Genomic DNA, 56,562 nt, shown 5'->3' with positions numbered 1-56,562 from the left:
ACAAACGATAGAAAATATCCATCCAAAATGTATGTTTATAGCAAATAGTTTTGAAGAAGGCGAAGTATTATTTCAGAGGACTAAACCACATATTGTAATTATGTATGTAACAGATTTTTCTCAAATAAAATATATAAAGAATATGTATAATCCACAGAGTACATTTATTGTCATTTGGGATCAACAAATAACAAGCGAGTTTGCAGAGGTGCTTACGTTAGGAATACGTAATATTGTGATAGCCCCTGTGACTCCACAAATGGTGTTAGAGGAAGTAAATAAAAGTTTATATCAGCTTTCTTTAGTGCGACAAGTAAGTTTGCAACAAGAACTACTTCAAACGATGTTTGATTTTCGAAATGATCTATTATTTATAGTAGAAGACGATGAGATTGTTGATTGTAATACAAATTTTTTAGAGTTTTTCGGATATGAAAATTTGTTTGCGTATCGTGAGCAACATTTAGTATTTGCTGAACATCTTATTAGAGAAAATGGATACTATTCAACAACTCATGATATAACATGGTTAGATGATACATTATCATATGATAGAAGAATTAAGATGTCCAACTATGAAGGGGAAGTGTCAACTTTTTTATTGCGTGCGACACCATTGCCAGAAGATTTATCAAGATTTATTGTGAAGTGTACAGAGATTACCGAATTAGATGAAATCTATCAAGAACAAGAAAGACTTGCTATGATAGATTCGTTAACAGAGATTTATAATCGTTTGAAATTCCAACAAATACTCGAGGCAGAATGGGATAATGCGATGCGTAATAATGAAAATATAGCACTTATTTTATTTGATATAGATAATTTTAAAGCAGTAAATGACACGTATGGCCATGATTTTGGTGACTTAGCATTAATTGAGCTTGCAGAGCTCATGAAATCTAAAGTGGAGCAGCAACATGTATTTGCTAGGTGGGGAGGAGAAGAATTTATTATTTTAGTAACGAATACGGTAGAAAAAGAAGCATTTCAAGTTGCGGAATCATTACGATTTTTCATTGAAACAAAGCAATTCTCAGGAATTTCGAAATTAACAGCGAGCTTTGGAGTTGCATTATATGAAAAAGGGATTACAAGAGAAGAATTAATGCAACGAGCGGATATTGCATTATATGAAGCGAAAAAAAATGGGAAAAATCAAGTGTGTGTATATAGAAAAGAAAAAAAGTGATTTTTCGCAACAAATTGTTGCGATTTTTTTTTATTACTTGATAATAGAGTGTAGGGGGGATTTTGAACGAAGGAATTATGGAGGAACAATATGATGAAAAAAATAATGATGATAGTTTCAATATGTGCTGTAGTTTGTGGAGGAGTATACTATTTTCTCTATAATCCTAATATAAAGGAAAGTAAAGAATTAACAACTAAGGTGAATCCTGCTGTTGAATCAGAAGTACAAGAGAATATAGAAGAAGAAAAAAAAGAAAAGCAAATTGATTATGCTAGCATATCTCAAAAATTAGATCAATATTTAGTCGGAAAGCAATTCAATGGAACAGTTTTGGTAACAGATAAAGAGCATGTTATATTGAATAAAGGATATGGGTATGCTGATGTTCAAAATAAAATAGAAAATACGCCTCACACAAAATATCGTATCGGTTCTATTACGAAAACAGTTGTGGCTACATCTATTTTACAACTGCAGGATCAAGGGAAGCTAAATATTCAAGATAATGTAAATAAATATATTCCTTCATTTCCGGAGAATAAAAATATTACGTTATATCATTTATTAACGCATACCTCTGGTTTACCTGAACACGCAAAAGGCAATGTTAATGCTGCCTCCCGTTTACAGTTAATGAATTGGATTGGACGTCAAAATTTAGAATTTCCTGCAGGAACAGGTTGGAGATATACAGATTATAATTATATGGTGCTTGCCTATATAATAGAACATATATCGAAAAAACCTTTAGGAGATTACATAAAAGAAAATATATTTATAAAAGCAGATATGCATGAATCTGGTATGGGAAATATGGTACCTGGAGATAAAAATTTCACAAAGGGTTATGTGAAAAAAAATCAAGAGCTTGTACCAGCGCAGAAGGTAGGCATGGATTGGCTATATGGTTGTGGTGAGATGTATACGACAGTTGGAGATATGAAGAAATTAGACGAAGCAATTATAAATGGGAAACTTCTTTCTGAACAAAGTATACAAGCGATGTTTTCACCTTCAACAGAACGAAAATATGCATTTAGTTTTTACATATATCCGGATTATTTTCATAACCATGGTGTACTATCTGGGTGGAATACTTTCAATAATTTTAATAAAGAAAAAGGGACTTTTGTTATTTTATTTTCAAACGTGAAAAATAGTATGGATGATGACTTTAATAAAGATTTCCGAAAGATGGTAAGTGATTTATTAGAACAAAGGGGATGAGAAAATGAAACATAAAAATGTATCAATTGGTTTCATTGGTATTGGTGTAATGGGAAAAAGTATGGTGCGTCATTTAATGCAAGACGGTCATACAGTATATGTATATAATAGAACAAAATCGAAAACAGACTCTTTAGTGCAAGATGGTGCAAATTGGTGTGATACACCGAAAGAGTTAGTAAAGCAAGTTGATGTTGTAATGACTATGGTTGGGTATCCACATGATGTAGAAGAAGTGTACTTTGGGATAGATGGAATTTTGGAGAATGCAAATGAAGGCACAATCGCAATTGATTTCACGACATCTACACCAACATTGGCAAAACGTATTAATGAAACTGGAAAAAGTAAGAATGTATATACGTTAGATGCACCTGTATCTGGAGGAGACGTTGGTGCGAAAGAAGCAAGACTCGCAATTATGGTCGGTGGAGAGAAAGAAATATATGATAGATGTTTACCGTTATTTGAAAAACTAGGAACAAATATTCAGTTGCAAGGGCCTGCTGGAAGTGGACAACATACAAAAATGTGCAATCAAATTGCGATTGCTTCCAACATGATTGGAGTATGTGAAGCTGTTGCTTATGCGAAAAAGGCTGGATTAGATCCTGATAAAGTATTGGAGAGTATTTCAACGGGAGCAGCAGGTAGCTGGTCATTAAGTAATTTAGCTCCTCGAATGTTAAAGGGAGATTTTGAACCAGGTTTTTATGTAAAGCATTTTATGAAAGATATGAAGATCGCGTTAGATGAGGCTGAAAGATTACAATTACAAGTACCAGGTTTAAGTTTGGCGAAGGAATTGTATGAAGAGCTAATAAAAGATGGGGAAGAAAATAGCGGAACACAAGTGTTATACAAAAAATACGTAAGGGGGTAAATGAGATGGATCTTCAAAAATTTGATGAGATGATTGATACTGTACAAAGAGCAACATGTATACAAATTAATGAAAAACAAAAAGAAGCTTTTAAACAAAAATATGATTTTGAACCGAATTTCGAATATGGAAGAGATGAGAAAGGGCATTACGTTATTCGAACTTCAAAAAAGATGCTAGAAGAAATGGAATTTTATTTGGCATTGAAATATGATCGAGATGGAGTTGACCTTTACATGGAAGCGGAGATTGATGGTATATATCATGTATCTGTTAGCTATAGTGAAGACGCTTTGCATCTACAAGAATTGTTTCAATTTCTAGAAGAAAATAAATAAAAGTCCTCATTTGAGGACTTTTATTTTTAATTTTGTAATTATAAGCTAGAAGCCCGGCGGCATCGTTCGATTGGGAATGGAATCACTTGCGCGATGTGATTAGGACCAAATTGTTTTGTACGAGCATGGCGTACTATATAAAATGCACAGAGAATTGAAACAGGAATAGCACCGAATAAACCAAAAAGTAAAGCGCTTACACAAGATGCAACAAAACCTAAAACACCAACTTCTAACTCTTCCATAATAGCTCCTAGAATAATAGGAAGTGCTCCACACGTAACCCCTAGTATAAGTGCGATAAGTAAACTCATGATTCTCCCCCTCTGTTTGCGATTTTCTTTTCCTTCTTAGTTAATTGTAGTATATCATACATAAAACAGAATTTTCAGAAAAAGTTCAAAAAAAGTTCAATAAATGTTCAAAAAGTCTTAATAAATATACTTGAAAAATTGAAGGGAGAGATTGTACTGAAAAGAAGTAATAATACGGTTAGAACCATAAAAAATCAGGCTTATTTCAAAATGAAATAAGCCTGTTCCATAGGAGGATGTATATATGTAGAGTGAATAAAAGGTTGGAAAAGGGGGTCCAAGGCCTTTTATTCAACTAACTACCTTAATAGATTGGAACCCAGCCTTCAGTTGTAACAAAAATACGAATAGCTACAACTTGACGATCATCTTGCAAGGTAAAATAATGTCTTGCATTTTCAGGAACAGATATGAGATCGCCTGGCTCAAGTTCAACGTCAAAGAATGTCCCATCTTTTCCTTCAATGGCAAAGATGCCATGACCACTAACAATAAAGCGAACTTCATCATCAGTATGATGGTGTTCTTTTTGGAAATTAATTAATAGTTCGTCAAGGTTAGGTGTGCTATTTGAAAGTGAAATTACATCATGTGCTTTATAACCTCGGCGTGATGAAACATCAGCAATTTCTTTTGAAAACACAGCTAATATTTCAGCTTTGTTTTCATCTGTTAATGAGTAATTTTCTTTTAAATGAGTAGGAAGTTTGGAAATATTCCATTTCTCATATAAAACGCCTTCCTCTTGTAGAAATTTTGATACTTCCACTTCATTTTCAATGCGAGTATTTATTTCATGAATACGAATTTGCGCCATTAGAAACGCCTCCTTGAATTGATAATAGTTTTATATGAAATTGGAATAAAAACTCATAAGCTTCTAATCTTTTCTTTGCATCAAAGCTATCTCGGCCCCATACGGTAATACCATGGTTACGGATTAATACTGCCCCCGAATCTCCTTGTATATGCTTGCGGAAGTTTTCTCCAAGCGTTGGGATATGGGCATGGTTTTCGATAATAGGAATGTTTATTGTTGCACCTTCTTCCCAAATATCGAGAGCTTTAATAATTTCTTGATTTTGAAGTGTGACTGCATCACTATATAAATTTGTGATAACATTGTTATCGGTTGTATGAACATGAAGGACGCATCCAGCATTCGTATTATTATAAATATGTGTATGCAAGATTGTTTCTGCTGAAGGACGTAATTCAGTTTCTAATACGGGAACCCCTAGATGATCTACTAATAGAAAATCATCTGGAGTCGTTTTTGTTTTATCTTTACCACTTGCTGTAATGAGAAAAGTGAGTGGTTCATGACTAACCTTTATAGAAATATTACCACTCGTTGCTGGAAACCAATTTCGTGTTGTTAATTCTTTTTTTATCTCACTTAAGTCATACCATTGACGAAAAAGTTGTTTCATAATTTCACCTCCAACAAATGTTTTAATTCGTTTTGAATATCGTGAAACGATTCAAATGGTGTATAAGAAATATGATTTTCTTCACATTTTGTAATAAGGAAGTCACGAGCGAACACTTTATCCGCTTGTTTCGCAGCTTGTAAATCAGTAATTGAATCTCCGATTACAATATGGAAGTCATTTGTATTACTTAATTTACGGATGAGTGATGATTTACATAATCCGCAATGATTTTGACAATGATGATCACAAGGATGAGGCCAATTCACCGTAATGTATTCATTTGAAAAATCTGTTTCATTACAGTAAATTTGCTCTTTCGGAATGAGTCCTTGTAAGAGTGGATAGACGAAGAAATCCATTCCACCTGATATAACATAAAAGGAAATATTATTTTTATTTACCAATTGTATAAATTCATGAAAACCATTACGGATTTCAGCAGTCTCTATTAAAAATTGAATAATTTCATCGTGCAGATTAGTAGGTATGAATTGAAATAATTGAGAAACACCTTCTTGAATAGATAGCTCTTGTGATAAAATTCTATTCTTTACTTCTTCAGCTTCTGGTGGTGCAAATTTTTCCATAATGGACATAATGTTATCATTATTTGTAATCGTGCCATCGAAATCACAAAATACTTGAATACTCATAATTTCACCTCATGAGAGGGATTTCCCCATATTTGTAGTGCGCTATGCAAATTTATGTCATCTACTTCATGGAGTGGTTTATTTTGCAAAGTAGCATCAATTGCAGCACGGAAAGCTTTACCGCCGCCCTGCGCCCCATTTGGATGTCCATGTATTCCGCCACCAGCATTAATAACAACATCTTTACCGAAATCTCGTACAATAAAGGGAACGAAACCAGGGTGAATACCAGCAGACGGAACAGAAAAGCTCTTCTTGAAAAATGAATCGCCTTCAGTTAAATATTTTGAGATAGCAAGAGCTTCCTCTTTTTCTAGCGCAACACTTCCGTATGGAGATGGGAATAATGAAAAGTCAGCCCCAGCATAACGGAGTAGCTTTCCGAGTAATAATGGAGATGAAACTCCATATAACTTGGATGCGGAATAAGCACCACTTACAGCAGGGTGTGCCATAATAGGAAGCGGGATTTCATCATCTTCTGCAAGTGATTGTAGTACATCTAGTCCGTAAGAGAATACGTTAAATAATAGAATATCAGCTCCAGCTTGCACTGCACGTTTCGCATTTTCTTTTAAATCAAAAGTTCGTCCTGTTAAATTTACGGCATATAACGTTTTATGTCCGTACGTTTCATATACGGATTGTAAAACTTCTTTTCCAGATACGATGCGTTTCGTAAGTGGTGTTAATGCATTTTCGAATAATATCTCATCATCTTTTACGATATCTACACCACCAATTGCTTGATCGCGTAATTGCGTTTTTAAATACCCAATATTTCGTCCAATCATTCCTTTAAAAATACTCATTAAAAGGGGACGATCATGTACTTGTAAAAGATTTCGAATACCATCTATCCCGAATTTTGGACCAGGAAACTGTTTTTTTAATTCGTCTGAAAAAGTTAAGTCAATTAATTTTACTTCGCCATCAAGTGATAGCTTTCCAAATGTAGTCGTTAAAATTGCTGGTAAATCTGGACTGAAATTTAATAACGGATATTCGATTTTAATAATTCCGCGTTTCACTTTTTTACGTAAATACGAATTGGTATGTTCATGTGCAGCTAATTCCTCAACATGAATGACGTTACCTTTATGCTGCTTTAATTGTTCTTGCAATAAATGTGGCAAATGAGTCCAAGAGCCAATTGTTAAACCGAGTGCAATTTGCTCAGCTTTTTTTTCTAAGTTATGTGAATCATCATGGATTAAATATGTCGCTATAATTCCGCTCATTGTTATAACCTCCTAGTTAAATAAAAAAACCTCTCAGCTAAGGAGAGGTTTTTTTACAACCAGCTCCTTATCTGTCAGCGTAATGCTGCGAGAATTAGCACCGTGTCTACAATTGTAGATCGGTTGCCGGGTTTCGTCGGGCTCGTCCCTCCACCTGCTCTTGATAAGAAGTATTTAGAAATGTTTAAATTTTTAAGATAACTGAATTTTGTCAGATATTTTTCATGTTGTCAATTACTTTTTGAAAAAATTTAATTTATCAATTCGATGAATGGCTTCTCTTAACCTATCTTCTGTATGTAAGAGACCAACACGGACATACCCTTCGCCATGCTCACCAAATCCAACGCCAGGAGCAACTGCGACATGTGCTTTTTCTAGTAAAATATTAGAAAATTGCTCAGAAGTATATCCTTTTGGAACAGGAAGCCATGCAAAGAATGATCCTGTTGGAATGTTTACATTCCAACCAATTGAGTGACAAGCTGAAATAAGAGCGTTTCGTCGAGCTTCGTAACTATTTACAAGGTCTATTACGCAAGACTGTGAACTTAATAGTGCTTCGCGGGCGGCATCTTGAACTGCACCGAAGATGCTAACATACATATGATCTTGTAATAAGTTAATGGTTTCAATGACACTTTCATTCCCTACAGCAAAAGCGATGCGCCAGCCAGCCATATTAAAAGTTTTCGATAATGTGTAAATTTCGATTCCTGTATCTTTGGCACCGTCTGCTTGTAAGAAACTAACTGGCTTTTGACCGTCGAATCCTATAGCACCATAAGCAAAATCATGAACAACTAATATATTGTGTTTATTGGCAAAATGAATTGTTTCATCAAAAAAATCTTTTGATGCAGTAGCACCTGTAGGATTATTTGGATAGTTTAAAAACATTAATTTTGCACGCTCGGCAATAGAATCATCAATTTTTGCATAATCTGGTAAAAAGTTATTTTCTGCAATAAGTGGCATTGTTTCAAATTTTGCTTTTGCTAAAGCGACACCTGATAAATAATCTGGATAACCTGGATCGGGAACGAGAATCGTATCACCAGGGTTTGTAAAGCAAACTGGTAATTCTACTAATCCAGCCTTTCCACCAAACAAAATAGCAATTTCAGTTTTCGAATTTAATTCTACGCCGTATTCACGTTGATAGAATGTTGCTACAGCTTCTTTTAAGCTTTCGTGTCCGCGAAATGGCGGATATTTATGATGAATGGTCTTTTCAGCAGCATCTTGCAAAGCTTTTACGATATGCTGCGGTGTTGGTTGATCTGGATTACCTTGACCTAGATTAATAACATCGTGACCAGCTGCAACGACTTTGTTAACTTTTGCAACAAGTGAAGCGAAAAATTGTGTTGGCAATGATGTTACTATCTCAGAAGGTTGAAATGATTTCATACTTTCCACCTCTTTTGAAAGTTGTTACAATTCTAGTGACAAATGATATAATCTTTCCAGTATTTTGTAAAGAAAAAAATGAGAATGGGGCTGAAAAAATGAAAGTCGCATGTATTCAGATGGATATTGTCTTTGGAGATGTAGAAAAAAATATTGAGAATGCTAAAAATAAAATAAGCGAAGCGATGAAGGAAAGACCAGATGTTATCGTCTTACCAGAACTATGGACAACAGGTTATGATTTAACGAGACTCTCTGAAATTGCAGATAGGGATGGATTGGAAACGAAAGAAAAGTTGATAGAATGGTCGAAACAATATGGTGTACATATTGTTGGTGGTTCTATAGCAAAGCAAACGGAGCAAGGTGTTACAAATACAATGTATGTTGTAACGAATAAAGGAGAACTAGTCCATGAATATAGTAAAGTGCATTTATTTCAGCTTATGGATGAACATAAATATTTAATCGCTGGAAATCGTACTGGTGAATTTAAGTTAGATGATGTAGAGTGCGCTGGCACAATTTGCTATGATATTCGTTTTCCGGAGTGGATGCGCGTTCATACTGCTAAAGGTGCAAAAGTTTTATTTGTTGTAGCTGAATGGCCATTAGTTCGTTTAGCACATTGGCGTTTGCTATTACAAGCAAGAGCAGTTGAAAACCAGTGTTATGTTGTAGCATGTAATAGGGCAGGGAAGGATCCAAATAATGAGTTTGCTGGCCATTCTTTAATTGTCGATCCTTGGGGCGAAGTTGTTGTAGAAGCAAATGAAGAAGAAGCAATTCTATTTGGAGAGCTTACATTCGAGAAAATTAAAGAAGTACGCAAAGGAATTCCAGTTTTTGCGGATCGACGTCCAGAATTATACAAATAAAATGTTGACAAGTGATTTTTATTCTTGGTATAGTCTTCAACATAAAGTTAAAAATTCTAAAAAATTATACAACTCTTATCAAGAGCAGGTGGAGGGATTTGGCCCGATGAAGCCCAGCAACCGACCGTAATACCATTGTGAAATGGGGCGTTTATTTACGCCAAAAGGCACGGTGCTAATTCCAGCAGAAAGTAAAACTTTCTGGCAGATAAGAGGGGAGAAGATAAACTTCAAACCTCTTTCTTAGTGGAAAGAGGTTTTTCTACGTCAGAAAAACCTCTGAATATAAAAAAGGGGGAGAAGACGATGGGATATTATGCATTAACTGAAACAACAGCTATACAATATGCGAAAGAACACGGTTATTTTGAAAAGAAAGCAAATGTATTTTGTCATGAAATTGGAGATGGAAATTTAAATTACGTGTTCAAATTAGATGATGGAGAGAAGTCTATTATAATAAAACAGGCACTGCCATATGCGAAAGTAGTTGGTGAAAGCTGGCCGTTATCTATAAAAAGAGCGACAATTGAAAGCAAGGCACTGAAAATTTTTGCGAAGTATGTACCGGATTATGTTCCGGTAGTGCACAGTCATGATGAAGAGTTAGCAGTAACAGTAATAGAAGACTTATCAAGACTAACAATTACAAGAAAAGGATTAATAGATGGAGAAGAATATCCACTTTTATCCCAACATATCGGTCGTTTTCTAGCAAATGTTTTATTTTATACTTCAGATTTCGGTTTACAGTCAGAAGAGAAAAGGGGACTAGAAGGTACATTTGTAAACCCAGATCTCTGCAAGATTACAGAAGATTTAGTGTTTACAGATCCGTTTGGCCATTACGATACGAATGATTATGAGCCGGAATTACAACTAGCGGTTGATGAATTGTGGAGTGATAAAACTTTAAAATTAAAAGTAGCACAATATAAATATAAGTTTTTAACGAGAAAAGAAGCACTTATTCATGGTGATTTACATACTGGTAGTATTTTTTCATCACCTTCTGAAACGAAAGTGATTGATCCGGAGTTTGCAACTTATGGCCCATTTGGATTTGATCTTGGTCAATTTATTGCAAATCTATTATTAAATGCTCTATCTAGAGAGGAAGAACAGAGAAGTGTGCTATTTTTCCATATTGAGAAAACATGGAGCTATTTCGTAGACACTTTTACAAAGTTATGGATTGGAGAAGGTGTAGAAGCATATACGAAAGAAAAACAATGGTTGCCGATTATTTTGCAAAATATTTTTACGGATGTGGTCGGATTTGCTGGATGTGAGCTTATCCGAAGAACAATTGGCTTAGCACATGTAGCTGATTTAGATGAAATAGCAAATAAAGAAAAGAGAATTCAAGCCAAGAAACAAGCTTTATCCTTAGGTAAAGAACTAATAAAATATGAATCTAAAAACGCTGATATTCAACTGTTCCGAACATTATTTCAACAGACAGTTTCTGGAGGGGTAAAAGCATGAGTACAATTGTTACGATTCCGAGGTCTGTCAGTTGGAAAGGGGATGCTATTGCAGTATTAAATCAAACAAAGTTGCCGCATAGCACAGAATATAAAACATTAACGACGATTGAAGAGGTATGGAAAAGTATTGTCATGCTAGAAGTACGAGGAGCACCGGCAATTGGAATTGTAGCTGCATTTGGCTTGGCGCTTGCAGCAAAAAAATATACTACTTTACATATTGAAGAATTTCAAAAGAAGTTTAATAGAGATTGTAATTATTTGGGAACGTCACGCCCGACAGCAGTCAATTTATTTTGGGCAATCGATCGTATGAGAGAATCTATTCAAGAAATTACTACAATAAAAGAAGCACAAAAAATATTAGAAGAAGAAGCGCTTCTCATTCAGCAAGAAGATGAAGCAGTATGCAGGAGTATTGGAGAACATGCATTATCATGCTTTAAAGACGGTGATAACATTTTAACAATTTGTAACGCTGGCAGTATTGCAACTGCTAAATATGGTACTGCACTAGCACCGTTTTATATTGGGAAAGAAAAAGGTGTACATTTACATGCATATGCATGTGAAACGAGACCAGTTTTACAAGGCGGGCGTTTAACGACTTGGGAATTAAAACAGGCAGGTATTGATGTAACGCTTATTACAGATAATACGGCAGCTCATGCTATTCAAACGAAAGAAATCAACGCAATTATTGTAGGAGCGGACCGAATTGTCGCAAATGGGGATACAGCAAATAAAATCGGAACGATGAATTTAGCTATATTAGCAAAGTATTTCGATATCCCGTTCTACGTTGCAGCTCCGTTATCTACATTTGATATTACGAAACAAACAGGCGCTGGAATTGTTATTGAAGAAAGGGATGAAACAGAAGTTACGAAAATTTTTGGGAAACAAGTAACGCCAGTTGGAACTACTGTTTATAATCCAGCATTTGATGTAACGCCAAACGAATTAATTACAGGCATTATTACTGAGCGAGGTATTATACGCGGGGATTATAAACGAGAAATTGCATTATTATTTGAAAGACAAGCTAATATATAATAGCTTGTTTTTTTATGCCTAAATGTATTCTTTTCTCTTATTTATATAATGAAAGGAGGCGAAAAGAATGGAAGAGTGGATCAGGATGGTAGGTAATGTAGGGTTTCCGATTGTTGTAACATTATATTTACTCCATCGAATTGAAAGCAAATTAGATGGGGTAATTGTTGCAATAGAAAAGTTGCCGCGGCAATTACTACAGTATGACGATCCTCGCGATAAAAAATAAAGTTTGCTCTTCGTGAGCAAACTTTATTTTTTATTGAGCAGTATAACCACCATCGATAACGACAGCTTGCCCGGTTATACCTTTCGCTTTTTCGCTCGCTAAAAAGATTGCATAATCAGCGATTTCTTGTACTTGTAATAAGCGTTTTTGCGGTACAAGTGGATAAATGACTTCCTCCAAAACATTTTCAAGTGGTACATTTCGTGTAGTAGCTAAGTCTTGTAGTTGATTACGTACAAGAGGGGTATCGACATAACCAGGACACAGTGCATTTACAGTAATACCATGCGTAGCGCCTTCTAAAGCAGCAACTTTTGTTAATCCAATTACACCATGTTTCGCGCTATTGTAGGCGGATTTCCCTGCAAATCCAACGAGGCCATTAATGGAAGCGACATTAATAATTCGGCCATACTTTTGCTTTTTCATAATCGGAAAGGCATGTTTAATGGCGATAAAAGGAGCGATTTGCATAATTTTAATTAGTAGCTCAAACTTTTCGGTTGGAAAATCTTCAATTGGTGAAACGTGTTGCATGCCTGCGTTATTAATTAATATGTCTAATGAACCGAAATGATTAACAGTTTGGGAAATGGATGCTTCTATTTCTTCTTCGGATGTAACATCACATTTTAAGCCGATAGCTTGAAAGCCCTCTTTTTGTAGTTGTTCAGCAGCTTCTTTTGCACGTTCTTCAAGACGATCGGTAATAACAACTTTTGCACCTTCTTTTGCAAAAGCTTTTCCCATTTCATAACCAATACCACTTGCAGCACCTGTTAAAAAAACAACTCGATTTGTAACCATGATGAAAAACATCCCTTCGTAATAAAGTTCTCATATTGCTCTATTTAGAGAGTGGATAATAAAAATCCTGCAAAGATTTGGAAAAATATTGTTAGCTATCTTGTTTTGCAAAATAGTCTCTGCTATACTATTTTGTAAAGCAAGATACTTACGCTTATCTATCTTGTAAAACAAGATAGTGGGAGGATTTGAATTATGTCGACAAGTCAAATGCTGAAAGGGATTTTAGAAGGATGCTTACTTGCTATTATTTCTGAAGGTGAAATATACGGTTATGAAATGAGTGAGAAGCTAGCAAAGTATGGCTTTACAATGGCGAGTGAAGGAAGTATTTATCCGTTATTAATACGAATGCAAAAGGAAGGATTCATAACAAGTGTAATGAAAGAATCCCCAACTGGTCCAAAACGGAAGTATTATACGTTAACAGAAAATGGCGAAGATGCACTGGATGAATTTATGGATCGCTGGGAAGCGATGCAAAGTAGTGTGGAACGTCTACTTGAAGGGAAGGGGAGAAGAAAATAATGCTATCAAATGAAGCGCGAAAATTTTTATTAGATATGAGATTGTTTTTGACTGCAAAGAGTGTGAAAGAAAGCGATATTGAAAGCTTTATCGAAGACGCAGAACTTCATTTAATAGAAGGTGAGAGTGATGGGAAAAGTGTAGAAGAAATTTTCGGAAGCTCACCGAAAGAATATGCAAATGAACTTGTAAAAGTGATGGAAAGGGATAGACAGGAAACGTGGAAGCAAATTGGTTTTACAGTAATGAATATCGTATCGTTTTGGATTATGGCTTCTATTCTAATAGTGAATAACGGATTATTACAGATGTCACTTATTCAGTGCGTTGGATATAGTTTGTCATTGATTTTAGTTGTGATAGGTCCTAATTTTCTACTTCGCAAAATGACCTTCGTAACAAGTTTTACAAAAACATGGTTTGTTATGTGGTCTTTAGTCATAATCGCACCAATGTTTCTAATAGGGGCTGTAACGATATTAGATGTGATTTATCCTACAAAAATGTTTATATTCACCCAAATGCAAAGTTATATATTAGCCGGTGGTATTTTCATCATTACAGTAGCAATAAATATATATTTTAATGGATGGTTTAAAAACTTATATTTAATTATTCCACTTTCGATTATGTTATTGTTTAAAACATTTATATCAGAAGACCTTGTTCCAATTTTATTTCAAATTATATGTTTATACGGAAGTTTGTTTATTTTAATCTTCCTTGAAATTATGATGAAGACGAATAGAAGAGAAACGGTTTAATAAAGGAGGGATTATTATGAAGATTTCTAAAGAAGGGGAAAAGTTTTTAATTGATACGAAAGTATATTTAATAACAAAAGGAATGAAAGAAGAAGATGTGGATGCTTTTCTAGAAGATGCAGAACTTCATTTAATAGAAGGTGAGAAGGAGGGAAAGACGGTAAGTGATATATTTGGTGATTCGCCAAAAGAGTATGCAGAAGAATTAGCGAAAGAGATGGAGAGGGATAAAGGCGGGAGTATAAAGACTATTTTAGGAATGATAATTGGAATAGGGGGATATTGGTTACTTACAAATATTTTATTTGAAAGCCCAAATCATGAATTTACATTAACGAATGTACAATTAATTGGATACCCAATTGTTTTAATGATTACGATTGTAGGAATTATATTTGCTTTTAAAATGTCATCATTTAAGAGTAAAATAAAAGAATTTAGCATTATTTATGTAGCAGCATTGCTACCGATTTTATTACTAATATTATTGATGTTTATGAATAAATGGTATGGGACACCTGTATTACAATTAACGACTATACAAAGTTATATACTAGCTGGAGTTATCTTGTTAGTACTGTTAATTGGGGAAGCATACATACTTGGCTGGATTGGGATATTAACTGTTATTGTCCCGCTATTCATTATGTTTGTATTTAAAGAATTAGGGAAGAACAACCCATATTGGGGAATGCTAGAGCCGTTACTTCTGTACGGAAGTTTATATGTATTAATGAGATGGTCTTTGAAAATTGAGGAGAAAAAAACTGTAAGCTAGCTTTATATTAATAGCGAACGAACTGAATTTTTTATTAAGAGGAGAACAAATATGCAAAGTATATTTCTAGGTATATTGTCTATTACATTTTTAGGTTTAACGATTTTTGGGCTATATACTACCTTTTCGAAAAAGTTACACGATGACTATTTCGATACTTTATTAGATGACACATCAGGTTATGTTTTGTTCTTCGGTTTAATAGGTAAAGGGCTGCTCTGGATATGCAAAAAAAATATTTCCAAAGAAATATTATATAGAGATTTTTAGAGTAATTGTATTTATGTTTAGTTGTATATTTGCATCCGTTGCAGCCGGAATTTGGTTTGTTGATTGGAATATATTGTTTTAAACAGTAACAAGAGCGTTACTGTTTTTTTCTTTGCAATAAAGCACTTTGTAAAGAGAGTGCTTTTTGTTCGTTCGTTAATAGGGATTGAATATGGACATTTTCAGGACGAGGTACGATAGGGTACATAAGATTTGTTGGAGAAGGATGGTGCTCCGAGCCAGTTGGGGAATGAGGATCAGCGTGAGTAAGTTTTCCGTGAACACGTCTTGTAAATAAAATATGACCGATTTCGTGAGCGAGCGTATATATATTTTTCATGGGGGCAGCTGAATTTGTTAAAACGATATAACCAGTAAGTTGCTGTTGTTTCGCTAAAGAGTAAGCACAGGCAATGACTGCTGTTTCTTTGAAATAATCACTGCCAATATAACAAATATAAAGGTCGCATTCAGGAGCTTCATTTACACATGTTTGGAAAAAGGATGCTAATTTTTCCTGACTTTGAATAGAATTTTTATAACTAATTTCGCGGTCAGAAAAACGAAAAAGTTCATTTAAAATAATTACTTCTTTAATTTGAAATGTAATCGGGTGCCAAATTGACTCTGCAACTGCTAAATCTTTTGCGATACGATCATTAGAAATATCGGCGCCTGGCGTAATGCAAATACATATATTGACGTATGGATCCATAAGGAACACCTCAACTGAAAAATTCTTCCTATAATATATGTTGGGAAAAGACTCTATGTATGGATAACCGCCTTGTTTATTACAAGTCGAAAAAATTTCATAGTTCTATAACGTAGTGTGATCATCTTTTTGATATAGTAAAGAAAAGGGGGAGAATATATGTATACATTAAAAATCGTTTCAGACAGAGAAGCTCTTTATCAATTTGCAAGTTATGTAAGAGTTGTGCAAGGGGTAGAAGATGTATATGTAGAGGTGGGAGAACCTTTATATGAACATCCTTTAATGAAATTTTATGTACATATTAAGCTTGAGGAAACATATGAGCAACATAAAGCGTTGCAAGAAATAGCAAGATTAATAGAATTAGGGCGTTTTACATATGTCCATTATCGTAATGATGAAATAGAAGAAGCTTTTGAAGCTGTAAAATATGAAAGTTTTAAGAAATAAAGGTGAAAAAAAGGAGGCGAAAGCTTCCTTTTTTTCTTTAAAATTACATCAACAAAAGGAGAAAAATTTTGTTATGATAAGGAAGGGTGAGGAAAGGAGAGTTTACATATTGGGGTATATTGAAGAGTTACGTAAAGTCGTTGGTACAAGGCCGCTTATTCTAGTAGGGTCAGCAATTATTATCTTAAATGATAATCAAGAAGTATTGCTTCAATATCGTTCAGATACATATGATTGGGGGGTACCTGGCGGGGCGATGGAGCTAGGAGAAACGACAGAAGAAACTGCTCGCAGAGAACTGTTTGAAGAGACGGGACTAAATGCGAAAATTATGCAATTTATCGGGGTTCTTTCGGGAAAAGAAGTGTACTTCCAATATCCAAATGGAGATGAAATTTTTAATGTCATACATCTGTATCAGGGGCATCATGTGAGCGGGGAATTAAGGCTTGACCATGAAGGATTACAGCTTCAATATTTTCCGGTAGATAAGTTACCGAATTTGAATAAAACAACAGAGAAGATTTTACAAAAATTTCTATATGCATTAACAGAATAGAAGGTTAATTCCTTCTATTTTTATTATATTAAATATTTTGATTTTTTAGTATGTTTATAGTATGATAGGTGTAGACATACATCTTATGGAATTTCACCTAAAAACTGACTAGGGTACATAAGAGAGGGGCAAGTGCAAAATGCATAATGTTGTTATTACAGCTGCAGTTCGTTCGCCAATTGGAACTTTTGGGGGAGCGCTAAAAAATGTAACGCCAGTAGAATTAGCTGTTCCTGTACTTCAGGAAGCTGTAAAACGAGGCGGGGTAGAACCACACGAAGTTGATGAAGTGATTTTAGGTCATTGTATTCAAAGAACTGATGAAGCAAATACGGCGAGAACGGCTGCATTAGCGGCAGGATTTCCTGACACAGTTACGGGCTATACAATCCAACGCCAATGTTCTTCAGGTATGCAAGCAATTATGTCGGCTGCAATGCAAATTCAATTAGGTGTAAGTGAAGTTGTCGTTGCAGGTGGAGTAGAAGCAATGAGTTCAAGCCCTTATGCATTGAAACAACACCGCTGGGGACAACGTCTACAACACGGAGAAATTCGTGATACGGTGTGGGAAGTGTTAGAAGATCCGATTCATCATATTATGATGGGGGAAACAGCGGAAAATTTAGTTGAACAATATGAAATTACAAGAGAGGAACAAGATGAAGTTGCGCTTCGCAGTCATACATTGGCGCTAAAGGCAATTGAGTCTGGATACTTTGACAATCAAATTGTTCCTATTACGATAAAAGAACGTAGAAAAGAAGTAGTATTTTCAAAAGATGAACATCCACGTGCTGATATTACAGCAGAAAAATTAGCTGGATTAAAACCAGCTTTCCGTAAAGACGGTTCAGTAACTGCAGGGAATGCATCTGGCCTGAATGACGGAAGCGCGGTTTTAGTATTAATGAGCGAAGAAAAAGCGAAAGAAAAAGGCTTACAACCGTTAGCTAGAATTGTTGGGTATTCAGTAGCTGGAGTAGATCCGAAAATTATGGGTATTGGACCAGCACCAGCAATTCGTAAAGGATTAGAAAAAGTAGATTGGTCATTAGAAGATGCAGATTTACTGGAAATTAATGAAGCTTTCGCTGCGCAATACTTAGCTGTAGAGAAAGAATTAGGTTTGGATCGTGAAAAAGTGAATGTAAACGGTAGTGGTGTAGGACTTGGACATCCAATCGGTTGTACAGGAGCTCGTATTACAGTAAGTTTAATTCATGAATTAAAGAGACGCGGATTAGAGAAAGGAATTGCCTCTCTATGCGTCGGCGGCGGTATTGGAGTAGCATTATTTATAGAAGCACTATAAAAAGAAGCAGCAATCGCTGCTTCTTTTTTTAAGAATCAAATAAATGATGAAATAATCGATCACGATTTTCAAAGAAAAGCTTCGTCGTTTGGTAATGCTCGGTGTCTTCTAAGGCGGATTCGTGAATTCCTTCTTGTGTTAAAGAGTATATAGTGGATTCAGGATAAGCCATTAAAATAGGAGAATGCGTCGCAATAACAAATTGTGAACCTTGTTCCGCTAGTTCGTGCATTCGAATGAGCATAGAAAGTTGTCTCATTGGTGATAGGGCGGCCTCGGGCTCATCTAAAATGTATAAACCTTGTCCTGAAAAACGATTCATAAATAAGGAGAAGAATGATTCACCATGGGATTGTTCATGAAGTGAAACACCGCCATAAGATTTTATAGCATCTATTTCATCAATATAAGAAGCAACGTTATAAAATGATTCAGCACGAAGAAAGAAACCGTCGTTTGGTGTATTGAAACTTTTGGAAATTCGAAGGTATTCATGTAAAGACGAATGTGAATCGTTTGTACTAAATCGGAAATTTTTCGTTCCACCTTCGGCATTAAATCCTAAAGCAATTGCAATCGCTTCGAGTAATGTTGACTTACCCGTTCCGTTTTCTCCAATAATGAATGTTACATTTGGATGGAAAGCTAGTGATTGTAATGTTCGGATAGCGGGTAGACAGTAAGGATATACGGAAAAACTAGGGATATTTTCTTTTTTTAATGTGACATTTTTTAAAAAGGGTACGTCAATCAATATATAAACCTCAATTCATAACAGATTTTGATTCTAAAAAGGCAGCAAATACAAGTGTAAGACAGCTTGTGGTGAAAATTGTATACTGAAGTGCGCCAAAACCGAGACCTTCCCAACCGAAAGTCATCCTCTTCCATATAAAAATGAAAAGAACGCTCATAAAGCCAACGAAAGCGGCGTGTATTTTATAATTTTTAAATGATTCCATAGAAAAAATCCAATGTATGTACTTAAAAACAAGGTAAAGAGAACAAGAAAAAAGACAAGTGTTAATGACACATGAACCCCTCCTTATTTTCTGAATATTTCATGTGGATTATATCATTTAAACTATCATATTCCAATGTGAAAATAAATATTGCATGGAGATTATTCATGTCGTTATGATAGTATGTAATCTATTGTAATTCTGAAAAGGAGCTAAAACATGCCGTTTACATTTGCACATCCAGCAGCAGTTCTTCCTTTTGCGAAAAAGCATTCTAAACATATTTCAGTAACGGCTCTTATATTAGGGAGTATGGCGCCTGATTTTGAATATTTTTTACACTTTAGACCGTATGGTATTATTGGCCATACATGGCCTGGGTTCTTATATTTAAATTTACCACTTGTATTTCTGCTCGCATATATGTATCATTACATTTTAAAAAAGCCGTTTATAACGCATTTACCTAAGCCATTTGCTGGCTACTATATTTATGTAGTAGAGGAGAGGTGGGGGCTTCATACATGGAAAGATTTCTTTGTATTTTGCTATTCCGCTTTATTTGGTATGCTCACGCATGTCGTTTGGGATGCGTTTACTCATCATACAGGCTACTTCGTTATGAAAATACCATTTTTACAAAGAGAATTACATGGTATTCCAGTGTATAAATATATGCAACACGGGAGTACATGTGTCGGTTTATTATTGCTATTGTACGTACTATGGAAGTATAAAGATGAAACAGGAAAAGATATGATGATAGCTTCAGAAAAAAGAAAGTATTGGATTTCGGCAATCATTGTGGCAGTTCTTATATTTGTCGTTCACGCTTTCGTAGATCCCTATTTTCATATTTTCCAAATAGGGGGTATAATAGTATCTGGACTGACAAGTTCGTTTTGTGGACTTCTCATTGTTTCTATAGTTTACAAAGCAAAGGACTAATTAATATTAATGAATGATAGTGTTAGGAGAAATTATATGATGAAAGCATGGAAAAGTATTTTTGTTTTATGTAGTTTTCTTCTTATGTTAAGTGGTTGCTTCCATCAAGAAGAAAAGAAAGCTGAACCGAAGAAGAAAGAATCTATTCCTGAAACAAAAGAATATGGTGGGCGTGAGCTGAAAAAAGTAGGACAAAAAGTGAAAGAAACAGGATGGGGTACTTTTAAATTAGAACAAATTCATTCTGTGAATCAAACATTTGAAGTAGCACCAATGAAAATTCACGTACAAGATGTGAAAGTAATCTCTTTATCGCAGATGAGTAAAGATGCAAAAAATACATTAAAAGTATATACGGCATTAACTCCTGAAGAAGTAAAGCGTAGATTAGGAGATAAAGTCAGTCAAGAAGATGCGGAGTTATATGCATCGCTAAGTGGTACAGAGATTAGTGATACGATTCGTTACGTTGAAATTACATATAAGGTGGAAAATAGCGGGAATAAAAATATACAATTTTTCTCTATGAATGATGTTGCGATTAATGATAAACAACATTTTAAAGTAGCAACGCAAAACTTTTTATATGATGAAGATACGCTCGTTGGTACAAAAAATGTATCAAGGGAAGACTATAAGCCTGGTGAAACAAGAGATGGTATTATCGGCCTAATACTTGATGATGGAAAAGAAAAGGTAAAGGATATTAAATTTACAACAGATAATGTAATCGCAGCAGATACAGAAACGCAAGATGTTGTAAAAGAGCCACAAACTTTTAACATCTCACTTTCTGAGTAAGTTGTTTTTAAATATATGCAAGAAAAAACAGTCAGCGCTCAAACTATTATGCTGACTGTTTTTTCTGTTCTTTTATGTATGAATCTACACTTTGAAAAGGCACCTTAATTTTAAACGCATCTTTTTGCTCATGAAATTGCTTTTCATTATAGGGGCCAAAACGTTTATTATGCTTTACGTCAATAATCCAATAATGCTCGCTTTTTTTATTTGCAATTGCTGCGTCAGGATTATTCGGATCTGACTTTTCCTCAGTTTGTTTTGCAATAATGTATTTATCATCCCAGGCTATGTCTGTAATTTTTGCAGGAATGTATTGTGTGGCGTATACAGCATCTTGCGTGGGGAAAAGTTCAAATGCATTTCCAGAAGTACGTATGAGTTCGTATTCATCGTTAATCGTATATGTTATATGATTTGTATTTCCAGCACAACCGGCTAATAGGAATGCGACGAATAGGATTATCCATTTTTTCAATATGGGAACCTCCTTTACAATGCTGTTGTAACACATTGTACAAGAAAAGTAGGAGAAACGCTAGTTTACAATGTTTTTTAGAAGTGGTACGATGAGACGGGTAAAGAAGGATATGAAGGAGTCGACATAAAAATGAAGTTAAAGATGCATCGTCCAGCGCTTGTAATGAATCGCATAGGTGCTTCCCTAATTGACATGTTTTTAATCTCGGTTATGTATGGTGCAGTAGTAGCTGTTATGACTGGAAATTATAGTGCTATTTTTAATCGCTTTAATATTAGTTTTGGCGATTATAGATATGATCTTGCAGTAGTTTTTATATTAATGGCGATATATTTTATTTTGCTACCCTTTATTTGGAACGGTGTAACACTTGGTAAAAAGGTAACGAGAATAAAATTAATTTCATTGAAGAGTGAAAAGTTAACATTACAAACATTAACGATTCGATTTTTTGTATTGTTATTACCGAACATATTACTACTTGGAATTCCGATATTATGTAACGTATATATGATGTTATTCCGCAAAGATAATTGTGGTTTTCAGGATTTAATTACAAAAACGAAAGTGATAAGTCTTGTATAACAAAAAGAGACCTTTTTATATAAAAAGGTCTCTTTTTGTTATACAAATATATTTTAATGGATATATAATAGGGAATAAGTTAATCTATATCATTTTCGGATTTAATAGATTGAAAATTAAGAAAATGTTATAGTGATTAAAATAATATGTTTATATAATAAGGGGGAAATTGAAATGACTGGAGGTAGCGTAATCTTTTGGGGGATTTTAATTTTCATCGGTTTAGTTTTCGATCAGCGTAATAGTAAGAAAAAAGAAGGAGTAAAAAAGTAACCGCTTACAAATGAATGAGCAACTTTTCTTGCTTGCAGACTAATCTCATAAAGGAGTATACTGAATGACGGTAAGACTTATAGAAGGGGTAATGAAAATGAAGCTTGCAGGAAAAGTTGCTATCGTAACTGGCGGTGGCATCGGTATTGGACGTAATACAGCTCTTTTGTTGGCTAAACAAGGCGCAAAAGTAATTGTGACGGACATCGATCAAGAAAGTGGACAAGCAACAGTGGAGGAAATTACGAATCTAGGCGGAGAAGCACTTTTTGTATCCTATGATATGGAAAAACAAGGAGATTGGCAACGCGTAATCAGCATTACTTTGAATGCATTCAGTCGCATTGATATGCTTTTTCAAAATGCTGGTTTATATAAAATAGATTCTATATTTTCACGCCAACAAGAGAACGATTCCAATGTACTTTGTATTAATGACGTATGGATAGAGATAAAACAATTAACGTCATCTTTTATGAAACAGCAAGAAGAAGTGGTGCTAAGTGACTTACCGATTTTCGGTATTATTAGCACGAAAGGACAATCATTTCATACAGTAGAAGCCCTCGTATAATAGTGAAAACCGCCCTCAATATATGTGGACGGTTTTTTTGTATGAAAATTATTTTTTAACGAATGCGTTGTTCGGTTTGACTATCAAAGAAATGCGCTTTATTCATATCAAATGCTAGTTTAATTTGGTCACCAGGTGAAAATGTATGTCTTGCATCAACACGTGCTGCAAAATCTTGATTTCCAAGTTTCATATATAAAATAGATTCAGCACCTAATAACTCAGCAACTTCAATTTTTGTTGTGAAGGCAGTAGATTGTGAAGCTTCTAAAAATAATAGTTCATCATGAATGTCCTCAGGACGAATACCTAAAACAATGTCTTTATTTACATAGCCTTGTTCACGTAATATCTTCATTTTTCCTTCAGTTACTTTAATTTTTGCAGCATTGTCTATAACGAAATCGGTTTCAGTTAATTTACCACGGAAGAAATTCATCGCTGGAGAGCCGATAAATCCACCAACAAAAATGTTTTCAGGTGTTTCATATACTTCTTTTGGAGTACCGATTTGTTGAATTTTTCCGTCTTTCATAACAACAAGACGAGAAGCCATTGTCATCGCTTCAGTTTGATCATGCGTTACATAAATTGTTGTTGTTCCAAGGCGGTGGTGTAACTTAGAAATTTCTGAGCGCATTGCAACACGTAATTTAGCGTCTAAGTTAGATAATGGCTCATCCATTAAGAACACTTTCGCGTCTCGAACGATTGCTCTCCCTAACGCAACACGTTGACGTTGTCCACCAGATAATGCTTTCGGTTTTCTATCTAAATATTGTTCCAGTCCTAAAATTTTTGCTGCATCTTTCACACGACGATCAATTTCATCTTTTGGTATTTTTCTAAGTTTTAATCCAAATGCCATATTATCATATACACTCATATGTGGATATAGAGCATAGTTTTGGAAGACCATTGCGATATCGCGATCTTTTGGAGGGACATCATTCATTAGCTTACCATCAATTGAAAACTCTCCTTTTGAAATGTCTTCAAGTCCAGCCACCATTCGCAATGTTGTAGATTTTCCGCATCCAGAAGGACCGACAAATACGATAAATTCTTTATCTTGAATGTGTAAATTGAAGTCTGTTACAGCTGTTACGTTATTATCATATATTTTATAAATGTTTTCTAATTTCAGTTCTGCCATGGTATTTCCCCCTAGAAATAATTATGCAAACGTTTTCTTTGAGTTCATTATAAACGAATAGATTCAAAAAATAAACAAAAAAATAAAACGTTTTCATAAATTGGAAGAATATTAGTAAATTTCGTATGTTTTCTTAGAAAAATAAGAATAAAAGTTGTGAGCGCTATTTTAAATTAAGATAGAATCTGTTATCATTCATTAATGAAAACGTTTGCGCCTTAAAAAGAGAAAATCGAATTATGAATGAAATGGGGTAGCATAATGGAAAAACAGTGGTGGAAAGAAAGTGTAGTATATCAAATTTATCCTCGTAGCTTTATGGATAGCAACGGTGATGGTATCGGGGATCTTCGCGGTATTATTTCAAAGTTAGATTACTTAAAAGAATTAGGGATTGATGTAATTTGGTTATCACCAGTCTATGAATCTCCAAATGATGATAATGGTTATGATATAAGTGATTATTGTAAAATTATGAATGAGTTCGGAACAATGGAAGATTGGGATGAGCTATTACATGAAATGCATGAACGTAATATGAAACTTATGATGGACTTAGTTGTGAATCATACTTCTGATGAACATAATTGGTTTATTGAATCACGTAAATCAAAAGATAATAAATATAGAGATTACTATATATGGCGCCCTGGAAAAGAAGGAAAAGAGCCGAATAACTGGGGAGCAGCGTTTAGTGGATCAGCATGGCAGTATGATGAAATGACAGATGAATATTATTTACATCTGTTTTCTAAAAAACAGCCAGATTTAAATTGGGATAATGAAAAGGTAAGGCAAGATGTTTATGAAATGATGAAGTTTTGGTTAGAAAAAGGAATTGATGGCTTCCGTATGGATGTTATTAATTTTATTTCTAAAGAAGAGGGATTACCAGCTGTTGAAACAGAAGAAGAGGGGTATGTTTCAGGTCATAAGCATTTTATGAACGGTCCAAACATTCATAAATATTTACATGAAATGAATGAAGAAGTATTGTCTCATTATGATATTATGACGGTTGGTGAAATGCCTGGTGTAACGACAGAAGAAGCGAAATTGTATACCGGGGAAGAACGAAAAGAACTGCAGATGGTATTCCAATTTGAACATATGGATTTAGACTCAGGAGAAGGCGGAAAATGGGATGTAAAACCATGTTCACTCCTTACTTTAAAAGAGAATTTAACGAAGTGGCAAAAAGCATTAGAACATACAGGCTGGAATAGCCTGTATTGGAATAACCATGATCAGCCTCGCGTTGTATCTCGTTTTGGTAATGATGGAATGTATCGCATTGAATCTGCGAAAATGTTAGCGACGGTGCTTCATATGATGAAAGGAACACCGTATATTTATCAAGGAGAAGAAATTGGAATGACAAACGTCCGATTTGAGTCGATTGATGAATATCGAGATATTGAAACGTTAAATATGTATAAAGAAAAAGTGATAGACCGTGGTGAAGATATAGAAAAAATAATGGAATCTATTTATATAAAGGGTCGTGATAATGCTAGAACTCCGATGCAGTGGGATGACAAAGATCACGCTGGATTTACAACAGGTGAACCTTGGATTACAGTAAACCCTAACTACAAAGAAATTAATGTGAAACAAGCGATCCAAAATAAAGATTCAATTTTTTATTATTATAAAAAATTAATTGAGTTACGTAAAAATAATGAAATAGTTGTGTATGGATCATATGATTTAATATTGGAGAATAATCCATCTATTTTTGCATATGTAAGAACGTATGGGGAAGAAAAACTTCTTGTTATTGCAAACTTTACTGCAGAAGAATGTGTATTTGAATTGCCTGAGGACATTACTTATAGTGAAGCAGAGTTATTTATACACAATTACGACGTAGAGAATGGACCGATAGAAAACATACCATTACGTCCGTATGAAGCAATGGTGTTCAAATTGAAATAAGAAAAATCCTTATACCACTTTGGTATAAGGATTTTTTTGATTACCATTTTAATATGGAGAATCCATATGGAGGAAGTGTAACTTGTAATACACTTGCTTCCGCTGAAAATTCTTCGTTTGTATAAATATTAATGATTTTCTTTCCAGTAACATGGAGAGGCAGTGAAGCTGTAATATCACTATTAGTCGGATTTAAAACGAAAAAGATAGTTTCATCTTTATATGTTTTTGTATAAGAAATATAATTATGTTCATCATTTGCTTCAATGAATTGGAAAGTACCATGTCCTCCAAATGCTTTATATTGCTTTCGTAACGAAATTAATGTTTGTACATGTGTAAATAATAGATGATCTTGTTCTTTCGTATCCCAAACCATACATTTGCGACAATCAGGGTCCATACCGCCATCCATACCAATTTCGTCTCCATAATAAATACAAGGAGAGCCGATGAAAGAAAGGTGGAATACATAAAGTAACTTTAATTTATTTTTATCTCCGTTACATGTTGTCAATATTCTTGGTGTATCATGGCTGTCTAATAAATGAAATGCTGCTTCATTTACATTCATAGAGTAGGAATGTAGAGATTCTATAATTTGTTTCATGAATTCATTTGCCTTAATGGAATCGTTAGCAAAGTAAGACAGTAGAGCGTTTGTAACCGGATAGCTCATTACAGCATCAAATTGATCTCCTTGTAGCCAAGGAAGTGCATCGTGCCAAATTTCTCCTAAAATATATACTTCAGAATTTAATGCTTTTATCTCCCTTCGGAATTCTCTCCAAAAGTTATGGTCGACTTCATTTGCTACATCAAGGCGCCACCCGTCTATATTGAATTCTTTTACCCAATAACGCCCTACTTCAAGTAAGTATTCTTTTACATCCGGGTGTGCAGTGTTTAATTTCGGCATATACGGTGTAAACGCAAAAGTATCATAGTTCGGAAGTGGCTCAGTTTTAATTGGGAACTCATGAATATGAAACCATTCTTTATATGCTGACTGTTCACCATTTTCTAGTACATCTTGAAATTTATCGAAAAAGTATCCACTGTGATTGAATACGGCATCGAGCATTACTTTTATACCATGTGTATGACATGCTTGAACGAGTTCTTTGAATGTTTCTTTTGTGCCAAATTGCGGATCGATTTCCATGTAGTCAATTGTGTCATATTTATGATTTGAATGTGCTTTGAAAATAGGTGTGAAATATATTCCCGAAACTCCAAGCTTAACAAGGTAATCGAGGTTTTGAATAATACCAGCAAAATCTCCGCCGAAAAAATTAGTTGGAGTTGGTTCAGCGCTGCCCCAAGGAAGGGTGTTTTCTGGATTCAGCGTACGATCGCCATTAGCGAACCGTTCTGGGAAAATTTGATACCAAACAGTATCTTTAATCCAGGAAGGTGCTTTGAATACATCATTTGCATGAATAAATGGAAAACAGAAAAAGTTACCAACGTCATCATTTGGAATGCTGGAAAAAAATCCACGTTCTGCATAAATAAGCGTTTCTGTCTCCGCTTTTAATTCAAATCCGTAACGTAAGCGCTTAAATTTTGGCTCGATGGAAATGGACCAATAATCAAATAATGCAGTAGAACCGGTTTTTTTCATCGGTGCACTTGAAGAAATCCACTTCCCGTCTGTCCATTCATAAGGATCACCATAAATAAGAGTGGTACTTTGAACATCGTCTCTTTTCGTACGTATTCGGATGTGAATCGTTTTTTCATCGTAAGCGTATGCGTAATTATCTTTTGGCCTATGATAGATGGCGTCTTTAAGCATATAAAAAATCCCCCTTTACTATCTCTATGCATATTGTTCCCTTAAGTATAATAATAAAGCATATGTTGCAAACGATTGCTTTTTGCATAGCTTTAATATTGCTTATAAGAGTAGTATTCATTTCGTATAAAGTCAATGTATAAAGAGTGTAGTAATAATATTTTAAAATTAATATTTGCAAAATGAATAAAAGAATGTATAATGATAGACAAATAGCGCAAACGTTTTCATAGATTGAGATATTGTTTGCGCTTCTATTAAAATATTAAATGCAAACGTTTTCAATCAGTAAGGTACATATACAATTCAGGGAGGTTTTTGGGATGAAGAAAGCATTATCATTATTAACGGTTTCAGCATTATCAATTGGTATGTTATCTGCATGTGGACCGAAAGATTCAGGGAAAAAAGAAGAAAGTAAAGCGAAGAAAGATTACGATCTTCTCGTTTGGGAAGATGAGAAAAAAGGTGTTGGTTTAGAACCAGCAGTGAAAAGCTTTGAGGAAAAATATAAAGTAAAAGTAAAAGTTGTTGAAATGCAAATGACAGATCAAGTGAAGAAGTTACGCCTTGATGGACCAGCGGGGACGGGACCAGATGTTGTAACATTGCCACATGATCAAATCGGAAATGCAGTAACAGAAGGTTTGCTTTCTGAAGTGAAAGCTGATGATGCTGTAAAGAGTAAATTTACTGATTCATCAATAGAAGCACAGACATATAACGGAAAATTATATGGTTTACCAAAAGCAATTGAGACACCAGTCTTTATTTACAATAAAAAACTAATGCCAAAAGCACCAGAAACGATGGACGAGCTGTTTAACTTCTCAAAAGAATTTACGAAAGATGGCAAGTACGGATTTTTAGCATTAGGAGATAACTTCTACTTTGCTAATGCATTCATGGCAGGTATGGGTGGTTATGTGTTTGGTGAAAAAGATGGAAAGCCAAATGCAAGTGATGTTGGATTAAATAATAGCGGAGCAGTACAAGGTGCTGAGTATCTTCAAAAATGGTACAAAGAAAAGTTATTCCCGAAAGGTATTATCGGTGAATCTGGTGGACCTGCTGCTGATGGGCTATTTAATGAAGGAAAAGCAGCATCTATCATGAACGGACCTTGGGCGTTCCAAGCAATGGAAAAGAACGGAATTGATTATGGCGTTGCTCCAATGCCGAAATTACCAAATGGTCAACCAATGAAAACGTTTGTTGGGGTTAAAGGATGGCATGTAACAAGTTTCTCTAAACAAAATGATTTAGCTACAAAGTTCACTGAATGGGTAACGAATGAAGAAAACGCAAAAATTCGATTTGAGAAGACGAAAGAAATTCCTCCAGTAAAAGCAGTAATGGAAGATCCAATTATTAAAGATAACGAAGCTGCAAAAGCAGTTGCAACACAATCTGAAAATGGAATTCCAATGCCAAACATTCCAGAAATGCAAGAAGTGTGGAAACCAGCTGGAGATGCGCTTCAATTAGTTGTTACGGATAAAGAGGCACCAAAGGCAGCACTTGATAATGCAGTGAAGCAAATTAAAGGTAATATTGAGGCAAATCATAGTAAGAAAAAATAAGGTGAAATTCGTGTCTCTAATATGAGGGGCACGAATTCTCTCCCAAGAAAAAAGGGGGAAGGAACATGCAAACATCTATGGAACCAGCAAACGGCTTAAACGGTTCAAAACATAGGAAAATGGCAACCATGTTATCAATCATTCCAGGCGTGGGCCAAATGTATAATAAACAATTTGTAAAAGGTCTTATTTTTCTAGTATTAACAGGTTCATTTATTGTAGCCTTTGCGGATTTATTAAATATGGGATTATGGGGAATTGTAACGCTTGGTACAGAAGTTCCACGTGACCATTCTGTCTTTCTATTAGTAGAAGGAATCTTGGCACTCATTGTCATCGTGTTTGGACTCGGAATATATGCATTTAATTTATATGATGCATACCAAAACGGAAAGAAACGGGATATAGGAACACCGTTAAACTCTGTAAAAGAGCAATACCGTAATTTACTAGACCAAGGTTTTCCGTATTTAATGGTTTCACCAGGGTTTTTATTACTTATCTTTGTCGTTGTATTTCCAATCATTTTCGTAATTTTAATTGGATTTACGAACTATGATTTATATCATTCTCCTCCAGCTAAATTAGTAGATTGGGTAGGGTTTAAAAACTTTATTGATATCTTTACATTACCGATGTGGAGAGAAACGTTTTTAAGTGTATTTTCTTGGACTGTCATCTGGACATTCGTTGCAACGACATTACAAGTTGCGCTTGGTATTTTCTTAGCGATTATCGTAAATCAGCCTGGTATTAAAGGGAAGGCGATTATTCGAACAATCTTCATTTTACCGTGGGCGGTCCCAGCATTCGTATCTATTCTTGTTTTCTCTGGTATGTTTAATGAAACATTTGGAGCAATTAACAATCAAGTATTAGCTTTATTCGGAATTGAAAAGATTGCTTGGATGACAGATCCATTTTGGGCGAAGATTGCTTTAATTATGATTCAAACGTGGCTTGGATTCCCGTTCGTCTTTGCAATGACAACAGGTATACTGCAATCGATTCCAGGAGAATTATACGAAGCGGCTACAGTAGATGGAGCTACAGCTTGGCAACAGTTTCGTAAAATTACATTGCCACTTGTTCTATATGCAACAGCACCAATATTAATTACGCAATATACGTTTAACTTTAATAACTTTAGTATCATCTATCTATTTAACGGCGGAGGTCCTGCTGTAGCTGGACAAGACGCAGGTGGAACAGATATTTTAATTTCATGGATTTATAAGTTAACGATGACTTCCGCGCAGTACGGAAAAGCAGCAGCTCTTACAATGATCTTATCGTTAATCGTTATTACAGTTGCGTTATGGCAATTTAAGAGAACAAAATCATTCCAAGAAGAGGATATGATGTAAATGAATATTAAAAGACAAAAGATGTTACGTCTCTCATTAAGTTATCTCGTTATTTTCGTAATGTGTGCCATCATTTTCTATCCATTATTATGGATTATTGGCTCATCGTTTAATCCGGGTGATAGTTTATCTGGATCAAGTATTATTCCGCAAAATGCAACGCTAGATCATTATCGTAAGTTATTAGATTTAGAGAATAGTAATTATTTACTATGGTATAAAAACACATTAAAAGTAAGTGTTTTAACGATGATTTTTTCAGTGTTAGCAATTAGTTTTACTGCTTATGCATTTTCGAGATACCGTTTTGTTGGAAGAAAAAATGGTTTGTTAACATTTTTAATTTTGCAAATGATTCCAAACTTTGCAGCGTTAATCGCTTTATACGTATTAGCACAGTTAACAGGATTAATTGATACGCACCTTGCGTTAATTTTAATTTATGTAGGCGGGGCAATTCCAATGAATACATGGCTTATGAAAGGGTATTTTGATACGATCCCGAAAGAATTGGATGAGTCAGCTCGTATGGATGGAGCAGGACATTTCCGTATTTTTTGGCAAATCATTATGCCACTTGCAAAGCCAATCGTAGCGGTTGTAGCGTTATTTACTTTCATCGGCCCATTTACAGATTTTATTTTAGCGAGTATTATTTTGCGCACACCAGAAAATTATACGTTAGCAGTTGGATTATATGAAATGGTGGCGAAGAAATTTGGGAATGAATTTACAACGTTCGCAGCGGGTTCCGTATTGATTGCAATCCCAATTTCAATTTTATTCCTATCACTACAAAGATACTTTATCTCTGGTTTAACTGCTGGAGGTACGAAAGGATGAAAAATGGGACATTATGTCCCATTTTTCTTTTCATCTTCCTATAAAACATTTTATAGGGAGATGAAAAGAGATTTGACATCCCATATGAAAAGAAGTGAAATAAATAGTATATTATAGTATAGGAAAAAAGAGCTCTATCCCTTACAATACATGAAGAGGGAGAATATGATAGGTTTTACAAGATAGAATCAATGAAAGTTTATGACTTCCCCTATTACTTGCAACGGGTGCAAGATGAAAATATATATAATGGCAGAGAAGTGAAAGGAGGGGGATTTTTATGACAGTTACAATTAAAGATGTGGCGAAGAAAGCGAATGTAGCACCATCTACCGTTTCTCGTGTAATTGCTGATAATCCAAGTATAAGTGAAAAAACAAAGCGTCGTGTTCGGAAAGTAATGAGTGAACTAGGGTATCATCCTAATTTAAACGCAAGAAACCTAGCTAACCAAACAACAAAAACACTTGGCCTTGTTATGCCAAGTTCTGCAAGTAAAGCTTTTCAAAATCCGTTTTTCCCAGAAGTTATAAGAGGGATTAGTTCGTTTGCACATGTGGAAGGGTATGCACTTTATATGTCGACAGGTGAAACGGAAGATGAAATTTTTAATGGTGTTGTAAAGATGGTGCAGGGGCGCCAAATTGGTGGTATTATTCTTTTATATTCAAGAGAGAATGATCGGATTATTCAATATTTACATAAACAAAATTTCCCGTTCGTATTAATCGGGAAACCATATGATCGTAAAGAAGAAATTACATATGTAGATAATGACAATTATACAGCTGCAAGAGAAGTAGCAGAATATTTGATTTCATTAGGTCATAAACAAATCGCGTTCATCGGCGGTGGATCAGATTTACTTGTAACGAGAGATCGTTTGGCTGGTATGAGTGATGCTTTAAAATTAGCAGATATTGTATTACCAAAAGAGTATATTTTACATTTTGATTTCTCAAGAGAGAGTGGTCAACAAGCTGTGGAGGAATTAATGGCGCTAAAGCAACCACCGACAGCAATTATGGCAACGGATGACTTGATTGGACTTGGTGTGCTAAGTGCACTTTCTAAAAAAGGATTCGTTGTACCGAAGGATGTTTCAATTGTAAGCTTTAATAATGCTTTATTATCAGAAATTGCGAGTCCGCCACTTTCGACAGTTGATGTGAATATATACCAGCTAGGATATGAGGCAGCAAAAGCTTTAGTTGATAAAGTTGAGAATGCGGAGTCTACTGCAAAGTGTATCATTATTCCGCATAAATTATTGAAGCGTCAAACTTGCGATCATTATGCAAAAAAAAGCTAAGAGTTTAACTCTTAGCTTTTTTTTGTAGAAAGGCTTCTAAACGGTCACAGCCTTCTTTTAAAGTTTCAATACTATACGCATAGGACAAGCGAAGGTAGCCTTCCCCATATTCAGAGAATGCTGTTCCGGGAACGACGGCAAGTCCAGCTTCTTTCACAAGATCAAGTGCAAAATCAAATGATGAAGATGTTAAATGACCAACATATGGGAATAAGTAAAATGCACCTGTTGGTTTTTCAACTGTTAAGCCCATTTGAGTGAGTCTATTATATACGTAATCACGGCGTTTTTTGTATTGATGACGCATCATTTTTGGTGCATCTTTAGCAGCTGTTAATGCTTCAATTGCAGCATATTGAGCGATTGAAGTAGCGCACGTTACGTTGTATTGATGAACTTTTAATATATGCCCAGCTAAATAGTTTGGTGCGAATAATAGACCGATACGCCAGCCAGTCATAGAATGTGATTTTGATAAACCGTTAATGACGATAGTCTTTTCGCGCATTTCTGGGAAATGAGCGATCGATGTATGTGTTTGTTCATATACAAGTTCGCTATAAATTTCATCAGAAAGGACGAAAATATTTTTATCTTTTAAAACATCTACAATATCCTGTAGTTCTTCTTTTGATAAAGTTACACCAGTTGGATTAGAAGGATACGGCAGTACGACGCATCTTGTTTTTTCTGTAATGGCATTTTTTAGTGCATCGGCTGTTAAACGGAAGCCAGTTTCACGAACATCTATAAATACAGGGGTTGCACCGCATAATCGAATAATCGGCTCGTACCCTGGATAAATAGGGGCAGGTAAGATGACTTCTGTTCCTGGCTCTAAAATCGTTCGAAATGCAACATCAATTGCTTCACTAGCACCGATTGTAACGATGGTTTCGTTTTCAGGTAAATAATGTAAATCGTAGTTATCTTTTACAAAGTTACAAGCTGCCTTGCGTAATTCTAGTAAACCAGCGTTATGTGTATAGCTTGTATAATTTTCTGTAATAGCCCGTTTTGCCGCTTCTTTTACGAGAGAAGGTGTAGGAAAATCAGGTTGTCCAATTGTTAAAGAGATAAGATTATCATAGTTTTGAATCATGTTAGAGAATTGACGGATTCCAGAAATTTGGATGTCCTTTACTCTAGGGTTAATGAATTGTTCCATTGTATCTCCCTTTCTTCCGTTTGAAAATTAAGTTCATTTTAACATATTTTCTATCATTTCGCTTGCGTATATGGTATGTAGAAAGAGAGGGATAATAGAAAAAAAGCCGCTGTAAGCGACTTTTTAATATCCGTATTCCCAATCTATTTCATCTTCATTCCAAAGTACAGAGGATACTTTGCCAAGGTGAACAACTGATTCATTCACAGCGCATGTGCAATTTTCTTCTCCTGTTTTATGCTGTAACTCTTCATACACTGATTTTTCAACGTTTTCTAGAACGACCAAATTTTCTTCTTTTAAAACAAGCGTAGTACCCGCCATATTTATCTTCCTCCTACTAAAATAATGATCACTTATTTGTAAACATAGATAGTATGGATTATATGCTGTATTTTGCTATAGTTGTCCGTCTTATGAAGTATTTTTTATTTTCTTTGTAATCCGTATTCATTGTATACTGCCGGGCAGAAATTTGGTACAGGGTTTACATTCATTTCGAAAATCTGTAACAATTATTATGTGTTGTTAACAAAGAATTAACAAATATGTTAAGAAAAATCAAAATTTTAAAACAAACAAACCTGTAAAATGATATAATCATATCAAAATACATATAGGGGATGAGAGGCTATGGAGCTTATCCGTGATTTAATGATCCAAATTGCCATCATTATTTTGCCACTATTTTTATACGAAGCGATTCGTTTAAATCGTTATCAAGAAATGCCTCCGAAGCCGAACCGCTACTTTATTATGTTTTTATCTAGCATTACACTCGTTCTCTCTATGACATACTCTATTTGTTTTGGGGACGTTTGCGGGTATAACTTTCACCCAATCCCAATTGTTAGTGGTTTTTATATGGTGGGATTGTTGGTTTAATCCCGGCCGTTATTTTTGTTGTCTATGAATGGGTGCTAAAGGGCATAAACCTTCTTCCAGTCATAGAAGTAATATTTCTATTGATAGTTCCATTATTTTTATCAAAGAAATGGTCTCTATTTTCAAGGGATAAGAAGCTAATTTTAGCATTTATGATTTCATCATTGTACGTACTTGTTTCTTTAGTGATTGGTATGATTAACGTTCTGTTAGAAACGGGATTTACACCATATGTTTCGCACTTATATAGCGGATATATATTTGCTTCGCTTATTATGGTTATGACAATGGTATTTCAGGTGTACTTAACAGAATATTTAAATGAAAATGCAATACTACGTACAGAGATGCAAAAGTCAGAGAAACTTAATATTGTAAGTGAATTAGCAGCAAGTGTTGCACATGAGGTTCGAAATCCACTCACTGTTGTTCGTGGTTTTATTCAATTGCTAGAAAGTACGGAAGATGTGAAGAATAAGGATTATATGCGTCTCGTATTAGCTGAATTGGACCGGGCAGAACAAATTATTTCAGATTATTTAAATTTAGCAAGACCACAAATTGAGAAAAAAGAACATATTTGCTTATCCGCTCAATTAATAGAAATGACAACTCTTATGTCATCATTTGCAGCGATGCAAGGTGTATATTTGCAAGTTGAGATTTCTGAAAGTCTTTATACGATCGGTGATAAAACGAAATTGAAGCAAGCTATTATGAATGTTGTTAAAAATGGTATTGAAGCAATTCAAGGAAATAAAGGATATTTAAAAGTAACGGCTATGCAAAAAGATGAAACGATTGTAATAAGAGTTAAAGACAGTGGTGTTGGGATGACGAAAGAACAATTAGCAAGGCTCGGACAACCGTATTATTCTTTAAAAGAAAAAGGGACAGGATTAGGACTAATGGTAACATTTAGTATTTTACAAGCGCATAATGGTACGCTGGAATATAAAAGCGAAAGTGGGAAAGGGACTGAAGCAATTATTATATTGCCAGCTGTAAGAAATAAGGAATAAAAGTTACCGATAGAAGGTAACTTTTTATTTTATATTAGAAAAAATATATTATGCTATTCAGTTGTTTTTTCTTGTTTTGTTCGGCTAAATAAACTTCTAAATGATTGGAAAAAGCTTTGTTCTTTTGAGGCGGCGACTAATCTTTTTGTTTCTTGAATTTCGCGAATTACTTGCATAAGTTGTGCATCACGGTTGCTATCTTTATTATAAATTTGATTTACGAGTTTATTCATTTTTTCTTCTTGTTTAGATTCTCGTTTATACATATGATTCATTAATAAGTCCATCTTTTCTTTTTGCAGAGCATCTGTTTGAGCGGCATGATCCACTAACTCTTGTAGCATTTTTTCTTGAGATCCTTCTTTTACATAAACTTGTTGCATCAACTCATCTAGCTTTTCATCTTTTAAACGATTTTGGGTAATAAGGGTAGAATTTTGATGAATAATGGCTTCATTTAGTTGAGCGAGCATTTCAAGTTTTAACATGAACTCCTCGAAGTTACGCCCATCTTCTTTTTCTTTCGGTTGTATTTCTTGCGTATCTTGTATAACTGGTACAGGTGGGGCCTCTTTTTCTTTTAAAATAATTGGTATCGTTTCTGAAATATCTTCCTGCAATGTAGCAGCTCTTTCATGTATAGATTTCAATAGTTTTAAATCATCAAGTTTATAAATACGAGCATCAGCTGTTTTGGAAATTATATAACCATGTTCCTCTAACAGTTGACTATATTTGCGGACTATATGTTTTGGGATGCCTGTTTTATTCGTCACATCTTTCGTTTTATAGGTAGCTTCCATGATATTTCCTCCCCAAAAAGTATCGTATATATCATTTCAATCTTTTATGAGGACTTCCTTTGAAAAAGAATGTCGGAAGGCTATTAGTTTTCTACAGCATTAGTGAAAAGATGAAAAAAAATGAGAGTTTTTGGCGGAATGGCGAAGAAGAGCTAAAATAATGTCTGAAAACATATACAGGATAAGTTTGTTATAATAAAGTGAAACTTTAATCAGTGGGGGTTTTGTTCATCCACCACTGATTATCAGCCCTCACCAATCGGGCTTTTACGGACAGTTAATCCCCCACCTAACTTCTTTGCTTTCGCTGAATTTTGAGGTGGGGGTCTTACTGCTCGTTAATGCGTGATAACTGAGGAAAAGAAACAGGTAGAATCACGGAGGTATACATGAAACAATTAAAAGGTATTATCATTTCAATTATTGCAATTCTTTCTATTGTAGTAGCGATGTATGAAGTGCTTGTTCCAGAGGAAACAAGTATTAAAAAAACAAATGCGTATGATCAAGTTCTAGAATTTCCGAAAGATCGATATCCAGAGACAGGGAAACATATTACGGATGCTATAAAAGAAGGACATTCAGAAGTTTGTACAATCGACCGTGGTGGTGCTGCGGATAGAAGAAAATTATCGTTAGCTCCATACCCATCAAAAAAAGGGTATGATCGTGATGAATGGCCAATGGCGATGTGTAAAGAAGGCGGAAAAGGAGCGCATATTGAATATATAAGTCCAGCCGATAACCGCGGAGCAGGCTCTTGGGTAGGAAATAAGTTAGATAAATACCCAGATGGTACGCGTGTGAAATTTGACGTAAAGTAGTAGTTGCATATTTCATAATGAAGGAGAAGGGAACGATGGAGTTAACAATTTCGTATTCGCAATTAATGTTGATGAACTATGACGGTGATCAACCTTACGTTGACTGGACGGATGAAGATTTTGAAAGAGGTTATGCGAAGGCAGATGGAACTGTTATTTTTGAAGCACTTTCTGATTATACTTGTGAAGTAAAAGTGACCCTAGGGAAACATATTGAGAAAGAAGAAGTAATTAGAACGGTTACAGTTCCTTTTACAGTTGAAAATGAATGTATCGTTGTAGCAAGTATTCTTTCAAATAAATTTCAAATTCCTATTCCAAATGGTGAGTATACGGTTGTATTACAAGCAACACCTCTTGAAGAACCAACGGATGATGAATTATATAAAATACAATATGAATTCTTTTTTGAAAGTAAAGAATAAAAAATGGGGTATCCTCAAAAAGGATACCTCATTTTTATTATGCGTTTGTTTTTAGCAAGGAACGAGCGTCTTTTGCCGCTTGCACCATGTGCTCTAAAGCTGGAATAACTTCTTCTGTTCTTCTCGTTTTCAAACCACAATCAGGATTAATCCAGAAATATTTAGGATCGCATACTTTTAAAGATTGTTCTACGATTTTATACATTTCATCTTTACTTGGTACACGTGGGCTATGAATATCATATACACCTAGACCGATGCCTTTTTCATATGTTGTATGTTTTAATGTATCAATAAATTCACCGTGACTTCTTGATGTTTCGATAGAAATCACATCTGCATCTAATGCGCGAATCGCATCAACGATATCTTCGAAGTTACTGTAACACATATGAGTATGAATTTGTGTTTCATTTGCTACAGATGAAGTTGCTAAAAGGAAGGATTGTACTGCCCATGTAATATAAGCGTCCCAATCTTTTTCTTTTAGTGGCATTCCTTCACGAAGTGCTGGCTCATCGACTTGAATTACTCGAATTCCGGAAGATTCAAGTAGTTCAATTTCATGACGAAGAGCTAATGCAATTTGATATGAAACTTCTTTTCTTGGAATGTCATTTCGAACGAAGGACCAATTTAAAATCGTAACAGGTCCAGTTAACATTCCTTTTACAACTTTCTCTGTTAAGCTTTGTGCATACACAGTTTCCTTAATAGTCATTCCGTTAATAAAGGCTACATCACCATAAATAACAGGTGGTTTTACGCAGCGGGAACCGTATGATTGCACCCAACCGTTTTTAGTGAATGAGAAACCAGCAAGGCGTTCACCAAAATATTCGACCATGTCAGTTCTTTCAAATTCACCATGTACAAGAACATCAAGACCAATTTCTTCTTGGTAACGAATCCATTTTTCTGTCTCTTTTTCAATAAATTGTTCATATTGTTCATTTGAAATAGCACCGTTACGCCATTCTTTTCGCGTTTGGCGAACTTCAGTTGTTTGCGGGAAGCTACCGATAGTTGTTGTTGGTAACAACGGTAACTTCAGGGCAACTTGTTGTAATTCATATCGTTTTTCAAATGGAAGAGGACGTGAAAAATCTTCTTCTTTTAATGCTGTTCGTGCTGCTTTGACATCTTCTCGGTTACGTGCAGCAGATGAACGAATTGTATGATGTACATTTCGATATGTTTCCAGCTCATTATGAATGCTTTCTGTACCTTGAGTTAGAGCGGAATGAATAAGAACTAACTCTTCTAATTTTTGATTTGCAAATGCCAACGCATCAAATAGCTCAGTCGATAAGTGAGTTTCTTCTGTTTTATCGATTGGCGTATGCAATAAGCTACAAGAAGGCTGAACGATGAAATCTTTCGTTTGGACTTGTTTTTGTAACGTTGTAAATAACGTAAGAACTTCATCAAGATCGGCTCTCCAAATGTTACGGCCATCTATACAACCAACAGCTAAAGTTTTATCAGCTGGGAATCCATATTTTGAAATAGCATGTAGATTACCTTCTTTACCATGAACGAAATCTAATCCAATACTTGATACTGGGAATGTAATAATTTCTTCATAGTTTTCTTCTACACTATCAAAATATGTTTGTAAAAGAAGATTCGCATTTGGAACTTCTTTACGAATAGCTTCATAAATTTCTTTTGCTTGTTGAACTTCTTCTTTCGTTAAAGAAGCGAAAATCGGTTCATCAACTTGAATGATTTGTGCACCAGCTGCATGTAGTTCTGAAAGCAGTTGTACGTAGGGTGCAACTAACTGTTTTAAAATAGTAGCAAATTGTTCTTGTGTATAGCCTTTAGCTAATTTCAAGAAAGTATATGGTCCTAAAATAACAGGTTTTCCATCTATTCCTAATTCTTGTTTTGCCTCTTCGTATAAGCGAAGTGGACGATTATCTTTTAAAGAGATTTGTAATCCCTCTTCATATTCTGGAACGATATAATGATAGTTTGTGTTAAACCATTTTGTCATTTCGGAAGCTACGTGATCTTTAGAGCCACGCGCCATTGCGAAATATACATCAAGGTAAGATGTAAACTCAGAAAAACGTGATGGGATAAATCCTAGCATATAAGCAGTATCCAAAACGTGATCGTAATATGTAAAGTCGCCAATTGGAATAAGTTCAATCCCTTTTTCTTGCTGTGCTTTAACGTGTTGAAGACGAATTTCTTTCATTGTTGTTAAAAATTGTTCTTCATCAATTTTATTAGACCAAAAAGCTTCCAATGTTTTTTTCCACTCTCGTTGTAGTCCGATACGTGGATAACCTAAGTTACTTGTTTGAATTGCCATTTCAAATTCCTCCCCAATTGAAAGTAAGCATTTCCGTTTACTAGGAAATACCTATAACAAAAAGCATAAAGGCATAGAAAATAAGCCTTCCTTTTTGTTTTAACACCTCATCATCATCCGTGAATCTATCAGTGTTGTTAAAACAGGCAGGTCTCCTGACTTATGCTTCATATGATTTCTTTCGCCTTCCCGTTTTCACAGTGGCATTAAAAAGAAATCTCAGCATTTACAGTGGCGGGACCGTGTTGGAGTTTCACCAAGCTTCCCTTTTAAACACGAAACAAACTGTTCGTGTACCCATTTTCCTTTTGAAAGGAATTTAACAAGCGATATGATATTGAAACAAATTCTAACACAATTTTTGGAATTTTGTCTACTGTTTTGAAATAAGAAAATTCTAAAGTTTTGTATTTTAATTATTTGTATTTTTCTGATTTTTTAGAGTGGAGAAACATGAGGAGAATTGAAATAAAGTGCGATTAAATTTATAAAGAAATGGGTACCTATACATACATAAGATGCCAGTTATGTTATTAAATAATTGGTTTATCTTATATAGAAAATTAAACAAGCATAACCCCATCCTAAATTAGAATGGAGTTATATTTGTTTTAGAATTTGAAATAAAATAACTATATTGTCATTTTACAGTTTCTATTTTGAAAGTTTAATCCGCATCTATATCAATTTCTGAAAGTCGCCCGGCAACAGCATCTGCAAGAAGGGTGTTTAACCATTGCAATTCAACTGTAATATGTTCAATAACGCTTTGCAAAATATATAGTTGTGCGCGTGGGATTTTTCCTTTGCTACAGTCATAAATAGTTTGCATGTTATGTAAATATTGAACGGTATCATTTTTCTTTTTTTCTAAAATAGGAATTAACTCTTGATCATCACCAAAATGAGCGAAAGAGAGTGCCGAATAAATTGGTTTATATATTTGATTTTTTGCCTCGAATTGTTTTAATAGTAATGTGTGAAATAAACGTTTACCTTCGTTTGTTATATGAAAAATTGTTTTATCTGGTCTATTTGTATCTCGAACAATAGTTGTAACACGAATTGCCCCTTGTTTTTCTAATTGCTCAAAGGCATAGTAAAGTGATCCTTTTGCATATTTAATATAACAGTCCATTTGTCGTTCTTTCATTATGTGCTGCACTTCATATGGATGTTTATCCCCTTCGAGTAGCAAGCCGAGAATGACTAATTTCATGCTCATGCTGTCTCAACCCCTATATATATAAACTTTATACATATTATAAACGGCATATCCGTTTTCATAAAGGGATATGCCGTTATATTAGCTTACTTGCTTTTGTTTTTGTTTCGTTTTTGGTCCTGTAAAAAGACGCTCATTTCCCATAAGTAAAATGCAAATAATACTTAGTACAGCCGGGATCAGTGCCCAGAAGAATGTACTGGCAATAGATGTAGCTAGAGCTTCTTTAATACCAGTTAATATTTCAGCTGGTATTTTATCGGTAGCACCTGGTGATAATAAGAAACTTGTGTCTCCACCCTTTGGAGCTAATTTTGCTAGTTCAGGTGGGAAGAGAGTGTTTAGTTTATCTGTAAAAATATGATTTTGAATTGTACCGAAAATTGTTACACCAAGAGTCATACCGAGTGAACGGAAAAATGAGTTTGTTGATGTAGCAGAACCACGGTCTCTCATTTCTAATTTGTGAATCGAAGACATACTTAAAACTGAGAATGAGAAACCAACACCAAGTCCAGCGAGAACCATAAATAGTGTTACGAGTAGGCGAGGTGTATCCATTGTTAAAGTGCTTAGTAAATAAATGCCAAGAACGAAGAAAACTCCAGATGCCATCATAATGTTACGATAACTTGTTCGAGAAGCTAACTGTCCACCCGTTTGACTTCCAATTACAGAGCCAATCATCATAGGTGTTAAAATTAACCCAGCATTTGAGGCTGAACCACCGAGAACACCTTGAACGAAGATTGGGATATAAACTGTACAGATGATAAAAGCGGCACCATAGAAAAAGGCAACACCTTGGCTAGCTGCGAATAAAGGTTTTTTAAATAGATGGAAAGAAATGATAGGATCGGTTGCTTTTCGTTCTACGAAGAAGAAAATAATAAGCATAATAACAACTGTTGTAAATAAGCCGATAATCACAGTGGAATTCCATGCGTATTCTTTACCACCAAGTTCTAATGCGAACATTAAGCAAACGATACTAATAACAAGTGTAATAGCGCCAGCCCAATCAATTTTTTGTTTTCTAAATTCTAGAGATTCACTATAATATTTCGTAATGAAGAAGAAGGAAATAAGTCCTAATGGAATATTAATATAGAAGACCCAGTGCCAACTTATATAGTCTGTAATATAAGCACCTAATAAAGGGCCGAATACACTAGATGTTCCGAAAACAGCACCGAATAGCCCTGTCATTTTTCCGCGCTTTTCTGGTGGGAATATGTCGTACATAATAGTGAAGGCGATAGGCATAAGAGCGCCGCCACCAATTCCTTGAATTGCTCTATAAATACTTAATTGCTCAATACTAGATGCTGTTCCACAAAGTGCAGAACCGAACAAGAAAAGAATAAGGCCACCAATATAAAAGCGTTTCCGTCCATACATATCAGAAAGTTTTCCGAAGATAGGCATCCCTGCCATTGTTGCTACCATATATGCAGACGTGACCCAAACGAACTTGTCAAATCCTCCTAGGTCTCCAACGATTGTTGCCATTGCTGTTGCAACGATTGTATTATCCATTGCAGCCATTAAAATACCAAGTAGTAAACCCGCAACAACAAATTTTGTCTTGCTGGAGTCTTTTTTTGATAATTGAGATTCCAAAGATAACCCTCCTTTAATAATAAGTAAACTATATTAAGTTTTGAGTGCAGCGCATAAAAATTATAAATATATTTTTTAAAATCAATTTACACAAGTGCACTGACAAAGCCATAAAGAATATTATAGTCAAATTTGACTAAAAGGCAAACTTTTTCTTCCGTCAAAATATTCTGTTGTATGGACAGCAAAAGAGTGAGTAATACTTAGTAGTGGTAAAAAGTCAATGAAGGAAATTGTAAAAAAATATTTCAGTAAGAATACCTGCTGTTAACAGATGAAAAATGGTTTTTTCTTGACTTTGTCGAATAGGATAAAAGGAAGAGTAATAACTATATATCGTTTGTAACGAGCTTTATTAATATTGTGTAGAGAGGCAGAATAAGGTCGTATGGATATGATGCATCTGAAATGGGGTGAATATTATTATGAAAATATGGAAACGAATTCCGGATCAAGGAAGGCGTTCAATACCGCTACAACCGGTATTATGGATTGATGGCTCAAAAAAGGAAAACGAATGTCCTAACGTAGCAGTTACATTACAAATCCGTAGTATGTATAAAGAAAAATTTTCATATGAACTGACCTGTGATGTAAACGACATACTTATTATTCGAATTGAAGTTGAAAATAAAGGAATGAAAATGATTTCACGAGTTGTAGTAAGTCATATGATTCGAGATTATTTTGCATATATTCCAAATTCATTAAAGGCTGATAAGGGAATGAGCGAGTTTCTGTTCCAGCTTGTAAGGTGGAGAATCGATAATTTATTACCAAATGAGAAGGTAGAATTAATTTGTAAAATAAAAGCAAATAAAGATAAAGAACTCAAAAACACACTATTTCAGGCTACATATACATTTCAATATAACGGAGTATCATATGGTCCGCTGCAAACAAATGAAGTTGTTGTACGGCAATGATAAAAAGGAACCTGTATGAAAGGTTCCTTTTTTAGTCCCTTTTTTGTTCGATCCATATTTACAATAGCGTCAATTTGATTATATGTAATGAAGTTTACTCCGAAAGAATTAAATAGTAATTTTAGCGACAACAGAAACCACGATAGTAAACGTATAATATCTGATAGATTTTTCTTTTGTAGCATGTAGGTCACCATATTTCTAAAATGATGTATGGTATATATGAAATAGAATAGAAATGGTAGACAAGCTTAAGCGGAAATGTACACTCAATATGTACATTTTTTATTTTGTAGAAAAACATAATTGTTATAGAAACATATATTGGTATAGAAGGGAGGCGAAGTATGAAACATAAAGGGAAAATTAGTGGATTATTACTTGGGAATACAGTGGCAGTTACAGAATGGATTGCGCTTCAGGATGTAATTACAAAACTGGATTCGCGATCATTTTATACCGTCTTTATTATTTATATATTGCAAATGATACTCAGCTATTATTTTGGACATTGGTATGATAAAAGAGCGAGTGGGCGTATGGATACGGAAGTAGGAGGAATGGCAAGTAATGATTTTGTAGTTGATTTTTTTGAGAAAGTAGCTGCTTTATCAGAACGAGATTCTCATAATATTACAGTGTACATTCTTTCTGTGAAAGAATGGAAAGGACTAAAAGAAACAGTGCAAGAAAAAAAATTGGAGGTGTTAGTACAAAAGTTGGAGAGTACGATTGTAAAGACAATTCGTAAAGGCGATGTCGTTACGAAGTGGGATGAAAATAAGTATGTTATTGTGGCGATCGATAACGGACATGAAAAATCGACAATAACAAACCGATTAATGAAAAATATTGAAAGTGAAATAGAAAATGGCTTGTTAAGTATGACTCTATTATTTGGGGCTGCTAGTTATCCAATAGAAGGAAAAACGTTTGAAGAATTGTTAAGAAAGGCACAAAATCAATTGTACCAGCATAGAAATTCGTAAAAAAATAAGTAAAACTTTGATGTAAAGAAATATGATATGAAGAAGTTTTGATTGTAACATTTTTTTGACTTTTATTACAAAAAGGACTTTTTTTGTAATAAAAGTCTTTAAAAATATATGAAATAGGCATATAATTATGATGGATGTGTCAATGCATTTTGCACAATGTGTTTCACTTTAAAAGTGTAGAGGAAAGCATACTCTACACTTTTCCTTTTTAGGGAATAGTTGCAAGATAGCATTTATACTGTGTAAAATGAACAAAGAGATTATTTGATAGAAAGCGGGAAAGGGAATGATAGAATGATAGACGTGAGAGAACAACGAACATCTTTTATCAGGTGAATGATTACTGTTGTTCTTCAAATTAGTATGGTTGTGATGAATTCCGTTGTACTTTTATGTAATACATAGTATGAATAGGTTTTAAAAAGTGCCAAGTAAAAGATGGATATGAAACTGCTATTTAGTTCAAAAATGGAAAATGTAATTTCAAGTAATACAATTTGTACAAGCATTATAAACAATATGAATGATTTTCGTGAAAAAGGTGCGAGTGTGGAGTTTATAGAAGGTTATATAATTTCATAGCTTTTTACACGATGATCGTATATAAGTAGGAGGAAAAAGATGTTGAAATATAGTAAATTAGCAATTGTAACTGCATTATCAATGACTTTACTAGCGGGGTGTTTTGGGCCGAAACCAGAAGAGGAATTATATGTTGCATTTGAAAATGCTGCAAAGCAAGAAAAAACAATGTTTGAAGATGCAAAAAAACTTAAAACTTTAGAGAAAGAGGGACAAGAATTATATAACCAGATTGTTCAAGAAGGAAAAGATAATAATCAAACTGTTAAGGAAAAACTAAACCAAGCAGTGAAAAATACAGATGAACGAGAAAAAGTGCTTAAAAAAGAAAAAGAATCTTTAAATAAGGCACAAGAAGAAGTGAAATCGGTAGATAAATATGTGAAGAAAATTGAAGATAAGAAATTGAAAGATCAAGCAGATAAAGTGAAAAGCACATATGAGAAACGACATGATTCATTTAACAAAATGTATGACAGCTATAATAAATCGTTAAAACAAGAAAAAGAATTATATACAATGCTACAAGATAAAGGTACAAAATTAAAAGATATTAGTGAAAAAGTAAAAGTAGTAAATCAGTCTTATAAAGATATTGAATCAGAAAAAGACAAGTTTAATGAATTTACGAAATCTTATAATACAGAAAAAATAGCTTTTTATAAACAAGCAAATATTAAAATTAAAGAAGAGAAAAAATAAAACAGTTTGGCCTACAATTGGCCAAACTGTTTTATTTTTTTGTATAGGTACGACTATACCATGGGACAGGTTCACTTAATTTTTTTTCTTGTTTTAGCGCTTCAGGACCAATATAATCTTGAAGTGTTTTTTTTGCTACTGTTAAAGATAAGGTTGTTTTCGGATTTCGATAGGAGGATTCAAGATGACCGAGATGTGGTAGGATTCGAAAATCTTCTTTTGTAGGAGGAATATGGAAAAAGTAATCACCTAAACGTATAAGAACATCAGATTGTTGTTGGCTAAAACGTGGATTTCTAGAGAAATGTAATCCTTCTTTAATAGCTTTTTTTTCAGTAATTAAGCGTTCTAAAGCTGTCTTTTTTAACCAGTATAAATACTTCGGATTAGTTGCAGCTTTAGCATGACGATTCACAACGAAAATAGATTGAGCTAGTCGATTAATAGAATGTTGGTTTTGTAATTGAGATTGTGGTTGTGAAGGTTTCATATTAAATCTCCTTTCAATTTTTCATTATTATACCATAAGTAAAAGTGATTTTTATTATATGCAAAAAGTGATTGTATATATTTTCAATATTAAAGCAATATTGTTACAAAAAACAACTATTTTGTATAATAGTAATAGAATGTGTTTTAGAAATTTGATAATGAAAGAGTGAGAAGTTTGAAAGAAATATTAAAACAGCAATATGCCATTATAGATATTGGATCTAATACAATGCGTTTAGTTATTTATGAAAAGCAAAACGGAGGTTTTTATAAAGAGATTGAAAATACGAAAGTGGTTGCAAGGTTAAGGAATTACTTAGTCGATGGTGTGTTGATTGAAGAAGGAATAGAGGTATTGTTACAAACATTATTTCAATTTCAAGAAAGTACACGATTCCATCAGTTGCGCCATGTACTTTGTGTTGCAACAGCAACAATTAGGCAGGCTGAGAATCAAGAGGAAATTAAAAAACTTGTTGAAGGACAAACAGACTTTACTCTTAGAGTATTATCAGAATATGAAGAAGCACGTTACGGCTATTTAGCGGTTATGAATTCAACTTCGTTCTCGGAAGGGATTACAGTAGATATTGGTGGAGGAAGTACGGAAGTTACATACTTTCGAAATAGAGAGATTTTAGAGTATCATAGCTTTCCTTTTGGGGCACTTTCTTTAAAGCAACAATTTATTAAAGAGGATATACCTACTGAAGAAGAGTTGGACAAGCTTCAAACGTACCTAGAATATCAATTTCGAACATTACCATGGTTAATTGATAAGAAATTACCCCTTATTGCAATTGGTGGTAGTGCGAGGAACTTAGTGAAAATTCATCAAAATTTAATTTGTTATCCTATAGCAGGAGTACATTTATACAAGATGAAAGAAGAAGATATTAAAAATGTGAAAGAAGAATTGGAAGGCTTGTCGTTCATAGAACTTCAAAAATTGGAAGGATTGGCAAAAGATCGAGCGGATACAATTGTTCCCGCAGTCGAAGTATTTCATACGCTTGTTAATGTTATAGAGGCACCAGCATTTGTATTAAGTAGAAAAGGATTAAGAGAAGGTGTTTTCTATGAAGAGTTGACAAAAGATTTGGGGATTTCATATTATCCGAACGTGGTCGAAGAAAGTTTGTATTTATTATCACATGAATATGAAATGGACATGGAATTTGTAATGCAGCTTATTAAACATGGAAGATTAATTTGTCAACAGCTTGAAGAAACAGGGCTGATTTCTATGTCAGTAAAAGACTGGGAAGTGTTCCATCAAGCAGCGAAAGTATTTAATATAGGCAAATATATAGACGAAGAAGCGAGCCGCTTACATACGTTTTATTTATTAGCAAATAAAACAATTGATGGTATGATGCATAAAGAGCGAGTTAGATTAGCGCTGATTGCGTCTTATAAATCAAAAATGTTATTCAAACAACATCTGTCTCCGTTTGAAGGATGGTTTGATAAAAACGAACAAAAAAAAATTCGCCTATTAGGGGCTGTTTTACAATTTTCAGCAGCTCTAAATATAAGACAAAGATCGCTTGTTGAATCGATATCTATAACAGAAAGTAAAGAAGGATTAACATTTAAAATTGTATGTGAGCAATCGGCATTAGCGGAAAAAGTGCAAGCTGAAAAGCAAAAAAAGCAGCTGGAAAGAGTATTGAAAACGAATATTAACTTATTCTTCGAATCAAAACACTAAGTTGTACGGATGTCTTTACAAAAAATTAACACTTTGGAATATTGTAATTTGTTAAAATGAAAGTAACTAAATTATAGTAAAAAAGTTTCAAGGGAAGTGTGAAGAGGATGGAAATGTTGAAGGGGAATATAGTCAATTTAAATGATACAGCTTATTACAACAATAGAGAACTAAGTTGGTTAGCATTTAATGAACGTGTACTACAAGAAGCACAGGATGAGATGAATCCGCTTTTAGAAAGATTAAAGTTTATTAGCATTTTTAGCTCCAATTTAGATGAATTCTTTATGGTACGTGTAGCAGGATTGAAGGATCAAGTGAGCGCTGGGTTTAACCAACCAGAAAATAAGGCTGGCTTAACACCAAAAAAGCAATTAAATAAAATTGCGATAAAGGCCCATGAATTAATGACTGTACAATATGATACGTTTAAAAATTATGTGTTGCCAGCGTTGGAGTTAGAGGGGATTGAGCGTTTAACATTCCATGATTTGACGAAAGAACAAAGAGAATTTATAGAAGAGTATTTTGATGAGCAAATTTTCCCAGTCTTAACACCTGTAGCTATCGATGCGTATCGTCCATTTCCTATGTTATTAAATAAAAGTTTGAATTTAGCTACTCTTTTATATGATGAGAAACAAGTGGAGGAAGAAAACCGCACGAAGTTAGGAATTGTACAAGTTCCTTCATTACTTGAACGTTTCATATTTTTACCGAGTGAAGGGCAAAAGCATAAATTTATTTTATTAGAAGATGTAATTAGTGGTTTTACTCATAAATTATTCACTGGATATAAAGTATCATCTGTTACTCGTTTCCGTATTACACGCAATGCGGATTTAACGATTCATGAAGAAGGTGCGAGAGATTTATTAAAAGTAATTGAAAAAGAATTAAAAAAGCGTAAGTGGGGAGCTGCTGTACGTTTAGAAGTTGGCAAAGAACACATTGATGAAAGAGTATTAGCGTTATTATATGAAGTGTTGGAAGTAAAAGATGAAGATGTGTATATAATGGATGGACCGTTAGATTTAACATGTCTATTTTCTTTATATAAAAAACTAGCGCCTTTATATGAACATTTAGTATATCCGGCTCTTATTCCGCAACGACCTCAAGATTTAGGGGATGCGGAAGATGTATTTGAAAAAGCAATTGAGCATGATATTTTATTACATCATCCGTTTGAATCGTTTCAGCCAGTAGTTGATTTTGTTCGTGATGCAGCAGACGACCCGAATGTACTTGCGATCAAACAAACATTATATCGAGTAAGTGGTGATTCTCCAATTATTCAGGCGCTAAAGGTAGCGGCTGAAAAAGGGAAACAAGTGACGGTATTAGTTGAGTTAAAGGCAAGGTTTGATGAAGAAAATAATGTGCATTGGGCTAAAGAATTAGAACAGGCGGGTTGTCATGTGATTTACGGTGTAAGTCATTTGAAAACACATAGTAAAATTACGCTAGTTGTAAGAAGAAAAAACGGAAAAATTGAAAGGTTCGTACATCTTGGAACCGGAAATTACAATGATGCAACCGCAAAGCTATATACTGATTTTGGCTATATTACATCACGAAAAGACTTTGGGGTCGATGCAACAAATTTCTTTAATTATTTGAGTGGTTATACAACAAAGCCGCATTTTCATCATTTATCGGTTGCACCATTTGATATAAGAGAGCAATTTATCGATTTAATAGATGAAGAAATTCGTTATCATAGGCAATATGGAAATGGATATATCATTGCTAAAATGAATTCATTAACTGATAAACCACTTATTAAAAAAATGTATGAAGCATCACAAGCTGGAGTAAAGGTAGAGCTCATCGTTCGAGGAACATGCTGCCTACGACCTGGTATTCCAAATGTAAGTGAAAATATTCGGGTAGTTAGTGTTGTCGGGAGATATTTAGAACATAGCCGTATTTATTATTTCCATCATAATGGAGAAGAGAAAATATATTTATCTTCAGCTGACTGGATGACAAGAAATATGGAGAAACGTGTAGAAATATCTTTCCCGATATTAGATATTGAAATGAAGGCACGAATTAAGGCGATTTTACAGCTTACTTTAGCTGATAATGTGAAAACACGTGAACAAAATAAAGACGGTGAATATTATTATGTTATTAATAATGGGGCAGAAGAGATTGATAGCCAAGTGAAGTTATTTAAGATGGCGTATCAAAACACAGATGCTGAATAATGAGAACAAAGTAAAAAACCTCTTTTTTAAGAGGTTTTTTACTTTGTTCTCTACTTATTATAAAGGATGCGTAGAGAGAATACTTTTTATTATAAGCATGTTAATGGATTATGAATCGGTTAAGAAAGGAAATAACATTAGTAGAATTGTTGCGGTACATTAATAATAGAATGGTTGTTGACAAGGTCCGCCATAACAAGGATAAGGTGTCGGCGGTGGGAAAGGTGGTGGATATGGTGGGTAATACGGTCTAGGACCGAAAGCTAATGCTCCGCCAAGCAGTCCACCAGCAATACCAGCTAGAAATGGGACGCCAAAAAACGGAAAGAAGCGTGAGTCGCCTACTGGACCAATAGGTGCTGAACGGACTGGGATTGGTTGATAATATGGATACATGAACAAACCTCCTTTATTGGACTCACTTTTATCATATGGTAAATGAAACATGGATGAGCGCGTACAAGAAAGGATATGTAAGAAAATAGGCGAATGATTACGAATGTTGGAGTGTAAAAATTGTTATCTCAGGTTTTGCCATAAATCGGAATGGGACACGTGTTCTGCCAAGGCCGCGATTGACATAGAGAGCTAAATCTTGGATCGTATAGAAACCTTCTACATAGTTTTTAGCAAGTGCTGGGGTAATAATAGCCCCTAAAAAAGGGATTTGTACTTGTCCGCCATGGCTATGACCAGAAAGTTGTAAGTTAACCGGATATGTAGCAATTTGCGGTGCAATATCTGGTTCGTGAACAAGAACAATGTTATAAATGTTTTTCCGAGCGCGCTGTAGCGTCTCCTTTATTTTTGGTTTGCCTAATAGTATATCATCAAGACCGAAAATTGAAATTTCACTATTATCCAGTAGACGGATTCTCTTTTCACTGTTTAGTAACAGTTCAAATCCAGATTCACGCATGATGTGTTCGTAGTATTCCGTTCCATATCCGCCGTGATCATGGTTGCCATAAATAGAAAATTTACCGAAGGGTGCTTGTATATTTTTTAAAATAGATGCAACGAAAGGAGTGTCAGTATATGTTTGATAATTATCAATGAGATCACCAGTAAAGAGAACAATGTCGGGTTTTACAGCATTAATTTTAGAAACGATTTGAGATAAATGTTGGAGAGAGAAATAGTATCCGAGATGTAAATCACTAAATTGAAGAATCTTCATACCGTGAAAGCTTTTTGGTATGAGTTGTGATTTCAATGTATGTTCTGTAAAAGAGAGCAGATGAGGCTCAATATATTTAGCGTAATAGTATCCGATACTAGTCGTTATAAATGAATATAGGCAAGTACGCATTCCAGTTTTTAAAAAATCTCTTCTTGTAATTTTCTTCATAAAAATATGAGTATACCTATTTGTCTTATATTACATGTGTTCGTTACATTTACAGGTTACTCAAATCTCCTTTCGTTTTTTTAAATATATTTTAAATCATGTAAAAGTAGTATAGATAACGAAAAAGTGAATAAAAAGAAATCTCTTTACGTTAAAATATCAGAAAAGTTTAAAAATATAAAGATTTCTATTAAATAAAATGATAAAATGAATGTGTATTCATTTTTTGGAGGGGGATATATATGAAAGAAAAAGTAGTTATTGTAACAGGTGGATCGAGCGGAATGGGAAAAGGAATGGCGACTCGCTTTGCAAAAGAAGGGGCACGAGTTGTTATTACAGGACGTACAAAGGAAAAACTAGAGGAAACAAAATTGGAAATTGAACAATTTCCAGGACAAATATTACCGGTACAAATGGATGTAAGAAATACGGATGATATTCAGAAAATGATTGAACAGATTGATGAGAAGTTTGGACGAATTGATATTTTAATCAATAATGCAGCTGGAAACTTTATTTGTCCAGCAGAAGATTTATCTGTGAACGGCTGGAATTCGGTTATTAATATTGTGTTAAACGGTACATTTTACTGTAGCCAGGCTGTCGGAAAATATTGGATTGAAAAAGGTATAAAAGGAAATATCATTAACATGGTAGCAACATATGCGTGGGATGCAGGTCCGGGAGTTATTCATTCGGCTGCAGCGAAGGCTGGAGTATTAGCAATGACGAAGACACTCGCTGTTGAGTGGGGACGTAAATATGGAATCCGAGTTAACGCTATTGCGCCAGGACCAATTGAACGTACGGGCGGTGCTGATAAATTATGGATTTCAGAAGAAATGGCTAAGCGTACGATACAAAGTGTTCCGCTTGGAAGACTGGGTACGCCAGAAGAAATTGCAGGTCTAGCTTATTATTTATGTTCAGATGAAGCTGCGTACATAAATGGAACTTGTATGACAATGGATGGAGGACAACATTTACATCAATATCCATTTTAAAAGGGATAAGGAAAATGTGACGGAATTGTGACATATGAAAGAAAAGTGTTTACAAGAGGTCATATATACGTTATATTTAAGACCTCTTTTTTCTTCATAGTAGAATTGCTAATTCCCCTTAGCATTTTACCCCTCTAATCCCTTCAGGAAAACTGAAGGGATTTTTTATTATTTTTCCGTAAATATCATGTTATAATTTTTGAAAAGTAAAGGGAGGGAAGCACGTTGATAGATGCATTAGATGTAATGAGTAACTTGGATAAAGTCCTTCCTTATTATCAAGCAATTTTTAGTGCTGATGAACATACTGTAATTGGATATGAAGTAGTAGGGCGTATTCAAACAGAAGAGGGCATACAAAGTTTAGCTTCTTTCTTTCATGATGACTCTATTCCAAGTGAGTTTCAACTAGAAGCGGATAACATTATAGTAGAAAAAGCTTTAAATCGTTATTTAGAAAGTGATCAAAAACTATTATTATTTATACATCGGAATGCTAACGTATTGATGAACGATGATGATGAAAGTTTGCTTCAACTTTTATTGATGTATGAAAAACAAGGTTTAAATTTGAAAAACATTGTTTTAGAAATTACAGAACATGAATGTAAAGAAGATATAGAGCAATTTAATCATTTGCTTATGTATTATCGTACATATGGTATTCAAATTTCGATTAATAAAGTCGGAACAGGTACAAGTAATTTAGAACGTATTAGCGTGTTAGCACCTGATATTTTAAAAGTAGATTTAACAAATTTAAGGCAAACTGCACTTTTACAATCTTATCAAGATATTTTATATTCTTTATCATTACTTGCTAGAAGAATTGGTGCGACATTGTTATATGAAGAAATAGATGCTTTTTATCAATTACAATATGCATGGAAAAACGGTGGTAGGTACTATCAAGGGAATTATTTGAAAGAATGCTTACCTGATTTTATTGAAACGAACGTTTTGAAAGAACGACTTGGTAATGAGTGTCATCAATTTATTCAACATGAGAAGAAAAAACTACAAAAGATTTATAATTTAACAGAAATGTTACGTGATCGAATTGGCGATGTTTTAGCCAAACAGAAAAAGAATGAAGATATAAATGATTGGTTATTACAATTTAGCCAAAGTGTATCACAATGTAGTTTTCGTATATTTATTTGTAACGAAGATGGTTTCCAACAATCAGGAAACGTTATGAAAAAAGATGGGGAATGGATTGTGATGCCTGAGTATTACATGAAGAACTGGAGTTGGCGCCCGTATTTTCTAGAGAATATTATGAAAATGCGTTTTGAGAATAAGGCAAGACTTTCAGATTTATATGCTGATATTGAAACCGGTGAGATGGTACGAACATTTTCTTTCCCGATTGATGATGAAAACTTTTTATTTATAGATTTATCGTATGAATATTTATATGAAGAAGATGTTTTATTTTAATGCACGAAGAGATTCGTGCATTTTTTGTTTGTTTTTATCATAAATTGGTAATAGTGAAAATGGTGCCGAAAATGCTGTCTATCGTTGTAAAGATTTTACGAACGAAACCAGCCCTTTCTTTGCATAATCATTGTTACAATGAATACTACAAAGACAAGTTTTCTAAAAAGGAAGGTGAAAAAATGAGGAAATATGGAATATGGTTAGTTCTATTTGTATGTGTTGCCTTTCTAGTTGGTTATAGTGTTACAACTGTTTTAGGAAAAGAGGAAGTGAAAGTCGATCGGAAAGAAGTGTTTGTAACGATACAAAAAGGCTATGAAAGCCAATTTTCAATTCGTGGGAAGCGTTTGCCGATGAATAAGATGATAGAAACGTTATCACCATATTTTACAGAGAATTTCCTTCAAGTATTTACAGATGAAAATAGTAGAAGTGATAAACAAAGTGGTGAATATTTACTTCCAGCAAAAGAAGCGCCATTTTCTTTTAATTCAGAAACGAAAATGTCATATGATGAAGAGCATAAAATTTTATATGTTTATGAGCGGGCGAAAAGTGGACAATATCAAATTGTAACATTGCAAAGAGATCAAGGGAAATGGAAATTGGCCGGATATCATGAAAGCCAAGAACTTTTAACTGAAATAAAAAGGTTACAACAATTATAAAGTGAAACTTTAATCAGGGCATATCCTGTTTAATATGAACTTGCCACAATCAGATGCATACTTCCAAAATATAGCGGGATAAAAATAGGAATAGGTCTTTACCTATTCCTATTCTATATTAAGAAGTTGTTGTAATTTTTCAATTTGAAAACCAGCAACAACTTCTCCATCAATTACAACCGTCGGAGTTGAATAAGAATCATAGTCATATAAAAGACGATTGCGAGCAGCGGCGTCTTTTTTTACGTCAAATTCTTCGTATACAACGTTATTATGCTTTAAAAATTCTTTCACAATAACACATGGCGGACAATCAGGTTGTGTGTAAACCTCAATTTTTTTCATTGCAATTCCTCCTTTTTCCTGTTTTTTATTATATTCTTCCAGTATAAAAATCGCAATAAAGAAGGGAAAAGATGTTCTTTCTGTTTTTTCCTTCGTATTTCGACAAATTTTTAGTTGAGTTTCTGGCCAATAACCTTTATCCTAGAGTGTGGAACATTTTTTCTGTTATGACGGATAGAATGAGTATAGCTGTAAAACCTATTGGTAGGAAGATCAGAGAAAGGAGAGATTTCATGTCTCTACTCCAAGGAATTTTAACTCGACTTGTTAGTCTACAAGAACAAGCTGAAAGCGGTGAAGTAGCACAACGCTATTTTGAAGTGAACGGTGAGCGCAAATGTAGCGTGAAATTTTTCGATAAAAGTGAAATGTATGAGTTAGAAGTGTATCAACAAGGTGAAAAACCTCAAGTGTATCAATTCGATAATATCGACATGGTTGCAATTGAGATTTACGATATCATTTCTTGATACATATAAAAAAGGTGTTGCCATAGGGCAACACCTTTTTTAGTTCTATTACTTTTAGTATATATGTATAAGGATTTTTTATTTTTCCTACAATGGTAATAAAGTGAAAGTGTAATTAGTAGGGTTTCTTCGTCCTATACAGCTTATTATCCATCACCAATTGAGGACGGATAGTAAA

Annotated in this window: 58 protein-coding genes, 3 pseudogenes and 3 riboswitches (1 of these 64 running past the window's edge); of the genes and pseudogenes, 37 read left to right on the top strand and 24 right to left on the bottom strand. The window is 34.4% G+C overall.

The window, feature by feature from the left end; translation table 11 throughout:
• The 4 genes from ACTFRN_RS02900 to ACTFRN_RS02885 form a co-directional block, all read left to right on the top strand.
• Positions 1-1,192: the 3' portion of a GGDEF domain-containing protein gene (locus ACTFRN_RS02900; protein ID WP_001023204.1), read on the top strand. It extends 101 nt beyond the left edge of the window; 1,192 of the gene's 1,293 nt are visible here — the last part of the coding sequence; its start codon lies beyond the left edge, outside the window; the stop codon is at positions 1,190-1,192.
• Between the two features lie 90 nt (positions 1,193-1,282).
• The gene (locus tag ACTFRN_RS02895) at positions 1,283-2,422 is read left to right on the top strand and encodes a serine hydrolase domain-containing protein (RefSeq protein WP_000976136.1); all 1,140 of its coding nucleotides are present in this window, start codon (positions 1,283-1,285) and stop codon (positions 2,420-2,422) included.
• 4 nt (positions 2,423-2,426) lie between these two features.
• Positions 2,427-3,305: an NAD(P)-dependent oxidoreductase gene (locus ACTFRN_RS02890; RefSeq protein ID WP_000681096.1), complete on the top strand. Its 879-nt coding sequence runs from the start codon at positions 2,427-2,429 to the stop codon at positions 3,303-3,305.
• A 5-nt stretch (positions 3,306-3,310) separates the two neighbouring features.
• On the top strand, positions 3,311-3,643 hold the full coding sequence (locus ACTFRN_RS02885; protein ID WP_000365614.1) for a DUF3909 family protein: 333 nt from the start codon (positions 3,311-3,313) through the stop codon (positions 3,641-3,643).
• Between the two features lie 38 nt (positions 3,644-3,681).
• Here the strand turns inward: ACTFRN_RS02885 and ACTFRN_RS02880 are convergent, their stop codons facing one another.
• The 6 genes from ACTFRN_RS02880 to ACTFRN_RS02855 form a co-directional block, all read right to left on the bottom strand.
• Positions 3,682-3,957 (bottom strand): hypothetical protein, encoded by a 276-nt coding sequence (locus ACTFRN_RS02880; RefSeq protein ID WP_000054670.1) that lies wholly within the window; start codon positions 3,955-3,957, stop codon positions 3,682-3,684.
• Between the two features lie 304 nt (positions 3,958-4,261).
• Positions 4,262-4,774 carry a 1,2-dihydroxy-3-keto-5-methylthiopentene dioxygenase gene (locus ACTFRN_RS02875; protein WP_000057307.1) on the bottom strand — a complete coding sequence of 171 codons (513 nt, stop codon included), beginning with the start codon at positions 4,772-4,774 and terminating at the stop codon, positions 4,262-4,264.
• Complete coding sequence (locus tag ACTFRN_RS02870) at positions 4,752-5,390, bottom strand: methylthioribulose 1-phosphate dehydratase (protein WP_000811331.1); 639 nt, start codon at positions 5,388-5,390, stop codon at positions 4,752-4,754. Before ACTFRN_RS02870 ends, ACTFRN_RS02875 begins: the two co-directional genes overlap by 23 nt.
• Positions 5,387-6,046, bottom strand: coding sequence for a 2-hydroxy-3-keto-5-methylthiopentenyl-1-phosphate phosphatase (gene mtnX, locus ACTFRN_RS02865; protein ID WP_088106428.1), 660 nt, complete (start codon positions 6,044-6,046; stop codon positions 5,387-5,389). Before mtnX ends, ACTFRN_RS02870 begins: the two co-directional genes overlap by 4 nt.
• Positions 6,043-7,287 carry a 2,3-diketo-5-methylthiopentyl-1-phosphate enolase gene (mtnW, locus tag ACTFRN_RS02860; RefSeq protein ID WP_000014177.1) on the bottom strand — a complete coding sequence of 415 codons (1,245 nt, stop codon included), beginning with the start codon at positions 7,285-7,287 and terminating at the stop codon, positions 6,043-6,045. Before mtnW ends, mtnX begins: the two co-directional genes overlap by 4 nt.
• Positions 7,288-7,351: 64 nt before the next feature.
• Positions 7,352-7,457, bottom strand: a riboswitch (SAM riboswitch).
• A gap of 64 nt (positions 7,458-7,521) precedes the next feature.
• Positions 7,522-8,700 (bottom strand): pyridoxal phosphate-dependent aminotransferase, encoded by a 1,179-nt coding sequence (locus ACTFRN_RS02855; protein ID WP_000834739.1) that lies wholly within the window; start codon positions 8,698-8,700, stop codon positions 7,522-7,524.
• A 14-nt stretch (positions 8,701-8,714) separates the two neighbouring features.
• On the opposite strand from ACTFRN_RS02855, the gene ACTFRN_RS02850 reads away from it, so the two are divergent.
• The 4 genes from ACTFRN_RS02850 (at position 8,715) to ACTFRN_RS02835 (ending at position 12,353) form a co-directional block, all read left to right on the top strand.
• On the top strand, positions 8,715-9,578 hold the full coding sequence (locus tag ACTFRN_RS02850) for a carbon-nitrogen family hydrolase (RefSeq protein WP_029141189.1): 864 nt from the start codon (positions 8,715-8,717) through the stop codon (positions 9,576-9,578).
• Between the two features lie 72 nt (positions 9,579-9,650).
• Positions 9,651-9,793, top strand: a riboswitch (SAM riboswitch).
• A gap of 91 nt (positions 9,794-9,884) precedes the next feature.
• Complete coding sequence (gene mtnK, locus ACTFRN_RS02845) at positions 9,885-11,066, top strand: S-methyl-5-thioribose kinase (RefSeq protein WP_000542619.1); 1,182 nt, start codon at positions 9,885-9,887, stop codon at positions 11,064-11,066.
• Positions 11,063-12,124 carry an S-methyl-5-thioribose-1-phosphate isomerase gene (gene mtnA, locus ACTFRN_RS02840; protein WP_000104586.1) on the top strand — a complete coding sequence of 354 codons (1,062 nt, stop codon included), beginning with the start codon at positions 11,063-11,065 and terminating at the stop codon, positions 12,122-12,124. The genes mtnK and mtnA overlap by 4 nt, the downstream gene beginning before the upstream one ends.
• Positions 12,125-12,191: 67 nt before the next feature.
• On the top strand, positions 12,192-12,353 hold the full coding sequence (locus ACTFRN_RS02835; RefSeq protein ID WP_000393346.1) for a YvrJ family protein: 162 nt from the start codon (positions 12,192-12,194) through the stop codon (positions 12,351-12,353).
• 30 nt (positions 12,354-12,383) lie between these two features.
• On the opposite strand, the gene ACTFRN_RS02830 is transcribed toward ACTFRN_RS02835, so the two are convergent.
• Entirely contained in the window at positions 12,384-13,160 is a 777-nt protein-coding gene (locus tag ACTFRN_RS02830) for a 3-hydroxybutyrate dehydrogenase (RefSeq protein WP_074567411.1), read from the bottom strand.
• A 195-nt stretch (positions 13,161-13,355) separates the two neighbouring features.
• Here ACTFRN_RS02830 and ACTFRN_RS02825 point away from each other — a divergent pair, with 195 nt between their 5' ends.
• From ACTFRN_RS02825 to ACTFRN_RS02810, 4 genes and pseudogenes are all read left to right on the top strand, one after another.
• Complete coding sequence (locus ACTFRN_RS02825) at positions 13,356-13,688, top strand: PadR family transcriptional regulator (protein WP_049112781.1); 333 nt, start codon at positions 13,356-13,358, stop codon at positions 13,686-13,688.
• The gene (locus tag ACTFRN_RS02820; RefSeq protein ID WP_000950444.1) at positions 13,688-14,452 is read left to right on the top strand and encodes a DUF1129 domain-containing protein; all 765 of its coding nucleotides are present in this window, start codon (positions 13,688-13,690) and stop codon (positions 14,450-14,452) included. The genes ACTFRN_RS02825 and ACTFRN_RS02820 overlap by 1 nt, the downstream gene beginning before the upstream one ends.
• A gap of 16 nt (positions 14,453-14,468) precedes the next feature.
• Positions 14,469-15,230: a DUF1129 domain-containing protein gene (locus tag ACTFRN_RS02815; protein ID WP_074567410.1), complete on the top strand. Its 762-nt coding sequence runs from the start codon at positions 14,469-14,471 to the stop codon at positions 15,228-15,230.
• 51 nt (positions 15,231-15,281) lie between these two features.
• Positions 15,282-15,582, top strand: a pseudogene (locus ACTFRN_RS02810) (DNA-binding protein).
• Positions 15,583-15,597: 15 nt separating this feature from the next.
• Here the strand turns inward: ACTFRN_RS02810 and ACTFRN_RS02805 are convergent.
• On the bottom strand, positions 15,598-16,215 hold the full coding sequence (locus ACTFRN_RS02805) for an ImmA/IrrE family metallo-endopeptidase (protein WP_000371624.1): 618 nt from the start codon (positions 16,213-16,215) through the stop codon (positions 15,598-15,600).
• Positions 16,216-16,374: 159 nt separating this feature from the next.
• Between ACTFRN_RS02805 and ACTFRN_RS02800 the strand changes: the two genes are divergently transcribed.
• The 3 genes from ACTFRN_RS02800 to ACTFRN_RS02790 all read left to right on the top strand — a co-directional run bounded on the left by ACTFRN_RS02800 (position 16,375) and on the right by ACTFRN_RS02790 (position 18,542).
• Positions 16,375-16,668, top strand: coding sequence for a DUF3928 family protein (locus ACTFRN_RS02800; protein WP_074567409.1), 294 nt, complete (start codon positions 16,375-16,377; stop codon positions 16,666-16,668).
• A gap of 109 nt (positions 16,669-16,777) precedes the next feature.
• Positions 16,778-17,227 carry an NUDIX hydrolase gene (locus tag ACTFRN_RS02795; protein WP_000540524.1) on the top strand — a complete coding sequence of 150 codons (450 nt, stop codon included), beginning with the start codon at positions 16,778-16,780 and terminating at the stop codon, positions 17,225-17,227.
• 139 nt (positions 17,228-17,366) lie between these two features.
• Entirely contained in the window at positions 17,367-18,542 is a 1,176-nt protein-coding gene (locus ACTFRN_RS02790; RefSeq protein ID WP_087932321.1) for an acetyl-CoA C-acetyltransferase, read from the top strand.
• Positions 18,543-18,570: 28 nt separating this feature from the next.
• On the opposite strand, the gene ACTFRN_RS02785 is transcribed toward ACTFRN_RS02790, so the two are convergent.
• Positions 18,571-19,296 carry an AAA family ATPase gene (locus ACTFRN_RS02785; protein WP_000567987.1) on the bottom strand — a complete coding sequence of 242 codons (726 nt, stop codon included), beginning with the start codon at positions 19,294-19,296 and terminating at the stop codon, positions 18,571-18,573.
• Between the two features lie 10 nt (positions 19,297-19,306).
• Positions 19,307-19,575, bottom strand: a pseudogene (locus ACTFRN_RS02780) (hypothetical protein).
• Between the two features lie 148 nt (positions 19,576-19,723).
• Here ACTFRN_RS02780 and ACTFRN_RS02775 point away from each other — a divergent pair.
• Both ACTFRN_RS02775 and ACTFRN_RS02770 read left to right on the top strand, forming a co-directional pair.
• Positions 19,724-20,452 carry a DUF4184 family protein gene (locus ACTFRN_RS02775; protein WP_001116846.1) on the top strand — a complete coding sequence of 243 codons (729 nt, stop codon included), beginning with the start codon at positions 19,724-19,726 and terminating at the stop codon, positions 20,450-20,452.
• Between the two features lie 36 nt (positions 20,453-20,488).
• The gene (locus ACTFRN_RS02770) at positions 20,489-21,253 is read left to right on the top strand and encodes a hypothetical protein (RefSeq protein WP_000973891.1); all 765 of its coding nucleotides are present in this window, start codon (positions 20,489-20,491) and stop codon (positions 21,251-21,253) included.
• 46 nt (positions 21,254-21,299) lie between these two features.
• Here ACTFRN_RS02770 and ACTFRN_RS02765 read toward each other — a convergent pair whose 3' ends face one another.
• Positions 21,300-21,731 carry a DUF3997 domain-containing protein gene (locus ACTFRN_RS02765; protein ID WP_014893531.1) on the bottom strand — a complete coding sequence of 144 codons (432 nt, stop codon included), beginning with the start codon at positions 21,729-21,731 and terminating at the stop codon, positions 21,300-21,302.
• Between the two features lie 132 nt (positions 21,732-21,863).
• On the opposite strand from ACTFRN_RS02765, the gene ACTFRN_RS02760 reads away from it, so the two are divergent.
• The 3 genes from ACTFRN_RS02760 (at position 21,864) to ACTFRN_RS02750 (ending at position 23,166) form a co-directional block, all read left to right on the top strand.
• Positions 21,864-22,319 (top strand): RDD family protein, encoded by a 456-nt coding sequence (locus ACTFRN_RS02760; protein WP_000769088.1) that lies wholly within the window; start codon positions 21,864-21,866, stop codon positions 22,317-22,319.
• 174 nt (positions 22,320-22,493) lie between these two features.
• Positions 22,494-22,592 carry a hypothetical protein gene (locus ACTFRN_RS02755; protein WP_000145657.1) on the top strand — a complete coding sequence of 33 codons (99 nt, stop codon included), beginning with the start codon at positions 22,494-22,496 and terminating at the stop codon, positions 22,590-22,592.
• A gap of 64 nt (positions 22,593-22,656) precedes the next feature.
• Entirely contained in the window at positions 22,657-23,166 is a 510-nt protein-coding gene (locus tag ACTFRN_RS02750; protein ID WP_000218418.1) for an SDR family NAD(P)-dependent oxidoreductase, read from the top strand.
• A gap of 55 nt (positions 23,167-23,221) precedes the next feature.
• Here the strand turns inward: ACTFRN_RS02750 and ACTFRN_RS02745 are convergent, their stop codons facing one another.
• A complete protein-coding gene (locus ACTFRN_RS02745) occupies positions 23,222-24,322 on the bottom strand; it encodes an ABC transporter ATP-binding protein (RefSeq protein WP_000818924.1) in 1,101 nt (366 codons plus the stop codon).
• Positions 24,323-24,583: 261 nt separating this feature from the next.
• On the opposite strand from ACTFRN_RS02745, the gene malL reads away from it, so the two are divergent.
• A complete protein-coding gene (gene malL / locus ACTFRN_RS02740; RefSeq protein ID WP_000415190.1) occupies positions 24,584-26,260 on the top strand; it encodes an oligo-1,6-glucosidase in 1,677 nt (558 codons plus the stop codon).
• 40 nt (positions 26,261-26,300) lie between these two features.
• On the opposite strand, the gene ACTFRN_RS02735 is transcribed toward malL, so the two are convergent.
• Complete coding sequence (locus tag ACTFRN_RS02735) at positions 26,301-28,061, bottom strand: alpha-glycosidase (protein WP_074567408.1); 1,761 nt, start codon at positions 28,059-28,061, stop codon at positions 26,301-26,303.
• 323 nt (positions 28,062-28,384) lie between these two features.
• Between ACTFRN_RS02735 and ACTFRN_RS02730 the strand changes: the two genes are divergently transcribed.
• The 4 genes from ACTFRN_RS02730 (at position 28,385) to malR (ending at position 33,166) form a co-directional block, all read left to right on the top strand.
• Complete coding sequence (locus tag ACTFRN_RS02730) at positions 28,385-29,644, top strand: extracellular solute-binding protein (RefSeq protein ID WP_000709930.1); 1,260 nt, start codon at positions 28,385-28,387, stop codon at positions 29,642-29,644.
• A gap of 65 nt (positions 29,645-29,709) precedes the next feature.
• The gene (malC, locus tag ACTFRN_RS02725) at positions 29,710-31,011 is read left to right on the top strand and encodes a maltosaccharide ABC transporter permease MalC (protein ID WP_001194989.1); all 1,302 of its coding nucleotides are present in this window, start codon (positions 29,710-29,712) and stop codon (positions 31,009-31,011) included.
• Positions 31,012-31,854, top strand: coding sequence for a maltosaccharide ABC transporter permease MalD (gene malD, locus ACTFRN_RS02720; RefSeq protein WP_074567407.1), 843 nt, complete (start codon positions 31,012-31,014; stop codon positions 31,852-31,854).
• Between the two features lie 280 nt (positions 31,855-32,134).
• Positions 32,135-33,166 (top strand): maltose operon transcriptional repressor MalR, encoded by a 1,032-nt coding sequence (malR, locus tag ACTFRN_RS02715; protein WP_000219039.1) that lies wholly within the window; start codon positions 32,135-32,137, stop codon positions 33,164-33,166.
• Positions 33,167-33,170: 4 nt separating this feature from the next.
• On the opposite strand, the gene ACTFRN_RS02710 is transcribed toward malR, so the two are convergent.
• Both ACTFRN_RS02710 and ACTFRN_RS02705 read right to left on the bottom strand, forming a co-directional pair.
• Positions 33,171-34,334, bottom strand: a complete 1,164-nt coding sequence (locus ACTFRN_RS02710) for an aminotransferase A (protein WP_049113003.1) — start codon at positions 34,332-34,334, stop codon at positions 33,171-33,173.
• Between the two features lie 123 nt (positions 34,335-34,457).
• Positions 34,458-34,658 carry a hypothetical protein gene (locus tag ACTFRN_RS02705; RefSeq protein WP_000929285.1) on the bottom strand — a complete coding sequence of 67 codons (201 nt, stop codon included), beginning with the start codon at positions 34,656-34,658 and terminating at the stop codon, positions 34,458-34,460.
• A 309-nt stretch (positions 34,659-34,967) separates the two neighbouring features.
• On the opposite strand from ACTFRN_RS02705, the pseudogene kinB reads away from it, so the two are divergent.
• A pseudogene (gene kinB / locus ACTFRN_RS02700) lies at positions 34,968-36,241 on the top strand (sporulation sensor histidine kinase KinB).
• Between the two features lie 53 nt (positions 36,242-36,294).
• Here the strand turns inward: kinB and ACTFRN_RS02695 are convergent.
• Positions 36,295-37,044 (bottom strand): DUF3967 domain-containing protein, encoded by a 750-nt coding sequence (locus ACTFRN_RS02695; protein ID WP_000388461.1) that lies wholly within the window; start codon positions 37,042-37,044, stop codon positions 36,295-36,297.
• Between the two features lie 389 nt (positions 37,045-37,433).
• On the opposite strand from ACTFRN_RS02695, the gene nucA reads away from it, so the two are divergent.
• Both nucA and comJ read left to right on the top strand, forming a co-directional pair.
• Positions 37,434-37,868: a DNA-entry nuclease gene (nucA, locus tag ACTFRN_RS02690; RefSeq protein WP_049111162.1), complete on the top strand. Its 435-nt coding sequence runs from the start codon at positions 37,434-37,436 to the stop codon at positions 37,866-37,868.
• Positions 37,869-37,903: 35 nt separating this feature from the next.
• On the top strand, positions 37,904-38,293 hold the full coding sequence (gene comJ, locus ACTFRN_RS02685; protein WP_000424014.1) for a competence protein ComJ: 390 nt from the start codon (positions 37,904-37,906) through the stop codon (positions 38,291-38,293).
• Positions 38,294-38,330: 37 nt separating this feature from the next.
• Here the strand turns inward: comJ and metE are convergent, their stop codons facing one another.
• The 3 genes from metE to ACTFRN_RS02670 all read right to left on the bottom strand — a co-directional run bounded on the left by metE (position 38,331) and on the right by ACTFRN_RS02670 (position 43,467).
• Positions 38,331-40,619: a 5-methyltetrahydropteroyltriglutamate--homocysteine S-methyltransferase gene (metE, locus tag ACTFRN_RS02680; protein ID WP_001007593.1), complete on the bottom strand. Its 2,289-nt coding sequence runs from the start codon at positions 40,617-40,619 to the stop codon at positions 38,331-38,333.
• A gap of 128 nt (positions 40,620-40,747) precedes the next feature.
• A riboswitch (cobalamin riboswitch) is annotated at positions 40,748-40,935 on the bottom strand.
• Positions 40,936-41,286: 351 nt separating this feature from the next.
• Entirely contained in the window at positions 41,287-41,844 is a 558-nt protein-coding gene (locus ACTFRN_RS02675) for a PadR family transcriptional regulator (protein ID WP_000062077.1), read from the bottom strand.
• Positions 41,845-41,925: 81 nt separating this feature from the next.
• Positions 41,926-43,467, bottom strand: a complete 1,542-nt coding sequence (locus ACTFRN_RS02670; RefSeq protein ID WP_074567406.1) for an MDR family MFS transporter — start codon at positions 43,465-43,467, stop codon at positions 41,926-41,928.
• A 425-nt stretch (positions 43,468-43,892) separates the two neighbouring features.
• Here ACTFRN_RS02670 and ACTFRN_RS02665 point away from each other — a divergent pair, with 425 nt between their 5' ends.
• Positions 43,893-44,393, top strand: coding sequence for a hypothetical protein (locus tag ACTFRN_RS02665; protein WP_000708167.1), 501 nt, complete (start codon positions 43,893-43,895; stop codon positions 44,391-44,393).
• Here ACTFRN_RS02665 and ACTFRN_RS02660 read toward each other — a convergent pair.
• The gene (locus tag ACTFRN_RS02660; RefSeq protein WP_041184500.1) at positions 44,333-44,578 is read right to left on the bottom strand and encodes a hypothetical protein; all 246 of its coding nucleotides are present in this window, start codon (positions 44,576-44,578) and stop codon (positions 44,333-44,335) included. The genes ACTFRN_RS02665 and ACTFRN_RS02660 overlap by 61 nt on opposite strands.
• A 162-nt stretch (positions 44,579-44,740) precedes the next feature.
• On the opposite strand from ACTFRN_RS02660, the gene ACTFRN_RS02655 reads away from it, so the two are divergent.
• Positions 44,741-45,382, top strand: a complete 642-nt coding sequence (locus ACTFRN_RS02655; RefSeq protein WP_000680842.1) for a diguanylate cyclase domain-containing protein — start codon at positions 44,741-44,743, stop codon at positions 45,380-45,382.
• A gap of 630 nt (positions 45,383-46,012) precedes the next feature.
• Entirely contained in the window at positions 46,013-46,675 is a 663-nt protein-coding gene (locus tag ACTFRN_RS02650) for a YkyA family protein (protein WP_088106429.1), read from the top strand.
• Between the two features lie 31 nt (positions 46,676-46,706).
• Here ACTFRN_RS02650 and ACTFRN_RS02645 read toward each other — a convergent pair whose 3' ends face one another.
• Entirely contained in the window at positions 46,707-47,165 is a 459-nt protein-coding gene (locus ACTFRN_RS02645; RefSeq protein WP_000804868.1) for a YkyB family protein, read from the bottom strand.
• Between the two features lie 177 nt (positions 47,166-47,342).
• On the opposite strand from ACTFRN_RS02645, the gene ppx reads away from it, so the two are divergent.
• Together ppx and ACTFRN_RS02635 are read left to right on the top strand one after the other, a co-directional pair.
• Positions 47,343-48,881 carry an exopolyphosphatase gene (gene ppx, locus ACTFRN_RS02640; protein WP_000658869.1) on the top strand — a complete coding sequence of 513 codons (1,539 nt, stop codon included), beginning with the start codon at positions 47,343-47,345 and terminating at the stop codon, positions 48,879-48,881.
• A 107-nt stretch (positions 48,882-48,988) separates the two neighbouring features.
• The gene (locus ACTFRN_RS02635; protein WP_014893533.1) at positions 48,989-51,097 is read left to right on the top strand and encodes a polyphosphate kinase; all 2,109 of its coding nucleotides are present in this window, start codon (positions 48,989-48,991) and stop codon (positions 51,095-51,097) included.
• Between the two features lie 159 nt (positions 51,098-51,256).
• Here ACTFRN_RS02635 and ACTFRN_RS02630 read toward each other — a convergent pair whose 3' ends face one another.
• Both ACTFRN_RS02630 and ACTFRN_RS02625 read right to left on the bottom strand, forming a co-directional pair.
• Positions 51,257-51,493, bottom strand: coding sequence for a hypothetical protein (locus ACTFRN_RS02630; protein WP_000283744.1), 237 nt, complete (start codon positions 51,491-51,493; stop codon positions 51,257-51,259).
• A 97-nt stretch (positions 51,494-51,590) separates the two neighbouring features.
• Positions 51,591-52,448, bottom strand: coding sequence for a metallophosphoesterase (locus ACTFRN_RS02625; protein ID WP_000724516.1), 858 nt, complete (start codon positions 52,446-52,448; stop codon positions 51,591-51,593).
• 242 nt (positions 52,449-52,690) lie between these two features.
• On the opposite strand from ACTFRN_RS02625, the gene fadH reads away from it, so the two are divergent.
• From fadH to ACTFRN_RS02610, 3 genes are all read left to right on the top strand, one after another.
• Positions 52,691-53,455, top strand: coding sequence for a 2,4-dienoyl-CoA reductase (gene fadH / locus ACTFRN_RS02620; protein ID WP_000660918.1), 765 nt, complete (start codon positions 52,691-52,693; stop codon positions 53,453-53,455).
• Between the two features lie 225 nt (positions 53,456-53,680).
• Positions 53,681-54,898 (top strand): EAL domain-containing protein, encoded by a 1,218-nt coding sequence (locus ACTFRN_RS02615; RefSeq protein WP_000564304.1) that lies wholly within the window; start codon positions 53,681-53,683, stop codon positions 54,896-54,898.
• Positions 54,899-55,080: 182 nt separating this feature from the next.
• Complete coding sequence (locus ACTFRN_RS02610) at positions 55,081-55,569, top strand: DUF3993 domain-containing protein (protein WP_001233820.1); 489 nt, start codon at positions 55,081-55,083, stop codon at positions 55,567-55,569.
• 108 nt (positions 55,570-55,677) lie between these two features.
• On the opposite strand, the gene ACTFRN_RS02605 is transcribed toward ACTFRN_RS02610, so the two are convergent.
• Positions 55,678-55,914 carry a glutaredoxin family protein gene (locus ACTFRN_RS02605; RefSeq protein ID WP_000717880.1) on the bottom strand — a complete coding sequence of 79 codons (237 nt, stop codon included), beginning with the start codon at positions 55,912-55,914 and terminating at the stop codon, positions 55,678-55,680.
• A 233-nt stretch (positions 55,915-56,147) separates the two neighbouring features.
• Here ACTFRN_RS02605 and ACTFRN_RS02600 point away from each other — a divergent pair, with 233 nt between their 5' ends.
• Positions 56,148-56,384, top strand: coding sequence for a YkuJ family protein (locus tag ACTFRN_RS02600; RefSeq protein ID WP_000055151.1), 237 nt, complete (start codon positions 56,148-56,150; stop codon positions 56,382-56,384).
• The last annotated feature ends 178 nt before the right edge of the window (positions 56,385-56,562 follow it).

Source organism: Bacillus cereus group sp. MYBK245-2, from assembly GCF_051916145.1.
GTDB classification, from domain to species: domain Bacteria; phylum Bacillota; class Bacilli; order Bacillales; family Bacillaceae_G; genus Bacillus_A; species Bacillus_A pacificus.
This window is presented reverse-complemented; position numbering and strand designations above follow the sequence as displayed.

What these genes read in the sequence shown, in the direction of transcription:
- ACTFRN_RS02895 (WP_000976136.1), top strand. Translation starts at nt 1,283, where the DNA reads ATGATGAAAAAAATAATGATGATAGTTTCAATATGTGCTGTAGTTTGT.
- ACTFRN_RS02890 (WP_000681096.1), top strand. Translation starts at nt 2,427, where the DNA reads ATGAAACATAAAAATGTATCAATTGGTTTCATTGGTATTGGTGTAATG.
- ACTFRN_RS02885 (WP_000365614.1), top strand. Translation starts at nt 3,311, where the DNA reads ATGGATCTTCAAAAATTTGATGAGATGATTGATACTGTACAAAGAGCA.
- ACTFRN_RS02880 (WP_000054670.1), bottom strand. Translation starts at nt 3,957, where the DNA reads ATGAGTTTACTTATCGCACTTATACTAGGGGTTACGTGTGGAGCACTT.
- ACTFRN_RS02875 (WP_000057307.1), bottom strand. Translation starts at nt 4,774, where the DNA reads ATGGCGCAAATTCGTATTCATGAAATAAATACTCGCATTGAAAATGAA.
- ACTFRN_RS02870 (WP_000811331.1), bottom strand. Translation starts at nt 5,390, where the DNA reads ATGAAACAACTTTTTCGTCAATGGTATGACTTAAGTGAGATAAAAAAA.
- mtnX (WP_088106428.1), bottom strand. Translation starts at nt 6,046, where the DNA reads ATGAGTATTCAAGTATTTTGTGATTTCGATGGCACGATTACAAATAAT.
- mtnW (WP_000014177.1), bottom strand. Translation starts at nt 7,287, where the DNA reads ATGAGCGGAATTATAGCGACATATTTAATCCATGATGATTCACATAAC.
- ACTFRN_RS02855 (WP_000834739.1), bottom strand. Translation starts at nt 8,700, where the DNA reads ATGAAATCATTTCAACCTTCTGAGATAGTAACATCATTGCCAACACAA.
- mtnK (WP_000542619.1), top strand. Translation starts at nt 9,885, where the DNA reads ATGGGATATTATGCATTAACTGAAACAACAGCTATACAATATGCGAAA.
- mtnA (WP_000104586.1), top strand. Translation starts at nt 11,063, where the DNA reads ATGAGTACAATTGTTACGATTCCGAGGTCTGTCAGTTGGAAAGGGGAT.
- ACTFRN_RS02835 (WP_000393346.1), top strand. Translation starts at nt 12,192, where the DNA reads ATGGAAGAGTGGATCAGGATGGTAGGTAATGTAGGGTTTCCGATTGTT.
- ACTFRN_RS02830 (WP_074567411.1), bottom strand. Translation starts at nt 13,160, where the DNA reads ATGGTTACAAATCGAGTTGTTTTTTTAACAGGTGCTGCAAGTGGTATT.
- ACTFRN_RS02825 (WP_049112781.1), top strand. Translation starts at nt 13,356, where the DNA reads ATGTCGACAAGTCAAATGCTGAAAGGGATTTTAGAAGGATGCTTACTT.
- ACTFRN_RS02820 (WP_000950444.1), top strand. Translation starts at nt 13,688, where the DNA reads ATGCTATCAAATGAAGCGCGAAAATTTTTATTAGATATGAGATTGTTT.
- ACTFRN_RS02815 (WP_074567410.1), top strand. Translation starts at nt 14,469, where the DNA reads ATGAAGATTTCTAAAGAAGGGGAAAAGTTTTTAATTGATACGAAAGTA.
- ACTFRN_RS02805 (WP_000371624.1), bottom strand. Translation starts at nt 16,215, where the DNA reads ATGGATCCATACGTCAATATATGTATTTGCATTACGCCAGGCGCCGAT.
- ACTFRN_RS02800 (WP_074567409.1), top strand. Translation starts at nt 16,375, where the DNA reads ATGTATACATTAAAAATCGTTTCAGACAGAGAAGCTCTTTATCAATTT.
- ACTFRN_RS02790 (WP_087932321.1), top strand. Translation starts at nt 17,367, where the DNA reads ATGCATAATGTTGTTATTACAGCTGCAGTTCGTTCGCCAATTGGAACT.
- ACTFRN_RS02775 (WP_001116846.1), top strand. Translation starts at nt 19,724, where the DNA reads ATGCCGTTTACATTTGCACATCCAGCAGCAGTTCTTCCTTTTGCGAAA.
- ACTFRN_RS02770 (WP_000973891.1), top strand. Translation starts at nt 20,489, where the DNA reads ATGATGAAAGCATGGAAAAGTATTTTTGTTTTATGTAGTTTTCTTCTT.
- ACTFRN_RS02760 (WP_000769088.1), top strand. Translation starts at nt 21,864, where the DNA reads ATGAAGTTAAAGATGCATCGTCCAGCGCTTGTAATGAATCGCATAGGT.
- ACTFRN_RS02755 (WP_000145657.1), top strand. Translation starts at nt 22,494, where the DNA reads ATGACTGGAGGTAGCGTAATCTTTTGGGGGATTTTAATTTTCATCGGT.
- ACTFRN_RS02750 (WP_000218418.1), top strand. Translation starts at nt 22,657, where the DNA reads ATGACGGTAAGACTTATAGAAGGGGTAATGAAAATGAAGCTTGCAGGA.
- ACTFRN_RS02745 (WP_000818924.1), bottom strand. Translation starts at nt 24,322, where the DNA reads ATGGCAGAACTGAAATTAGAAAACATTTATAAAATATATGATAATAAC.
- malL (WP_000415190.1), top strand. Translation starts at nt 24,584, where the DNA reads ATGGAAAAACAGTGGTGGAAAGAAAGTGTAGTATATCAAATTTATCCT.
- ACTFRN_RS02735 (WP_074567408.1), bottom strand. Translation starts at nt 28,061, where the DNA reads ATGCTTAAAGACGCCATCTATCATAGGCCAAAAGATAATTACGCATAC.
- ACTFRN_RS02730 (WP_000709930.1), top strand. Translation starts at nt 28,385, where the DNA reads ATGAAGAAAGCATTATCATTATTAACGGTTTCAGCATTATCAATTGGT.
- malC (WP_001194989.1), top strand. Translation starts at nt 29,710, where the DNA reads ATGCAAACATCTATGGAACCAGCAAACGGCTTAAACGGTTCAAAACAT.
- malD (WP_074567407.1), top strand. Translation starts at nt 31,012, where the DNA reads ATGAATATTAAAAGACAAAAGATGTTACGTCTCTCATTAAGTTATCTC.
- malR (WP_000219039.1), top strand. Translation starts at nt 32,135, where the DNA reads ATGACAGTTACAATTAAAGATGTGGCGAAGAAAGCGAATGTAGCACCA.
- ACTFRN_RS02710 (WP_049113003.1), bottom strand. Translation starts at nt 34,334, where the DNA reads ATGGAACAATTCATTAACCCTAGAGTAAAGGACATCCAAATTTCTGGA.
- ACTFRN_RS02705 (WP_000929285.1), bottom strand. Translation starts at nt 34,658, where the DNA reads ATGGCGGGTACTACGCTTGTTTTAAAAGAAGAAAATTTGGTCGTTCTA.
- ACTFRN_RS02695 (WP_000388461.1), bottom strand. Translation starts at nt 37,044, where the DNA reads ATGGAAGCTACCTATAAAACGAAAGATGTGACGAATAAAACAGGCATC.
- nucA (WP_049111162.1), top strand. Translation starts at nt 37,434, where the DNA reads ATGAAACAATTAAAAGGTATTATCATTTCAATTATTGCAATTCTTTCT.
- comJ (WP_000424014.1), top strand. Translation starts at nt 37,904, where the DNA reads ATGGAGTTAACAATTTCGTATTCGCAATTAATGTTGATGAACTATGAC.
- metE (WP_001007593.1), bottom strand. Translation starts at nt 40,619, where the DNA reads ATGGCAATTCAAACAAGTAACTTAGGTTATCCACGTATCGGACTACAA.
- ACTFRN_RS02675 (WP_000062077.1), bottom strand. Translation starts at nt 41,844, where the DNA reads ATGAGCATGAAATTAGTCATTCTCGGCTTGCTACTCGAAGGGGATAAA.
- ACTFRN_RS02665 (WP_000708167.1), top strand. Translation starts at nt 43,893, where the DNA reads ATGAAAATATGGAAACGAATTCCGGATCAAGGAAGGCGTTCAATACCG.
- ACTFRN_RS02660 (WP_041184500.1), bottom strand. Translation starts at nt 44,578, where the DNA reads ATGCTACAAAAGAAAAATCTATCAGATATTATACGTTTACTATCGTGG.
- ACTFRN_RS02655 (WP_000680842.1), top strand. Translation starts at nt 44,741, where the DNA reads ATGAAACATAAAGGGAAAATTAGTGGATTATTACTTGGGAATACAGTG.
- ACTFRN_RS02650 (WP_088106429.1), top strand. Translation starts at nt 46,013, where the DNA reads ATGTTGAAATATAGTAAATTAGCAATTGTAACTGCATTATCAATGACT.
- ACTFRN_RS02645 (WP_000804868.1), bottom strand. Translation starts at nt 47,165, where the DNA reads ATGAAACCTTCACAACCACAATCTCAATTACAAAACCAACATTCTATT.
- ACTFRN_RS02635 (WP_014893533.1), top strand. Translation starts at nt 48,989, where the DNA reads ATGGAAATGTTGAAGGGGAATATAGTCAATTTAAATGATACAGCTTAT.
- ACTFRN_RS02630 (WP_000283744.1), bottom strand. Translation starts at nt 51,493, where the DNA reads ATGTATCCATATTATCAACCAATCCCAGTCCGTTCAGCACCTATTGGT.
- ACTFRN_RS02625 (WP_000724516.1), bottom strand. Translation starts at nt 52,448, where the DNA reads ATGAAGAAAATTACAAGAAGAGATTTTTTAAAAACTGGAATGCGTACT.
- fadH (WP_000660918.1), top strand. Translation starts at nt 52,691, where the DNA reads ATGAAAGAAAAAGTAGTTATTGTAACAGGTGGATCGAGCGGAATGGGA.
- ACTFRN_RS02610 (WP_001233820.1), top strand. Translation starts at nt 55,081, where the DNA reads ATGAGGAAATATGGAATATGGTTAGTTCTATTTGTATGTGTTGCCTTT.
- ACTFRN_RS02605 (WP_000717880.1), bottom strand. Translation starts at nt 55,914, where the DNA reads ATGAAAAAAATTGAGGTTTACACACAACCTGATTGTCCGCCATGTGTT.
- ACTFRN_RS02600 (WP_000055151.1), top strand. Translation starts at nt 56,148, where the DNA reads ATGTCTCTACTCCAAGGAATTTTAACTCGACTTGTTAGTCTACAAGAA.